Source organism: Streptomyces sp. NPDC037401 (assembly GCF_055602345.1).
Map to the genome: position 1 here is coordinate 1 of NZ_JBVJWO010000048.1, position 53,892 is coordinate 53,892.

Here is a 53,892-nt window from a genome sequence, read left to right on the forward strand (position 1 = left end):
CCCCCCCCCCCCCCCCCCCCCCCCCCCCCCCCCCCCCCCCCCCCCCCCCCCCCCCCCCCCCCCCCCCCCCCCCCCCCCCCCCCCCCCCCCCCCGGTTCTCACGGTGTTCAGGCGCGGCGGCGGGCCGCTTCGTAGAGCACGACGCCCGCGGCGACACCGGCGTTCAGCGACTCTGCGCCGCCCGGCATCGGGATGCGGACCAGGAAGTCGCAGGTCTCGCCGACCAGGCGGCCCAGGCCCTTGCCCTCGGAGCCGACGACGATGACGACCGGGCCGCCCAGCGCCTCCAGGTCCTGGACCTCGTGCGTGCCCTCGGCGGCGAGGCCGACGACGGCGATGCCGGCCTTCTTGTACTCCTGGAGGGCGCGGGTCAGGTTGGTGACCCGGGCGACGGGGGTGCGGGCCGCGGTGCCGGCGGAGGTCTTCCAGGCACCGGCCGTCATGCCCGCGGCGCGGCGCTCGGGGATGACCACGCCGTGGCCGCCGAAGGCCGAGACGGAGCGGACGATGGCGCCCAGGTTGCGCGGGTCGGTGACGCCGTCGAGGGCGACGATCAGCGGGTCCTGGCCGTTGTCGTAGGCCTCGGCGGTGAGGTCCTCCGGGTGCGCGTACTCGTACGGCGGGACCTGGAGGACCAGGCCCTGGTGGTTGAGGCCGTTCGTCATCCGGTCGAGCTCGGGGCGCGGCGCTTCCATCAGGTTGATGTTGCCGCGGGCCTGGGCGAGGGCGAGGGCCTCGCGGACGCGCTCGTCGTTGTCGATGAACTGCTGGACGTAGAGCGTGGTGGCCGGGACGCCGTCGCGCAGGGCCTCGAAGACCGGGTTGCGGCCGACGACCATCTCGCTCGTGCCCTTGGGGCCGCCGCGGCGGGGGGCCGGGCGGCGCTTGGCGGCCTGCCGGGCCATGGCGTTGGAGACGCGGAAGGCCTTGTGGCCCTTGCGGTCCTCGGCCTTGGGCGTCGGGCCGCGGCCCTCCAGGCCCTTGCGCCGCTGGCCACCGCTGCCGACCGTGGCGCCCTTCTTGTTGGACGTGCGGCGGTTCCTGCGCTGGCTGTTCCCGGCCATGACCTCTACCTGTTTTCGTTGGTACTGCGATACGTACGTATGAAGAGTGTGCCGCCCGGAGCGCCGGGCGGCCACCAAACTCGGCTGCCCGGGGTCAGCGCGGCCCGAGGGACCAGCGCGGGCCGGACGGGCTGTCCTCGATGGCCAGCCCGGACTGGTTCAGCTGGTCGCGGATGGCGTCGGCGGTGGCCCAGTCCTTGCGGGCCCGGGCGGACTCGCGCTGGTCCAGGACCAGCCGGACGAGGGTGTCGACGGCCCCGTGGAGCTCCTCGCCGCGGTCGCCCTCTCCGCCGGCCCACTGGGGGTCGAAGGGGTCGAGGCCGAGGACGCCGAGCATGGCACGCACCTCGGCGAGGCGGGCCACGGCGGTTTCCTTGTCGTCCGCGGCCAGAGCGCTGTTGCCCTGGCGGACGGTGGTGTGGACGATCGCGAGGGCCTGCGGGACGCCCATGTCGTCGTCCATGGCCTCGGCGAAGGCGAGCGGGACCTCGGCGGCCGGGTCGACGGTCTTGCCGGCGAGCTCGGTCACGCGCTGGCAGAAGCCCTCGATGCGCCCGAAGGCGGACTCGGCCTCGCGCAGCGCCTCCTCGCTGTACTCGATCATCGAGCGGTAGTGCGGGGTGCCGAGGTAGTAGCGCAGGACGATCGGGCGCCAGTTCCGGACCATCTCGGAGACGAGGACGGAATTGCCGAGCGACTTCGACATCTTCTCGCCGCTCATGGTGACCCAGGCGTTGTGCACCCAGTACGCGGCGAACGCGTCGCCGAAGGCCTGGGCCTGGGCGATCTCGTTCTCGTGGTGCGGGAAGATCAGGTCGATGCCGCCGCCGTGGATGTCGAAGGCCTCGCCGAGGTACTTGTGCGCCATCGCGGAGCACTCGAGGTGCCAGCCGGGGCGGCCGCGGCCCCACGGCGTCTCCCAGGAGGGCTCGCCGGGCTTGGCGGACTTCCACATGGCGAAGTCACGCGGGTCGCGCTTGCCGGTCTCGCCCTCGCCGGACGGCTGGAGCAGGTTGTCCAGCTCCTGGTTGGACAGGCTCAGGTAGCCCGGGAACGAGCGGACGTCGAAGTAGACGTTGCCGTCGGACTCGTACGCGTGGCCGCGCTCGATCAGGCCGCGCATCATCTCGACCATCTCGGTGACGTGCCCGGTCGCGCGCGGTTCGTACGTGGGCGGCAGGCAGCCGAGGGCGGTGTAGCCGTCGTTGAACGCGCGCTCGTTGTCGTAGCCGATCGACCACCACGGGCGGTTCTGCTCGGCCGACTTCGCGATGATCTTGTCGTCGATGTCGGTGACGTTGCGGATGAAGGTGACCTCGTAGCCGCGGTACGCGAACCAGCGGCGCATGATGTCGAAGTTCAGGCCGGACCGGATGTGCCCGATGTGCGGGGCGGCCTGCACGGTCGCGCCACAGAGGTAGATCGAGACGCAGCCCGGCACGAGCGGGGTGAAGTCGCGGATCTGCCGGGCGCTGGTGTCGTACAGGCGAATAGTCACGGCATCAAGGGTAGTGGGCCTGTGGCAGTGCCCCGCGACCCTTTGCGGGACGCGGGGCGCTTTGTTGCCGAAGTGCCGCGGCTCAGGCCTCGGAGGGGCGGTAGACGAGCGCGGTGGCGAGGGCGGCCAGGCCCTCGGCCCGGCCGGTCAGGCCCAGCCCGTCGGTGGTGGTCCCGGAGACGGAGACGGGCGCGCCGGCGGCCGCGCCGAGTGCCTTCTGAGCTTCGTCGCGCCGCTTGCCGATCTTCGGGCGTACCCCGATGACCTGCACGGATACGTTCCCGATCTCGAAGCCCTCGGCGCGGACGATCCGGGCGGCCTCCGCGAGGAGGGTGACACCCGAGGCGCCGGACCACTCGGGGCGGGAGGTGCCGAAGTGCGCGCCGAGGTCGCCGACCCCGGCCGCGGAGAAGAGCGCGTCGCAGGCTGCGTGGGCGGCCACGTCGCCGTCGGAGTGCCCGGCGAGCCCGTAGCCGCCGCTCTCCGCCTCGTCCCAGAGCAGGCCGGCGCACCACAGCTCGCGGCCCTGCTCGAAGGCGTGCACGTCGGTGCCGATGCCGACCAGGGGGATCAGGGGTCGGTCAGTAGGCATCGGTGGCCCTCCTTCGGGCGAGTACGGCCTCGGCGAGTACGAGGTCCAGCGGACGGGTGACCTTGAAGGCTTCCTCGTGGCCGGGCACGAGGACGACGGGCACGCCGAGCTTTTCCACCATTCCGGCGTCGTCGGTGGCGCCCTCGCCGTTGACGGCGATGGTCTCGTGCGCGCGGACCAGGGTGGCCAGGTCGAAGCCCTGCGGGGTCTGTACGGCGCGCAGCCGGGCCCGCTCGGGGGTGGCGACGACCGGCTCGGGGGCACCGCCGGTCTGCGGCTCGACCTCCTTGACGGTGTCGGCGAGCGGCATCGCGGGCACCACGGCGGGCGCGCCGTCGCGGACGGCCTCGATGACGGCGTCCACGGTGTCGACGGGGACGAGCGGGCGGGCCGCGTCGTGGATCAGCACGGAGGTGATGGACTCGGGGAGCGCGTCCAGGCCGGCCCGTACGGACTCCTGGCGGGTGTCCCCGCCGGGCACGACGAGGAAGTCGGTGCGCTCGGGGAGGGCGTGCTCGTCGAGGAGGTTCTTGACCTCGGCGGCGCCGTCCGGCGGGGCGACCACGACGACCAGTGCGACGGCGCGGGAGCGGGCCATGGCGCGGACGGCGTGGATCAGCATGGGAACGCCGCCGAGGGTGCGCAGCGCCTTGGGGGCGCCGGGGCCCAGGCGTACCCCGCGGCCGGCCGCGGGGATGACCGCGGCGGTACGGTGGGGACGCGATTCGTCAGACATCGGTAGCTCCGGGCAGAGACAGCGGTGGGCGGCCAGGTTTGTGCCTTCGGCCGACATGGGTATGGCCTGAACGGGCCGGGCACGACGCCCCGACCGGGGCCCCTTCCGTGACGACCGGTCGAGCAGGCGGCCCGGGCCCGGCACGCCATCCGGGTGCGGAAGCATGGAGGTACAGACATGCCGCAGCGCCCGGCAACAGCAGCCTCTCTATGGGGAGAGGCCCGTTATCGGGCACCGCGGCACGACTGTTGAGTGCACCTCGCGTCAGGACGCGAGGACCTCGTCGAGGAGGGCCTCGGCCTTGTCCTCGTTGGTGTTCTCGGCGAGCGCGAGCTCGCTCACCAGGATCTGACGCGCCTTCGCGAGCATGCGCTTCTCGCCCGCCGAAAGCCCGCGCTCGCGCTCACGACGCCACAGGTCACGGACGACTTCCGCAACCTTGATGACATCGCCCGAGGCGAGCTTCTCCAGATTTGCCTTGTAGCGACGAGACCAGTTCGTCGGCTCCTCGGCGTACGGTGCACGCAGCACCTCGAAGACCCGGTCCAGCCCGTCCTGGCCGACTACATCGCGAACGCCGACGAACTCCGCATTGTCCGCAGGCACACGAACCGTCAGGTCGCCCTGGGCGACCTTGAGCACCAAGTAGGTCTTGTCCACGCCTTTGATCTGGCGAGTTTCGATGGCCTCGATCAGCGCGGCCCCGTGATGGGGATAGACCACGGTGTCGCCAACCTTGAACGTCATGTGACAGGTACCCCTTCCGTGGCTATCCAGGGTAACACGAGAACTGACTGTTATGAATGGCGTTTTCGCAGGTCAGGGCCTATCTCAGGGCTTGACAACAGCGACACGAACGTGCTGCGACGGGCTTCCGGAGGGGGGTATTCGCAGGTCGGAGCGGCTGTCGGCACGGGGCGAAACGACCACGCTACACCTCCCGGGCGACCCCGAGGCTGTGATGTACGTCCCGTTTTGCCGGGTTCGAAGAGGAGAAACCGAACTACTCCGTTCGACTGGCGACCACCCGTACGGAGCGCCTTCCGGCTCAATCCGGAATTGATCATCCGTCGGGGTTCGGTGGAATAACGGGCCGGTCCGGAAGGTGGCCGGGAAGCGAACGGGGAACGACGGGGAAGCCGACCTTGAAGCAGCCGGAAGCCGCTCGGGAAGTCGGTCTCGAAGCCGATCGGCGGACGGCCGGAAATTGATCACCGGCGTTTTGTGGCGCGATATGTGAACGCGGCACGGAATGCAAGATCGCCGGGCCGCGCGGGAGGCGGGCCGCACTGCGCGGAGGGTCGGGTGCGGGGGCGGGGCGGCGGCTCGGTAACCTAAGCCCGCTGACACACCCTTAGGGCGGCTTTACCTCCCCGGCGGAGCCCCCGACCTGCCAAGTCCGTACGTACGTCCTAGGAGATGCCGCCGCCGTGAGCCGGACCCTTCGACGCGGCGCCCTCGCCGCCGCCGCCATCGTGTTCTCGATCGGATCGCTCGCCGCCTGCGCGGCGGGCAACGACGCGCAGACCCTGCAGATCAAGCCGGACAACGCGGCGACCACCAAGGGCGACATCAAGATCCAGAACGCCCTGGTCATCACGCAGCCCGAGAAGGACGCCAAAGGCCCGGCCGTCGTCTCGGCCACGCTCTTCAACGCCGGCACCGAGGCGCAGACCCTCGACTCCATCACCCTGCCGGGCGGCACCGGCACCGTGAAGCTGACCCCGGCGCAGGGCTCCGGAAAGATCACCGTGCCCGCCGGCGGCTCCGTGGTCCTGGGCGGCAAGGGCAACGCCTCCGCCGTCATCGAGGACGGCCGCGAGGCCGTCAAGGACGGCGACGCGCAGGACGTGCTGTTCAAGCTGAGCAAGACCGGCGACGTCCAGCTGGCCGCGTTCGTCGTGCCGGCCGAGGGCTACTTCGAGGCCTTCGGCCCGGCCCCCGTCCCGGCCGCCTCCGCCTCCGCCAGCCCGTCCGGCACCCCCTCGGGCACGCCGTCCGGCACCCCGTCGGGCGCCCCCTCGGGCTCGGCCTCGGCCAGCGCCGGTCACTGACCCGCAGCAGTCCGTACGTACGCGGAGGGCCCCACCCGATCGGGTGGGGCCCTCCGTGTACGTCACGCCGGTCCGGGGCCGCTCACGGCTGTCTGCGGCCGTTCACGGGTTTACAGCCGTTCACGGGTGTTTACGGCTCGAACTTGTAGCCGAGTCCGCGGACCGTGACCAGGTAGCGCGGGGCGCCCGGGTCCGGCTCGATCTTGGCGCGCAGGCGCTTCACGTGGACGTCCAGGGTCTTGGTGTCGCCGACGTAGTCCGCGCCCCAGACCCGGTCGATGAGCTGCATGCGGGTGAGGACGCGGCCGGCGTTGCGCAGCAGCATCTCCAGCAGGTCGAACTCCTTCAGCGGGAGGTCGACCTTCGCACCCGCGACGGTGACCACGTGCCGGTCCACGTCCATGCGGACCGGTCCGGCCTCCAGGGCCGCGGGGGTGACCTCCTCCGGCTCGCCGCGGCGGCGCAGGACCGCGCGGATGCGGGCGACCAGCTCCCGCGAGGAGAAGGGCTTGGTGACGTAGTCGTCGGCTCCTATCTCCAGCCCGACCACCTTGTCGATCTCGCTGTCCTTGGCGGTCACCATGATCACGGGCACGTTCGAGCGGCCGCGCAGCTGCCGGCAGACCTCCGTGCCCGGCAGGCCGGGCAGCATCAGGTCGAGCAGGACCAGGTCGGCGCCGTTGCGCTCGAACTCGTCCAGGCCGTCGGGCCCGGTCGCGGCGATGGCGACCTCGAAGCCCTCCTTGCGGAGCATGTAGGACAGGGCGTCGCTGAAGGATTCCTCATCCTCGACGACGAGAACTCGGGTCACGGAAGGACCTCCGGGGCAGGGATGACTGGTTCAGTTTCAAGCACGGAGCGAGCGGTGATGGCCGTTCCGGAATGCAGGCCCGAAGAGCCGTGTGAGCCGTTTGCGCTGTTCGAGTTGTGTGAGCCGTCTACGGCGGCCGGGGCCGTGGAGCCGTGGGAGCCGTGCAGACCGTTCGAGCGCCCGCGCTGGTCCGCCGCCTCCGGCAGCCTCAGGGTGAAGGTGGAACCCTGGCCTTCGGAGCTCCACACCGTTACCTCGCCGCCGTGCGAGGCGGCCACGTGCTTGACGATCGCGAGGCCGAGGCCCGTACCGCCCGTGGCCCTGGAGCGGGCGGGGTCCACCCGGTAGAAGCGTTCGAAGATCCGCTCCCGGTCCTTCTCCGGGATGCCGATGCCCTGGTCGGTCACCGCGACCTCGATGAAGTCTCCGCCGGGTGCGGCCACCCGGCGGGCGGCTATGCCCACACGGGTGCGGGCCGGACTGTAGTTGACGGCGTTCTCGACCAGGTTGCCGAGGGCGGCCGCGAGCTGCCCGCGGTTGCCCCAGACCCGCAGGTCGGCGGTGCCGCCCGCGGCCATGGTGATCTGCTTGGTCGACGCGGTGTGCCGGCAGCGGTCTATGGCCTCCGCGACCAGTGTGTCGACCCGTACGGGCTCGGCGTCCTCCAGCGGGTCGTCGTTCTGCACCCGGGAGAGGTCGATGAGCTCCTGGACCAGATTGGTGAGGCGGGTCGCCTCGATCTGCATCCGGCCGGCGAAGCGGATGACCGCCTCGGGGTCGTCGGAGGCGTCCATGACCGCTTCCGAGAGCAGGGAGAGCGCTCCCACGGGCGTCTTCAGCTCGTGGGACACGTTCGCGACGAAGTCGCGGCGCACCGCTTCGATGCGGCGGGCCTCGGTGAGGTCCTCGACCAGCAGCAGCACCAGCCGGGATCCCAGGGGGGCGACCCGCGCCGAGACCGCGAGGGCCTCGCCGCGGCCGGTGCCGCGCCGGGGCAGGTCCAGCTCGACCTGTCGTATCTCCCCGTCTCTGCGGGTGTCGCGCGCCATGTGGAGCATGGGCTCCACGGCGAGCTTCCCGCCGCGCACCAGCCCGAGGGCGTACGCCGCCGAGCTGGCCTTGACGACGCTGTCGGCCTCGTCCAGCACCACGGCCGAGGAGCGGAGCACGGAGAGCACCGTGTCCACGCCCGGCGGCAGTACTGCATTGATGTCGGGGCGCATGGCACTCCGGGTGGGGCGGGCCTGGTCGCGCTCGCTCCAGCGGAACGCCAGCATGGCGATGACACCGGTGCACAACCCGGCGATCGCAGCCGCTGCGGCGACCGCCGCGTTCACGTCCATGCATCCAGGTTAAGCAGGCGCGACGACAGTTCCACAGCCGTTCGGGTGGCACCTCGAACAGTCGTCGCCCAGAGTTCACCGTGGCGACTGTGCTGATTCACTTGAGGTGCCGGAGTCCGACGCGTCGGGCCCGCACCGTGGGAGCGTGGGGGTCCGAGCCCCCGGCCCCGGGGCGAGACAGGCCCCGGTAGATACAGAGAGGGACACCCATGCGGGACGCGTACCACGAGGAACTGGACTCGATCGGCGAGGGCCTGGTCGAGATGGCCCGCCTCGTCGGCTCGGCGATCGGGCGGGCCACCACGGCCATGCTCGACGCCGACCTGAACCTTGCCGAAAACGTGATCGCCGCGGACCAGAAGGTCGACGATCTCCAGCACGACCTGGAGGCCCGGGCCATCGCCCTGCTGGCCCGCCAGCAGCCCGTCGCCACCGACCTGCGCATCGTCGTGACCTCGCTGCGCATGAGCGCGGACCTGGAGCGCTCCGGCGACCTGGCCCAGCACGTGGCCAAGCTCGCCCGCCTGCGCTTCCCCGACACGGCCGTGCCGCGGGACCTGCACGCGACCATCCTGGAGATGGGCCAGCTCGCGCAGCGCCTGATGGCGAAGGCGGCGGAGGTCATCATCACCAAGGACGTCGACCTCGCGCTCCAGCTGGAGCAGGACGACGACGAGATGGACACCCTGCACCGGGCCCTCTTCCAGCACCTGATGGACGACCGCTGGAAGCACGGCATCGAGACCGCCGTCGACGTGACGCTGCTGGGCCGCTACTACGAGCGCTTCGCCGATCACGCGGTCTCGGTGGCCAAGCGCGTGGTGTACCTGGTGACGGGCGAGCACGCGGACGAGCTCCAGGCGCCGGTCGAGAACGTCTGACCCAATGCGCCGTTGACGCGCCTGCGCGGCTGGGCATCAATGGGGCGAGGCGGTACGTCGCGTCCGCCTGCCGAGGAGGAACCATGGCCGATTCCCCCGTACCCATCACCCCGGAGCAGGAACAGCAGCAGCCGTCGGAGCCGCTGCGCCTCCCCCTCCTCGCCGCATGCGGGTGCGGCTCGGGCTGCGGCTGCGGCTGCCAGTCCGGCGCCCCCTGCCAATGCGGCGGCTGACCCGCACCACCGCGCACGCAAGAGCCCCCCACCCACCGAGAACCGGCAGGTGGGGGGCTCTTGAGTGCGTCAGGGTTACTTCTTGCCCTGGTTCTTGACGGCCTCGATGGCGGCCGCGGCGGCCTCCGGGTCGAGGTAGGTGCCGCCCGGGTTGAGGGGCTTGAAGTTCTCGTCCAGCTCGTACGCGAGGGGGATGCCGGTCGGGATGTTCAGGCCGGCGATGGCCTCGTCCGAGATGCCGTCGAGGTGCTTGACCAGCGCGCGCAGGGAGTTGCCGTGCGCGGCGACCAGGACGGTGCGGCCGGCCAGGAGGTCCGGGACGATGCCGTCGTACCAGTACGGCAGCATGCGGACGACGACGTCCTTGAGGCACTCGGTCTTCGGGCGCAGCTCCGGCGGGATCGACGCGTAGCGCGGGTCCTCGGACTGGGAGAACTCGGTGCCGTCCTCGAGGGCCGGCGGCGGGGTGTCGTACGAGCGGCGCCACAGCATGAACTGCTCCTCGCCGAACTCGGCGAGCGTCTGGGCCTTGTCCTTGCCCTGGAGGGCGCCGTAGTGGCGCTCGTTCAGACGCCAGGAGCGGTGGACCGGGATCCAGTGGCGGTCGGCGGACTCGAGCGCCATCTGCGCGGTGCGGATCGCGCGCTTCTGGAGGGACGTGTGGACCACGTCGGGGAGCAGGCCGGCGTCCTTGAGCAGCTCACCGCCGCGGACCGCCTCCTTCTCGCCCTTCTCGTTGAGATTGACGTCCACCCAGCCGGTGAACAGGTTCTTCGCGTTCCATTCGCTCTCGCCGTGGCGGAGGAGGATCAGCTTGTACGGTGCGTCGGCCATGCGTACGAGCGTAATGGACGCCGCAGGCCGCCCGCGCGTCGCGGGTGCCCCCGCGGGCGGGGTGCGCGGGCGAATTCGGTGGCGCCTCCCCCACCCACGCGCGTAATGTGCCGATCGGCTTGTCACCACTTACATCCACGGGGGATTCCGCATGTCCACTGCCCGACTGAAGAGAGCGGTGCGCGAGAGCGTCTCCGGGCTCCCCCGCGAGTTCTGGTGGCTGTGGACGAGCACCCTGGTCAACCGGCTCGGGGCCTTCGTCGCGACGTTCATGACCTTGTACCTGACCCTGGACCGGGGCTATTCGGCCTCGTTCGCGGGACTGGTGGTCGCCCTCCACGGGCTCGGCGGCGTGATCTCCTCGCTCGTCGCGGGCGTCATGACCGACCGGCTCGGCCGCCGCCCCACCCTGCTGGCCGCGCAGGCGTCGACGGCCTTCTCGGTGGCGCTGCTCGGCTTCATGCACCACCCGGCGGCGATCGCCGCCGTCGCCCTGCTCGTGGGCATGACCTCGAACGCCTCCCGCCCCGCCGTGCAGGCGATGATGGCCGACATCGTGCGGCCCGAGGACCGGGTGCGGGCCTTCGCCCTGAACTACTGGGCGATCAACCTCGGCTTCGCGGTCAGCGCGACGGCCGCCGGCTTCATCGCCGAGTACAGCTACCTCGCGGGCTTCCTCGGCGAGGCGGCGCTGACCCTGGTCTGCGCGGTCCTCGTGTACCTCAAGCTCCCCGAGTCCCGCCCGCAGAAGTCGGCGGACGCGGCCGCGAAGGAAGCGGACGTCCGGCTCGGCACGGTCCTGCGCGACGGCCGCTTCATGGGCGTCGTCGCGCTGTCCTTCCTCATCTCGCTGATCTTCACCCAGGGCTCGGTCGGCCTGCCGGTGGCCATGGGCTCGGCAGGCTTCTCCCCCGCCGACTACGGCCTCGTCGTCGCCGTGAACGGCGTGCTGATCGTCGCGCTCCAGATCCCGGTCACGCGCTTCATCGAGCACCGCGACCCGCAGCGGCTCCTGGTGGTGTCAGCCCTGCTCGCCGGGTACGGGTTCGGCCTGACGGCGTTCGCCGGCTCGCTCGCCGTCTACGCCCTCACGGTCTGCGTCTGGACCCTCGCCGAGATCGTGAACTCGCCGACCCAGATGAGCCTGGTCGTCCGGCTGTCCCCGGTCCACGGACGCGGCCGCTACCAGGGCGTGTACACGATGTCGTGGGCGGTGGCGTCCCTGGTCGCACCGCTGCTTGCGGGTACGGTCATCGACCGGTTCGGAGCCGACTGGCTGTGGGGCGCGACGGCCGTACTGGGCACGCTGGCGGGCGTCGGGTACTGGCTGCTGATGCGCAGCCTGCCCGGAGGGACGGAAACCGTACGGCCCTCCGCTCCGGCTCCGGCCGCCGTCCCGGACGCGGCCCCCGCCGCCGAGCACGCCTCCTAGGCGTCCGCCGGACGCCTAGGAGGCGTCCGCCGCCGGACGCTCCGTCAGGTGCTTGAAGGCGTCCAGGTTGCGGGTGGACTCGCCCCGCGAGACGCGCCAGGCGTACTCCTTGCGGATGGCCGTCGCGAAGCCCAGCTCCAGGAGGGAGTTGAAGGCTCCGTCGGCGGCCTCCAGGACCGAGCCCAGGAGCCGGTCCAGCTCCTGCGGGGTGACCACCGACAGCGGGAGCTTGCCGACCAGGTAGACGTCGCCCAGCTGGTCGACGGCGTAACTCACGCCGTACAGCTTCAGGTTGCGCTCCAGCAGCCAGCGGTGCACGCCGGACTCGTTCTCGTCCGGATGGCGGATCACGAAGGCGTTGAGGGACAGCGAGTGCCGGCCGACCAGCAGCGAGCAGGTCGTGGACAGCTTCCGGGTGCCCGGCAGCTTGACGACGTACGAGCCCGGCTCCGGGCTCTCCCACTCCAGCTCGGCGTCGTTCAGGGTGCTCTCGACGACCTGCGCGACCTGCTCGATCTTCGTGACCTCAGCCATGGTGGGAGCGTACGCGACGGCGGTGGTCCAGCATCGCCCCCGTGTACACGTCCGCCGTGGCGCTCGCGGCCGTGTCCCAGCCGAAGAACTGCGCGTGCCGGGCCGCCTCCGCGCCCATCCGCTCCGTGAGCCCCGGTTCGTCCACGAAGCGCCTGAGCCGGCGGGCGTAGTCCACCGGGTCGTGGCCGGGGACGAGGAAGCCGGTGACGCCGTCGTTGACCGCGACCGGCAGGCCGCCGACCTCGGCGGCGAGCACGGGCGTGCCCGTCGCCTGCGCCTCGATGGCCACCAGCCCGAACGACTCGCTGTACGAGGGCATGACGAGCACCGACGCCGCGCGGAACCAGTCCGCCAGCTGGTCCTGGCCGACCGGGGGCTGGAAGCGCACGAGGTCCGCGATGCCCAGGCGGGCGGCGAGCTTCTGGAGGCCCTCCGGCTTGGCGAGCCCGCTGCCGCTCGGGCCGCCGACCACCGGCACCACCAGGCGCCGCCGCATCGCCGGGTCCTGAGCGACCAGCTCGGCCACCGCCTTCAGCAGCACGTCGGGGGCCTTCAGCGGCTGTATGCGGCCGGCGAAGAGCGGGACCAGGGCGTCCTGGGGCAGCCCCAGGCGGGCCCGGGCGGCGGCGCGGCCGTCGCCGACCGTGAACCGGTCGAGGTTGACACCCGGGTGGACCACCGCGACCTTGGCCGGGTCCGCGTCGTAGTGCCGGACGAGTTCGTCGGCTTCCTCGGCGGTGTTGGCGATGAGCCGGTCCGCGGCCGACACGATCTGGGTCTCGCCGATCACCCGGGCGGCCGGCTCGGGGGTGTCGCCCTCGGCGAGAGCGGCGTTCTTGACCTTGGCCATGGTGTGCATGGCGTGGACGAGGGGCACGCCCCAGCGCTCGGCCGCGAGCCAGCCGACGTGGCCGGAGAGCCAGTAGTGGGAGTGCACCAGGTCGTAGTAGCCGGGCCGGTGTCCAGCCCAGGCCTGCATCACGCCGTGGGTGAAGGCGCACAGCTGGGCGGGCAGCTCCTCCTTGGCCAGGCCCTCGTACGGGCCCGCGTCGACGTGCCGCACGAGCACGCCGGGCGCCAGCTCGACCACGGGCGGCAGCCCGCCGGCCGTGGCCCGCGTGAATATCTCGACTTCGATGTTGATCGCGGCCAGCCGCCGGGCCAGCTCCACGATGTAGACGTTCATACCGCCGGCGTCTCCGGTGCCCGGCTGGTGCAGCGGCGACGTGTGCACGCTGAGCATGGCGATGCGGCGGGGTTTGCGGTGGTGGTGGCCGACCGGAAGGCGCAGCCGGGGCGTGTGGGGGGCGGCGAACGTCGAGCGGCCGGTGGCGATCCGGCCGCCGAGGCCGCCGAGCCGGGACACGTACTGACTCACGTGAGCGGTCCTCTCGCTCGGGGCACTCCGGGCATGGCGCATGAAGAACGGGCTCCGTCCTCGGTGGTTCCAACCACGGCGGACCTCGCCCGCATTCCACTGTGCAGAACTTTTCTCCCGCAGGCGCGCCCGGAAGCACGGGGGAAGGTGCCGGGGACGGCCCGGAACGTGCGGTGCGCGGGGCGGGGGACGGCTCCGCGCAGGGGGCCGGCGCCCGCCGCGTACCCTCGCCTGTATGGCCCCCCGCACCCCCCTCCCTCCCCCCGGCCGCCCCGTGGGCACGGTCACCCGCGGGACCACCAACCCCAACCGGCTGCGACGCATGGACCGCTGGATCGCCGCCGTACACGGGGCCGCACTGCGCCGTGCGGACGCGCCCGTCGCCGTCGACCTCGGGTACGGGGCCGCGCCCTGGACGGCCGTGGAGCTGCTGACCCGGCTGCGGGAGGCGGCCCCGGGGGTCCGCGTGGTCGGCATCGAGATCGAGCCGGCCCGGGTCGCGGGAGCGAAGCCGTACGAGCGCGAGGGCCTGGAGTTCCGGCACGGCGGGTTCGAGGTGCCGCTGGACGGCGGGGCGCGCCCCGCGCTGATCCGGGCGGCGAACGTCCTTCGGCAGTACGACGAGGAGCAGGTGGCCGCGGTGTGGGAGCGGCTGTGCGCGCGGCTGGCGCCGGACGGGCTGTTGGTCGAGGGGACGTGCGACGAGATCGGGCGCCGGCACGTGTGGGTGGCGCTGGGCCCGGAGGGGCCGCGTACGGTCACCTTCGCGACCCGGCTGGGCTCTCTCGAACGGCCGTCGGACCTCGCCGAGCGGCTGCCGAAGGCGCTCATCCACCGCAACGTCCCGGGGGAGCCGGTGCACGCGTTCCTGCGGGACTTCGACAGGGCCTGGGCGGCCGCGGCGCCGTACGCCTCGCTGGGCGCGCGGCAGCGGTGGATCCGCACGGCGCGCTCGCTCGCGGTGGACTGGCCGCTCGCGGACGGCCAGCGGCGCTGGAGGCAAGGGGAGTTGACCGTGCGCTGGGAGGCGCTGCGGCCCGCTTAAAGTAGACGGTCCGGGTCACATCGTCATACCGGCGTCCGGCCAACGGGCGAACGGTGTATCCACATCGGGGGAACCGTCCACAAAGCCCCAGACCGGGGCTGTCGCATTGCGCCGAGTCATGACACCATCCCGGATGGCGACCACAGGTTACTGACGGTAAATCAGCTCGCGCGGCTGAGCGGCAGTTCGGTCGCCCGCCACACCGGACACTCGCTGGGGGGACAGTGAACCGAAAGCGCGGCGCTGCCGCACTCACTCTCATCTGCGCGATGGCCTTGCTCGGGACGACGCCGGGCCTCGCACACGCCGAGCCCCGGCAGCCCGAGCCCGTCTCCGCCGTCGCCCTGGAGAAGGTGCGCAAGGAGATAGAGGAGCTGTACCGCCAGGCCGCCGCGGCCACGGACGCGTACAACCTCGCCGAGGAGCAGGCCAAGCGGCAGTCGGACCAGATCGTCACGCTCGCGCGGCGGATCGTCGCGGGGCAGGCGCGCATCGCGGACCTGAAGGACCGCGCGGGCGCCGCGGCGCGGGCGCAGTACCGCGGCGGCGGCCTGCCGCCGGCCGCCAGGCTGGCCCTCAGCGACACCCCGAACCAGTTCCTCGACAGCGCGGGCCTGTTGCGGCAGGGCGAGCGGGCGGCGAAGGGCCTGCTCGCCGAACTGGACCGCACGCAGAACGACTTGAAGCAGTACGCCGCGGACGCCAGCGTGCACTGGCAGACCCTCGAGGCCAATCGCCTCAAGAAGGACGCCGCGAAGAAGAAGATCAACGAAAAGATCAAGGCGGCCGAGCAGCTGGAGAACCGGCTCGAGGCCGAGGAGAAGGCCCGGCTGCTCCAGCTGGAGCGCGAGGCGGCGTACCGCGAGCAGAAGAAGTGGGTCGACACCGGCGTCCTGAAGGACGTCAAGGGCACGGCCACGGCGGCCGGCAAGCAGGCCGTGCAGTACGCGACGGCCCAGATCGGCAAGCCGTACGTGTGGGGCGCCGAGGGACCCGACTCGTTCGACTGCTCCGGGCTGACCTCGCAGGCCTGGCTGGCGGCCGGCCGGCAGATCCCGCGGACGTCGCAGGAGCAGCTGCGGCTGCTGCCGAAGGTGGCCGTGAAGGACATGCGCCCGGGTGACCTGATCATCTACTTCAACGACGCCAGCCACGTCGGCATGTACATAGGGGACGGCGCCATGGTGCACGCGCCGCGGCCGGGCCGTCACGTGACGATCGCGGGCGCGGGCTCGATGCCGATCCGCGCGGTGGTACGGCCTGACGTGTAGCGGAGCGGCGCTCGCACGCGCGCACCGGGCCCGGCTCCGGCCGCCCGGCACGGTCCGGTCCGGTCCTGACTGCGCCGGATCGTGCCGGATCGTGCCGCTACGGACGGAACGGCTCCGTATCGTCCGAGGGGACCGGCCGGGCTCCCGGCGTGATGTTCGTCATTCCCGTTCGCGGGCTTTCCCCCGGGATTTCGGCATATGACGGTGGCTCGTCCCGCTTCGCCATTCCGATTCCACGGCCCGTACCGCTATGGTCCCCGTCTGGTGGCGTGCCGTTCCGTGCGCCACCGCACCCTCGGGGGGAGGGAAGGAACCCAGACGATGCCCGTACCCGTACCGCGGCAGAGGGATACCCCGGCCGTGGAGAGCGGTCAGGCCGGTCTGCCCCCGCACGCCCTCACGCTCCTGGTGATCGAGGACGACCCGGCGGGCGGTCTCACCGTCCCCGAGATGCTCGACGCCGAAGGCAACCGCATCCGCATCCGCACCGCGCGGAACCTCACCGAGGCGGCGCGGCTGCTCACCCACGACGTGCACTGCATCCTGCTGGACCTGTCCCTGCCGGGAAGGCCGGGCGTACCCGCCCCGGCAGCCCCGCCTGCCGCGGCCCCCGCAGCGGGCGCCCCCGCCGCCGCCCCGGCCGCGACCGACGAACTGGCCACCCTGCGCCAGGTCCTGCGCATCGCCCCGCGCCACGCCGTGCTGGTCCTGACCTCCGAGGCGGACGCCGAGCGCGCCGCCGAGGCCGTGCGCGTCGGCGCACAGGACTACCTGTTCCGGGACGAGCTGGACGGGCGGCTGCTGAGCCGTGCGATCCGGTACGCCGTGGAGCGCAAGCGCGCCGACATCGCGCAGTTCAAGCTTGCAGAATCGAAACTGCGGGCCCAGGAGAACGCCCGGCTCGAACGCGGTCTGCTGCCCACTCCCCTGCTGGAGGGCTCGGACCTGCGCTTCGCCGCCCGCTACCGGCCCGGCCGCAGCCGCGCCCTGCTGGGCGGGGACTTCTACGACGCCGTCCGCACCCCGGACGGCACCGTCCACGCCATGATCGGCGACGTCTGCGGGCACGGCCCGGACGAGGCGGCGCTCGGCGTGGAGCTGCGGATCGCCTGGCGGGCACTGACGCTGGCGGGGCTGTGCGGTGACGAACTGCTGGCCACGCTCCAGCAGGTGCTGGAGGTGGAGCGGCCGAACGACGAGATCTTCGCGACGCTCTGCACGGTCGACATCTCCCCCGACGGCCGCCGCGCGGGCCTGTGCCTGGCCGGCCACCCCGCCCCGCTGGTGTCCCGCCCCGGGCGGGCCGCCCGGCTGCTGCCGTACGAGGACAGCGGGCCGGCGCTCGGCCTGCTGCCGCGGGCCCGCTGGCCGCGCCGCCAGGTGGACCTGGGCGGTACGTGGAGCCTGATGCTCTACACGGACGGCCTGATCGAGGGCCGGATCGGACCGGGCCGGGAACGGCTCGGCCAGGACGGCATGGTCGAGATGATCAACCGGCACCTGGAGCGGGGGCTGCACGGCGAAGCGCTGCTGGAGGCAGCCGTCACCGAGGCCCGGCGCCTGAACGGCGGCGAGCTCACGGACGACGTGGCCGTGGTGCTGCTGGACCGGACCTCGGGCCGCCGCTGACGCGCCGCCCGCCTGCTAGCGGCCGCCGTTGTACGGGCCGTACGGGCCGTCGCTGCTGCTCCCGCCGCGGCGCTTGCCGCCGCCCGAGACGTGCTTGAGCGCGGGCCGCACGTCCACGAAGAACACGATGGTCGCGATCAGACCGGCGATCTGGAGGAAGAGCATCCCCAGGAACAGGTCCACCAGGACCGTGATGCCGAGGATGATCAGCCAGAACGGCTTCGTCTTCTTGTCGGCGGCCCGGTAGGCGTCCTCGCGGGCGGTCGCGGCGAGGACCAGGGCGATGACGGCGGGCACCAGCGTCCCGAAGTACAGGAGATTCGCGAGGAGCGAGTCGAACTTCTGCATCAGCATCCCGGCACCAGCTTCTTCGTCATCGTCGTCATGGACCGGGCCGTCGGGCCCAGCGGCCAAGGTACCCGCTGAGAGGACAACGAACCGGGCACCCGTGCGGGTGCCCGGTTCGCGTGGCGTCTCCCGGCCCGGCCGGGAGGCCGCTCAGCTGCCGTCGACGGCCGGCTCGGCGGAGGCGGCCGGAGCCGTCTTCTTCGCGGCCGTCTTGCGCGTGACGGGCTTCCTCGCCGCGGGCTTGGCGGCGTCGGACTCGGCGCCGGCCCCGGCCTCGCCCGTGGCCTTCTGGTCCGCCTTCTCGTCGGCCTCGACCACGGCGGCGAACTCGACGATCTCGTCGGCCGCCTCGCCGCGCCACTGCCGCACGGTCTGCTCGCCGTGCTCGGCGACCTTGTCGTAGGTCTCCTTCGCCTTCACGGCGTACTCGGCGGCCACCCCGACGCCGCGCAGGGCGAGGTCCTGGGCCTGCTCGCCCAGCTTCTTGAGGTCGGTGTCGAGGGAGCCGATGACCTCGGTGACCTTGGCGGTGACCGCGGCCTGGGCCTCCTTGGCCCTCTCCTGCACGGCCTTGGGGTCGGTGTTGCGTACGGCCTCGATGCGCGCCGGGGCCTCGGCCCGCAGCTGCTCGATCAGTGCGGGGACCTTCTTGGCCCGCTGCACGGCGAGGTCGGCCGTACCGGCGGCGAAGTAGAGGGGAGTGGGGTCGGTGAGGGTCTTGCGCAGGTCATCGGTGATGGCCATGACTGGTCCTCCCGGATCACAGTTCGGTGCGGTTCGGTGCTGGGCTGTGCTGCGTGCTGTGCACGGTTCGCGTTCTCGTGCTGCGGTTCTTGTGCTGCGGTTCAGCTCGCCACGGGGGTGCCGCTGCCGTCTTCGCCGGCGGCTTCCTCCTGGGCGTTCTCCTTGCGGAACGACTCGTAGATCTGCAGGAGCACCTGCTTCTGCCGCTCGTTGATGGACGGGTCGGCGAGGATGACGGCGCGCGTCTCCAGCTCGTCCGCTTCCCGTTCGTCGAGTATCCCGGCGCGCACGTACAGCGTCTCGGCCGAGATCCGCAGGGCCTTGGCCAGCTGCTGGAGGATGTCCGCGCTCGGCTTGCGCAGCCCCCGCTCGATCTGGCTCAGGTACGGATTGGACACGCCGGCCGCATCGGCCAGCTGCCGCAGCGAAAGCTGGGCCTGGCGCCGCTGCTCGCGCAGGTATTCGCCGAGATTGCCGACGTTGAGCGTTCCCATGCGCCGATCCTCGCGCACCTTGCTAACTTTTGCAAGCAGGCGCTTGCAAAAGTATGACTGTCGGCGGGGGGAGGCAGCATGGGGAGATGACCTTGCTGCTGAGCGACATCGAGCGCGCCATACGCGCCAGTTGGGGCGCGGACACCTGCACGCCGGAGTTCCGGGCGCGGTGGACCGGCGCGAATCCGGCCCGGGACCAGTGCGGGGTGACCGCCATGGTGCTCAACGACCTCCTGGGCGGCGAGCTGATCCGCGGGGAGGTGCACGTGGACGGCGTGCGCACGGACTTCCACTGGTGGAACCGGCTCGGCGAAGGCGTCGACGTCGACCTCACCCGGGAGCAGTTCGCGCCGCACGAGCACGTCGTCGGCGGCTCGGTCGTCGTGCGCCCGCCGCGCTCCGAGTGGAAGCGCCTCCACGAGGAGTACGACCTGCTGAGCAGCCGGGTGCGGGAGCGGCTCGGCCTCCAGGCTCTGTCCGCTTAGAGACGATCCGGAACGGTACGAACGGCTACGCTGAAGGCATGACCGCCATGAAGCCCACGCGCAGCGAGCCCGACCTCTCCTACCTGCTGGACCACACCAGCCATGTGCTGCGGTCGCAGATGGCGGCCGCACTCGGGGAGATCGGACTGACCGCGCGCATGCACTGCGTGCTGGTCCACGCCCTGGAGGAGGAGCGGACGCAGATCCAGCTCGCCGAGATCGGCGACATGGACAAGACCACGATGGTCGTGACCGTGGACGCCCTGGAGGCCGCGGGGCTGGCCGAGCGGCGGCCGTCGAGCAAGGACCGGCGGGCGCGGATCATCGCGGTGAGCGACGAGGGGGCGCGGGTCGCGCTCGAGAGCCAGAAGATCGTGGACCGGGTGCACGAGGAGGCGCTCGGCGCGATCCCCGAGGAGGACCGGGCCGCCTTCCTGCGCGCCATGAACCTGCTCGCGGGCGGGCACCTGGCCACGCCCGCGGAGAGCCCCCGCCCGGCCCGCCGCGCCCGCCAGTCCCGCTAGCGGGCCCCCGCGGACCGACCCGCAGACCGACCGCCGACCGGCCGCGCCGCCCCCTGGAACCCACCCCGGGGAAAGCCGTTCCGTAAAAACCCGTCTACAACAAAACTATCTGCTAACGTCTCTCCTGTCGCCCTCACGGACAGGAGAGACCGCATGTCTGCCCACTCCCGCCGGACCGCTCTCGCCGTTATCGCCACCGGCATGCTGATGACCGTCCTCGACGGCAGCATCGTCACCGTCGCCATGCCCGCCATCCAGAACGACCTGGGCTTCTCCCCCGCAGCCCTCAGCTGGGTGGTCAACGCCTACCTGATCGCCTTCGGCAGCCTGCTGCTCCTCGCCGGGCGGCTAGGCGACCTGATCGGCCGCAAACGGATGTTCCTCGCCGGCACCGCCGTCTTCACCGGGGCCTCCCTGCTCGCCGGCGCCGCCACCGATCCGGCCGTCCTGATCGCCGCCCGCTTCCTCCAGGGCATCGGCAGCGCGATGGCCTCCGCCGTGAGCCTCGGCATCCTCGTCACGCTCTTCACCCGGCCCCGCGAACGCGCCAGGGCCATCGCCGTGTTCAGCTTCACGGGCGCGGCCGGGGCCTCCCTCGGCCAGGTGCTCGGCGGCGTGCTGACCGACGCCCTCGACTGGCACTGGATCTTCTACATCAACCTGCCCATCGGCCTCGCCACGCTCGCCGTCGCCGTCCGCGCCCTGCCCGCCGACCGCGGCCTGGGACTCGCCGCCGGAGCCGACGCGCTCGGCGCCGTCCTCGTCACCGGCGGCCTGATGCTCGGCATCTACAGCGTCGTCAAGGCCGAGCAGTACGGCTGGGCCTCCGCCCACACCCTCGGCCTCGGCACCCTCGCGCTGGCCCTGCTCGCCGGCTTCGTCCGCCGCCAGGCCACCACCGGGACCCCGCTGATGCCGCTGCGCGTGTTCCGCTCGCGGGCCGTCACCGCCGCCAACCTGGTCCAGATGCTGATGGTCGCCGCGCTGTTCTCCTTCCAGATCCTGGTCGCCCTCTACCTCCAGAAGGTCCGCGGCTACGGGGCCGCCGAGACCGGGCTCGCGATGCTGCCCGCCGCGGTCGTCATCGGCGCGGTCTCCCTCGGCGTCTCCGCCCGCCTCAACTCCCGCTTCGGCGAGCGCAACGTCCTGCTGGCCGGGCTCGCCCTGCTCACCGTCGGGCTGGGCCTGCTCAGCCGGCTCCCCGTCCAGGCCGACTACGTCACCGACCTGCTCCCCGCGATGGTCCTCGCGGGCGGATTCGGACTGGCCCTGCCCGCGCTGACCTCCCTCGGCATGTCCGGCGCGCAGGACGACGACGCGGGCCTCGCCTCCGGGCTCTTCAACACCACCCAGCAGATCGGCATGGCCCTCGGGGTCGCCGTCCTGTCCACCCTCGCCGCCTCCCGGACCGAGCACCTGAGCGGCCTGGGCAGGACCCCGGCCCAGGCGCTGACAGGTGGCTACCAGCTGGCGTTCGCGATCGGCTCCGCCCTGCTCGCGGGTGCCTTCGTCCTGGCGCTGGTGCTGCTGAAGCGCCCCTCGCCGCAGGCCTCCGGCGAGTCCCCGGCCGAGACCCCGGCCCCCGCCACCGCAGCCTGAAGCGCCTGAAACACCCGGACCCCCACCGCCCCACCGTGCACCTACGCCATCAGGCGGTCCTGGTCCCGACGACCACCGTCGCCGCGTACTCCTCCGACGACACCACCTCCGGCACGAGACCCGCCCGGGAGAACGCCTCCGCGGTGTGCGGTGCCTGGCGCCCGCTCGTCTCGATCAGCAGTCGGCCGCCCGGCGCGAGCCAGCCGAGGGAGCCGGACACCACCCGGCGCTGCACGTCCAGACCGTCCGCGCCGCCGTCCAGCGCCACCAGCGGCTCGTGGTCCCGGGCCTCCGTCGGCAGCAGCCCGATCGCCTCCGTCGGCACGTACGGGGCATTGGCCACCAGGACGTCGACCCGGCCGCGCAGCTCCCGCGGCAGCGGCCCGTACAGATCGCCCTCGTAGACCCGGCCGCCCGCGGCCTCCACGTTCACCCGGGCGTAGCGGACCGCCTCCGGCTCGATGTCCGCCGCGTACAGCTCGACCGGTCCGACCGCCGCGGCCACCGCCGCGCCGACCGCGCCGACCCCGCAGCACAGGTCCAGGACCACCGCCCCGGGCCGGGCCGCGCCCGCAGCCCGGGACACCAGGAACTCGCTGCGCCGCCGCGGTACGAACACCCCGGGGCCCACCGCCATCCGCAGCCCGCAGAACTCCGCCCAGCCGACGACGTGTTCCAGCGGATGGCCACCGGCCCGCCGCGCCACCATCTCCGCGAGCTCCTCGCCCGTACCGGCGGCGGCGAGCAGCAGCCGGGCCTCGTCCTCGGCGAAGACACAGCCCGCGGCCCGCAGGGCCGAAACGACGTGAGATGGATCAGAAGTAAGCAAATGCCGTCACCTTAGTCGAAAGTCGAAAGTCGAAAGTTGAATGAGTCGAATGGAGTCAGTTGTCGAGGAACGTGAGGTCGAGGCGCTCCAGCCGCTCCGGGTCGGCCAGGATGTCGATCTCGACGATCCTGCCGCCGCTGACCGTGAAGCCCATGACCGCGACCGGCTTCCCGTCGGGCATCGTGACCACGCCGGGCGCGCCGTTGACCAGGGCGCGCCGCGCGAAGGCGCCCAGCTTGGAGAAGGTGAGCGCCTGCTGCGCCACGCCCACGGCGCCGCGCACCAGCTTGGAGGCCCCGCCGGCCGCCGCCCCGAGGTCGACCCGCAGGACGACGTCCGGGTCCAGCACGGCCAGCAGCCCTTCGAAGTCCCCGTCGCGCGCGGCCGCCTGGAAGGCCGACACCACCTCGCGCTGCATGCCGAGGTCGGGGTCCGGCGGGGGCGTGCCGCCCTGTACCCGCCGCCGGGCCCGGCTCGCCAGCTGCCGGGCCGCGGCCGGGGTCCGCTCCACGATGGGGGCGATCTCGTCGAAGGGCATCCCGAACATGTCGTGGAGGACGAACGCCAGCCGCTCGGCGGGCGCCAGCTGCTCCAGTACGACGAGCAGAGCGAGCCCCACGGAGTCCGCGATCAGCACCTCCTGCTCCGGGTCCGGCCCGCTCTCCGGGCTCAGCACCGGCTCGGGCAGCCGGACCCGGTCCTCCAGGGAGTCCTCGCGGCGGGCCTTGCGGGCGCGCAGCTGGTCGAGGCAGACCCGGCCGACGACGGTGGTCAGCCAGCCGCCGAGGTTGCCGACGTCGCTGGTGTCGGTGCGGTCCAGCCGTATCCAGGCCTCCTGGACGGCGTCCTCGGCCTCGCTCACCGATCCGAGCATCCGGTAGGCCACGGCACGCAGGTGCCCCCGGTTCTCCTCGAACCGGGCCGCCAGGTACTCACGCTCTCGGGTCATCGTCCGCTTCTCCATCACGAGGGGCCTGGGGCCGGGTGTGCCGGGCGGACCGGGCGGTCCACAGCCCTGACGCACGGGCGCCCGCCGATGTGACGGCGCGCGCACCTGCGAAGGGCTCAGAAGATGTCCGGGCACCAGGGCCGGCGAGCGGTACGGAACATCAGGTCGGCGCGGGCCGCGGCGCCCGCGGTCAGCTCCTGCACCCGGTCCAGTTCCGTCAGCCGGGCCACGGAGCCCTCACCCAGGTACAGCGCGCTCAGCTCGTTCACGCCCAGCCGCAGGTCGGCGGGCCCCCCGGTCGGCGTGCACACGGCCTTCCCGTCCGCGTCGGCGTCGAGCCGGTAGCGCCCGCCCGCCAGGCCCGCCGGGTCGTCGACTTCCAGCACGAGCTCCCCGGGCGCGTCGTACGTCCGCGCCTCCAGCGCCCGTACGACGTCCAGCAGCCGCACCCACAGCCAGTCGGCGTACGAGACCAGGCGGGCGGACCGGGGGTCGGGGAGCAGGTCCGGGAGCAGGTCGTCGGGGGCGCGGGGGCCCGTACGGACCTTCAGGATCCAGTCGATCGAGCACAGGTAGCGCCACAGCGCGCGCTCGGCGGCCGGGGTGACCGCGATCAGGTCCTTCACCGTGGCGGTGTTCTGCGGGGTCTTCGCGTCGGTCCAGGAGTCGTCGGCCCGGTAGACGGCCAGGCCCTCGACCTCGCCCGCGGCCGAGCGGTAGAGCACGAAGAACGGCTCGGTCCACGGGCGGTGCGACATCGCCTCCAGGCCGGTGCTCAGGCTCCACCAGCGGGTGTCGCGGTCCACGGCCCCGGGGCGGGCGGCGCGCAGCCGCTCGTGCAGCTCCGGGCCGACCGCGCGCACTTCCGCGGCGTCCGAGAAGTCGATGCGCCCGCCGCAGTCGGGGCGGCCGCTGCGGGCCGGGTCCAGACCGGTCCGGGCGACGTCGATCTCCCAGTCGGACAGGAAGGTCGCGGGACCGAAGCCGTACCGGCCGTAGATCGGGTACTCGGCCGCGATGAGGGTGGCCACGACGTCGCCGCGGGCCTTCGCGTCGGCGAGGTCGTCCGCCATCATGCGGCTGAGCACCCCACGGCGGCGGTGGGTGGGCAGCACTGAGACGTTGCTGATGGCGTCCGCGGGCACCTCGGCCCCGCCGGGCACGGTCAGCTTCTGCGCGAACGACCGGAAGGTGCCCACGCAGCGGCCGGTGTCCGGGTCGAACGCCCCCCGGGTGCGGGCGAGATCGGCGTACCGCCGTCGCTGCGCGACGTCGTCGTCCGTGGCCGTCGGCGGGCTCAGGAATCCGGTGTGGGCGGCCTCGAGCCAGACCCTCATCTCGGGCTCGGAGACCGGGCGGACGTCGATGCCGGGCGTGACGGGAGCGCTCATTCCCGCCACGCTACGGCCGCCCCGGTCAGAACGTCACGCGAATTTCTCCGACCCGGCGGCCGCCGCCGAGGAGCGGCGCGTCGCCGATCCGTTCGACCACCGGCCCGTCCACGCCGAGCAGTTGCAGGCCGCGTGCGAGGACCGGCGACAGGGCGCGCGGCGAGCCGTCGTCGATCTTGAAGGCGAGTGCGCGGCCGTCCGCGAGGGCCACCGCCTGCACCGCCTCGGCGCCCATCTTCGAGAGGGCGCCCGGCACTTCGCGCATCAGCCAGGTGTCGGGGCGCCGGGTCCCGGCCACGTACTCGGGGTGCGCGCGCATGGCGTCCGCGACCTGCCGCTCGGCCGAGCCGGGGAGCGCGAGGACGAAGTGCCGGTAGGCGCGGGCCAGTCCGGTCAGGCTGACGGCCATCAGCGGGGCGCCGCAGCCGTCCGTGCCGGTGGCGGCGACCGGCTCCCCGGCGGCCTCCTCGACGACGTCGTGCACCAGCCGCTGGAGGGGGTGCTCGGGGTGCAGGTAGCTGTCGCGCGGCCAGCCGTTGCGGGCGCACGCGGCGAGCATCGCGGCGTGCTTGCCGGAGCAGTTCATCGTGATCCGGTCCCGGCCGCCGCCGGCCGAGAGCCGGCTCTCGGCCTCGACGGGGTCGAGCGGCAGGTCCGGCGGGGTCTGGAGGTCCGCCTCGGACAGCCCGTGCTCGGCGAGCATCTTCCGTACGAGATCCAGGTGGAAGCCTTCGCCCGAATGGCTGGCGGCTGCCAGCGCGAGGCGCTCCCCGGCCAGCGGGAGCCCGGCCCGCAGCACGGCCGCGGCCTGCATGGGCTTGTTGCTGGAGCGGGGGAAGAGCGGCCGGTCCACGTCGCCGAGCGCCAGCTCCACCGAGCCGTCGGCCGCCAGCACGACCAGCGTGCCACGGTGGGCGCCCTCCGTGAATCCGGACCGCACCACCTCGGCGAGGACGGGCGGAACCGCTGCGTCCGGATGCCGGGTGGCGGCCCCGGCTATCGGGCTGGTGTCGTCGGAACGGGTCATCGGTCTCGGCCTCCGGACGAAGGAGCGGGGACGCCCCTGCCCGGAGCGTCAGGCGAGCAGGTCGTCGACCTGTGCCTCGCCTTCACGGTACCTGCGGGTGATCTCGGCGCTGCAGTCGTCCGTCGTCCGCTGGAGCTGCTGCCGGCGCCGCGAGACCTGCTGCTCGTAGCGGACCAGCCGGGCCATCGCGTCGTGCAGCTCGTCGTCCGTACGGGCCTCCAGGTCCGACAGCTCCACGTCTGCGAGCATCTCGGCCGCCAGCAGCCGGTACTCCTCGCTGTGCGGGGTGCCGAGCGTGACGTGCCGGGCCGAAGCGCTGCGGCTCGAGGGCGCGTCGGCGAGGATCTCGGAGAGCCGGTCCACGACCGGCGCCTCCGGATCGGTCCGCCGGGCCACCTCGGCCCGCAGGATGTCGATCCGGCCCTGGAGCAGCCGGCGCACGTAGCTGAGGTCGGCCTCGTCGCGCTGCGCGTCGCGGCGCAGGGTGCGCAGCTCCGGCAGCCGCAGCACGCCCAGCTCGAGCGCCGCCGCCTCCGCCGCCATCCGGTCCGGGGTGCGCTGCGCGGGCGGCCGCAGGGCTGCCGGCGCCCCCACAGCGGCGGCCGCGGGTCCGGAAGGCGGTCGGAAAGGCTGCCCGGCACCAGAAGTACTCATACGAATCTGTCCCCTCAACCCGTGACTGGGGTCTCCCCGGGCCCGGAAGCAGAGGGGAAGCACCACCTGCGTGCATCGTGCCACTGTCCGAGGTGCCGGTGCAGGCGCAGTCCACCCGATCGGCCCCGGACGGGTGCACGCCTGCTACACAAGGGGGTATGCGAGCAGTGGTTCAGCGGGTCGACGGCGCGAGCGTCGTCGTCGCCGGAGAGACAGTGGGCGAGATCGTCGGCGAAGGCCTGTGCGTCCTGGTGGGGGTGACACACGAGGACACCCCGCAGAAGGCCGCACAGCTGGCCCGGAAACTGTGGTCGGTACGCATGCTGGACGGCGAGAAGTCCTGCAGCGACGTGAACGCGCCGCTGCTGGTGATCTCGCAGTTCACGCTCTACGGCGACGCCCGAAAGGGCCGCCGGCCCACCTGGAACGCCGCCGCGCCCGGCGATGTCGCCGAGCCGCTCGTCGACGAGGTCGTGGCACAGCTGCGGGCACTGGGCGCCACCGTGGAAACGGGCCGGTTCGGAGCGGACATGAGGGTCTCGCTGACGAACCACGGCCCGTTCACGATCATCGTCGAGGTGTAGACCGGGGTGTAGGCGGGGGCGGACGCGGGAGGAGCGGTCGGTCGCGGCTACGGCGCGACGACGACCTCCTGCGCCGCAGCCGTCGTACCCACGAGCAGCGGGGCGTCCACCGGAACGTTCCGCTTCACCAGCGCGAGGGCGATCGGCCCCAGCTCGTGGTGGCGCACCGCCGTGGTGACGAAGCCGAGCTGCCGGCCCTCCTCGCCGTCCGCGGCGAGCCGTACGGGCGCACCGTGCTGCGGCAGCAGCACCTCGCTGCCGTCCAGGTGCAGGAAGACCAGCCGGCGCGGCGGCTTCCCCAGGTTGTGGACCCGCGCCACCGTCTCCTGGCCGCGGTAGCAGCCCTTCTGGAGGTGCACGGCCGTGCCGATCCAGCCCAGCTCGTGCGGGATGGTGCGGTGGTCGGTCTCCAGGCCCAGCCGCGGCCGGTGCGCCTCGACGCGCAGCGCCTCGTACGCCAGCAGCCCGACGGCCGGGCCGTGCGTACGGGCGAAGTCCTCCAGGCCGGCGCGCGGCAGGAACACGTCCCGGCCGTGCGCGGTCTCGCGGACGGCGAGCTCCTTGGGGACCTCGGCGATCGACCCGGCGGGCAGGTGGACGACGGCGAAGTCCGCGGTCCGGTCCGCCACGTCGACCCGGTAGAAGAACTTCATCGACTCCAGATAGGCGATCAGCGCCTCCTGGGTGCCGGGCTCGACGTGCGCCCACACCGTCTCGCCGTCGTCGACGAGGTACAGGGCGTGCTCGATGTGGCCGTTCGCGGAGAGGATCAGCGCCTCGGTGGCCTGGCCCGGGGGCAGGTCGGTGACGTGCTGGGTGAGCAGCAGGTGCAGCCAGCTGAGCCGCTCCGGGCCGGTGACGGTGACGACGCCGCGGTGGGACAGGTCTACGAAGCCGCGTCCGTCGGCGAGCGAGCGCTGCTCGCGGAACAGATCGCCGTAGTGGGCGGCGACGGCTTCGTCACGGCCTTCGGCCGCCACGGCGCCGGGCAGGGCAAGCAAAGGGCTGGTCATGTGCCTAGCCTACGACTGAGCCGTCCGGTGCTCGGCGGCACAGTCGCGACACCGGCCGAAGATGGCGAAGTGCTTCATGTCCGTGTCGAAGCCGAAGGTGTCGCGCAGCTTGGCCGTGAAGTCCGCGGCGACCTCCACGTCGGCCTCGATGACCTCGGTGCAGTCGCGGCACACCAGGTGGATGTGGTGGTGCCGGTCGGCCAGGTGGTAGGTGGGCGCGCCGTGCCCGAGGTGGGCGTGCGAGACGAGGGCGAGCTCTTCCAGCAGCTCCAGGGTCCGGTAGACCGTGGAGATGTTCACGCCGGAGGCGGTCTTGCGCACCTCGACGAGGATCTCGTCGGGGGTCGCGTGTTCGAGTGCGTCGACGGCCTCGAGCACGAGCTGCCGCTGCGGCGTCAGCCGGTAACCGCGCTGCCGCAGGTCGCTCTTCCAGTCGGTGCTCACCACGCCCCCAGTCTAGGCAGTGAACAGGGGATCGCGGAGGTTCCGCGATCCCCTTCTCTTCGCTGCTTCCGGGCTCAGCGGAAGAAGGCGATGCCGTCGTCCGGCATGTCCGGGAGGTTGCGCGCCATCTCGGCGACCTCTTCCGGGGTGACGACCTTCTTGAGCTGGGCCGACATGTACGGGCGCAGCTCGACCTCGGGGGTCGCCTTCTCGCCCACCCACATCAGGTCGCCCTTGACGTAGCCGTAGAGCCGCTTGCCGCCGCTGTACGGGCCGGAGGCCGCGGTCCGGGCCACGGCGTCCGTGACCAGGTCGATCTGCGGCTTCTGGTCGGCGAGCTGCCCGTACCAGATCTCCACGACGCCCTGGTCGCGCACCATCACGATCTCGACGTTGCGGTCCTTGTCGATGCGCCAGTAGCCGGACTCCGACTCCAGCGGCCGCACCTTGTTGCCCTCGGCGTCGAGGACCCAGCTGCGCGAGGTGTACTCCAGGAAGTCCCGGCCGTCGTGGCTGAAGACGACTTCCTGGCCGAAGTTGCACTTCTCGTCACCGGGGAAGTCGAAGACGCCCGCGCCCTCCCAGGTACCGAGGAGGAAGGCGAGGGGGACGAGGCCCGGGTTCAGGTCGGACGGGATCTGGATCATGGGTGGCTGCTCAGGCGATCTGTGCGGGTACGGAAGGGTCCGGGGCGGTCAGCTGCTCAGCGCTGACCCTGGTACAGCTTCTTCACGGCCAGTCCGGTGAAGGCGAGAACGCCGACGCAGACCAGGACCAGCAGGGAGGTGAAGACTGCCTCAAGCACGGGGTGCTCCTCGGAGGGGTTCGGGTGGCGGGTACGGGCCGGTCCCCAGCCTACTGGTCCGGGGACCGGCCTTCTCTGTGAGGTCAGCGCCATTACGGTTCGGCATCCCCGCCGGGGCGCCGCTTCCCGTCCAGCTCGTCCCACCACTCGTCGGACTTCGGGTCGCCCGAGGGGTCGTCCCACCAGCGGTCTTCCGGGCCGCGCCGGTTCGCGATCACCGCGGCGACGGGCGGGATGACCATGGCGACCACGCACATGGCGACGGCGGCCTCCACCGACCACAGGCGCACCAGGGCCCAGGCGGAGACGAAGAGGACGAGGCATCCGCCCATCAGCAGGAAGTAGGCGCGGCGGCGCCGGGCGTACATACCTTCAGCGTAGGCCCGGACCGGGACTCCGGCCGCGGACGGCACGAAGGGCCGCACCCCGTTCCAGTGGCGTCCAACCCCCTGGGGTACGGCCCTCCGGCCGGTCATGCGGTGTTCTGTTGTCCGCTGGGACGTCCGCTGGGACGTCCGCTGGGACGTCCGGTCAGACGGCGATCGCGACGTCCGTCACGCCGCCGGTCTCCACGACGACGACCTTGCGGTCCGCGGTGCCGCCCGGCACCAGCGCACGGAGGGTCCACTCGCCCTCGGCCGCGTAGAAGCGGAACTGTCCGGTCGCCGAGGTCGGGACCTCGGCGGTGAACTCGCCGCCGCCGTCCAGCAGTCGCACGTAACCGGTCACGGGCTCGCCGTTCTTGGTCACCTGGCCCTGGATGGTGGTCTCACCGGGCTTGATCGTCGAGGCGTCGGGGCCGCCGGCCTGCGCTCCACACATGTCTCTGTCCTGTCCTAGAGAGCGAGAGGGGTTACTTGTTGGCGCCGAGCTCGATCGGCACGCCGACGAGGGAGCCGTACTCGGTCCACGAGCCGTCGTAGTTCTTGACGTTCTCCTGGCCGAGCAGCTCGTGCAGCACGAACCACGTCAGCGCGGAGCGCTCACCGATGCGGCAGTACGCGATGGTGTCCTTCGCCAGGTCGACCTGCTCGTCGGCGTACAGCGCCTTGAGCTCGTCGTCCGACTTGAAGGTGCCGTCGTCGTTGGCGTTCTTCGACCACGGGATGTTGCGGGCGCTCGGCACGTGGCCGGGGCGCTGCGACTGCTCCTGCGGGAGGTGCGCCGGGGCGAGCAGCTTGCCGCTGAACTCGTCGGGCGAACGGACGTCGACCAGGTTCTTGTTGCCGATGGCGGCCACGACGTCGTCGCGGAAGGCGCGGATCGCGGTGTCCTGGGCCTTGGCCTTGTACTCGGTGGCCGGGCGCTGCGGGACCTCGGAGCCGTCGACCAGGTCGCGGGAGTCGAGCTCCCACTTCTTGCGGCCGCCGTCGAGGAGCTTCACGTCCTGGTGGCCGTAGAGCTTGAAGTACCAGTAGGCGTAGGAGGCGAACCAGTTGTTGTTGCCGCCGTAGAGGACGACGGTGTCGCCGTTGGAGATGCCCTTGGCCGAGAGGAGCTTCTCGAAGCCCTCCTGGTCCACGAAGTCGCGGCGGACCGGGTCCTGGAGGTCCTGCTTCCAGTCGATCCGGACGGCGTTCTTGATGTGGTTCTTGTCGTACGCGGACGTGTCCTCGTCGACCTCGACGATGACGACGTTCGAGTCGTCCAGGTGGGCCTCGACCCAGTCGGCGTCTACGAGGACGTCGCTGCGGCTCATGGTGTTCTCCTCCGGGGCAGTGTGCGGCGGGCGGTGCTGTGCTGCGGATGCTGCGAGATGCGTGTGTGCGGGTGCGCTCGGAACGTCCTGCGCGGGGAGGCGGAGGTACGGGAGGGCGGTGCGGTCACACGGGGAGGGCCGGATTACGGCCGACGGGAGCGGATGCGCTCACATCGAGCGACAGAGCATGGCGGCGACGCGGCACAGGTCTACTGCCCGCCGCTTCGTGAGGTCCGCCTGCTGTCGCTTCATAGCCATGGATCGTAGGGACGAATCGGCGGCCCTGTCACCGGTGTGTCATATATCGAGACAGGATCGTCCGGATTTTGGGATGGAATCCGGATTCCATCACCCGTCCGGCCGCTCCGGACCCCCCTGAACCGGCCATTCTTCTACGGTACGGACCCACGCGTCTCACTATTCGGCCAGACCCGGGCAACCGGGGGCCGCAGCGGCCGCCGTCAGCCCCCGAGCGCGACGTTCCTGCCGGTCAGCGTGGCGCGTACGCCGTCCCGGTCCGAGGTCACCCGGCCCAGGCTCAGCCCCTCGGGCAGCCCGCTGATCCTGCGGTCGAAGTCCGTCTTCTCGCGGATCAGGCCTTCCAGCCCGGGGAACCCCTCACCGGGCACGCTCTCGGCCCGCACGCGCACGGTCCCGCCGTCGACCAGCGTGACGGTGGACACCACGCTCCGGGACAGCGTCCGCCCGAAGATGGCGACCGAGGCGGTGACCTTCACCTTGCCCGGGGCGCCGCCGTACCCGACCGTCACGCCCGTCTGCGCGGACCGGGTCAGGTCGGCGTACGAGAGGAACACCTCGCCGTCCGCGCGGGCGGCGGTGCCACCGCTGTAGCCGCCGTCCACGCGCACGTCGTGGAAGCTCGCGTCGATGCGCGTGATCCGCACCGTGCGCCCGGAGTTCGGGCTCTTGGTCTCGATCCCGCGGAGCGTCGCGTCGACCCGCTCCAGGCGGTGGTCCAGGGCCTGGGTCAGGAAGGGGAAGCCCGCGATGTCGATCTCCGTGCTCTCCACGGTCCCGTTGCTCAGGCGGACCTTCCCCGCCAGCTCGTCCTCCGCGTAGCCGACCGCGAACCGGTCGGCCACCACGAGGAGCCCGGCCAGGACCGCACCGACCACCCCCACGACGAGCAGGACACGCAGAACACGAACACGCACGGCTTCCCCCCTGATGCCTCGGCGCTTGAACGGTCAGCCGACGACCCGGCCGATGAAATAGACCGCAGGTGCGGCGACGGCCAGCGGCAGCGCCACCCCCGCCGTCATGTGGACGAACTTGGACGGGTAGTCGTACGCCGCCACCCGCAGCCCGACCAGGGCGCAGACCCCGGCCACCAGCCCGACCAGCGCCCCGCCGGCACCCACGCCGGTCAGCCCGCCGACCACGATCCCCGACCCCGCCGCCGCGCCCAGCGAGGCGACCACGGACGGGACGGACGGCAGCGGAAGGGCGCGCACCACGGCGGCGACGCCCACGGCGGCCGCCCCCACGCTCACGGCGGCGTGCCCGGCGGCGAGGTATCCGGCGCAGATGATCGCGAACGCGGCCGACGCCACGCTCGCCATCAGCCCGTAGACCCGTTCGTCGGGCGAGGCGTGGCTGCGCAGCTGGAGCACCAGCGTGAGCAGCACCCACGCACCGAGCGAGCCGATCACGGCGCCCGCGGCGTGCTCCTCGGACACGGCCAGCACGGCGGCGTCGGCGACGAGCGCCCCGGCGAAGGCGAGGACGATGCCCTGCCGGGCGGGCCACATGCCGTTGAGCCGGAACCAGCCCGCGGCGGTCAGGGCCTGGAGCAGGACGAGCGGGACGAGCAGCGCGAGGTCCCCGAGCGGGGCCGCCGCGGCGAGCAGCAGCCCGAGACCGGCGGTGAGCACGGCGGACTGCGGACCGGGGTCGATGATCGGCGACCGGCCCTCGGCGCGGGCCTGCCAGGGATCCCTTATCCGCGTGCTGCCGCCCAGGGTGGGCGGGGAGTACGCGGGCTCGTCCCCGGAGCCGTCCGCGGCCACGGCCACGGCGCCGGACACCGCTTCCGCGACCGGTTCCGCGACGGGGGGCAGGACCGGCTCCGGACCGGGCTCCGGGACCGGGGCGGCCTGGGGCGGCAGGTACGCCGCCCCGCCCTGCTGCGGGTACGGCTCCTGGTACCCGTACTGCTCCCGGTACGGCTCGAACGGCTCCTGCGGCGCGGCCTGCTGCGGGTAGGGGTCCTGGTACGGGTACCCCTGCTGACCGGCGTGCCCCGTGTGCCCCGTGTGACCGGCCTCCGGCCACGACGTGCCCTGGGCCTGCTGCTGCGACTGCTGCTGAGGCCAGGGGTTGTGGTCGGCCTCCCGCGGCCAGCCCTGGCCCGGAACGCTCCCCTGGTACGGCGGCGCCGGCTCGGGGTCCGGGGCCGGCGGCTGGACCGGCTGGTACGAGGTGTCCCAGGTGTCCGCGGACCAGGTCTGCGTGGCGTACGGGTCTGTTTCTTGCTGGTCCCGGCGCTCGTGCCGGCCGTGCCGACCGGGCTGCCCGTGCTGATCGTCAGTGCTCATGGAGGCCGCTCACCCGCCTGCGAACGGCGGGAGGACCTCGACGGTGCCGCCCTCGGCCAGTCGTACGGAGTCATGGCTGCGGGTGCCCACGGGGTCGCTGTCGACCAGGAAGGAGCAGCGCTTGAGGACCGTGGTCAGCTCCCCGGGGTGCCGCTCGCGGGCCGCATCGAGGGCCTCGGCCAGTGTCTCCGCGGAGTACGGCTCCTCCGCGGTCCCGGCCGCGGCTTTGGCCGCGGCCCAGTAGCGGATGGTTCCCGCTGCCACAGCAGCTCCTTTCGTCCCGCCCGACGGGCGTGCACAGGCCTCCATGATGACGCCTGCGGCCCCCGGGACGGTTCAGCGGGCCCGGCCGGGCCGCTCCGCCGACCCGGCGCGCAGGGGCGCGTACGGCGGCCACGGTGGCCGGTCGCGCACCGGTACGCGCTTCCGCACGCCCCGCCGGACACCGCCCGGAGTGACCGAGGCGACAGAAAGACCCTGCGATCGCCCCTCTACGGGCAAGGCGGGTGGGCTATTCTGCTGGGCAGAGGATCCGGGCAACGTAGCCCCCGGGTCCTTTTGTGCTTTCAGCACGTTGAACACAGAGCGAACAGTGGTATCGCTGCGGGCCCCAGGGCGCGGGGACCTGCAGACCGTACGAAGCAGTGCCGCGACAGTCCTCGACGGGACCGAGGAGGAACCGACGTGATGGGCCAGCGAACCGTGCACGACGACGAACATCCGACCCTGGCAGGTGGTCGGCGATGAGCTCTCTGCTGCTGCTGACCAACGCCCTCCAGCCGTCGACCGAGGTGCTTCCCGCACTCGGCCTGCTGCTGCACAACGTACGCGTGGCCCCCGCGGAGGGCCCCGCCCTGGTGGACACCCCCGGAGCGGACGTCATCCTCATCGACGGCCGCCGCGACCTCCCGCAGGTCCGCTCCCTGTGCCAGCTGCTCCGCTCCACCGGGCCGGGCTGTCCGCTGATCCTGGTCGTGACCGAGGGCGGCCTCGCCGCGGTCACCGCCGACTGGGGCATCGACGACGTCCTGCTCGACACCGCGGGCCCCGCCGAGGTCGAGGCGCGGCTGCGGCTGGCCACCGGCCGCCAGCAGCTGGGCTCCGACGACTCCCCGATGGAGATCCGCAACGGCGACCTTTCGGTCGACGAGGCCACGTACTCCGCGAAGCTGAAGGGCCGGGTCCTGGACCTGACCTTCAAGGAGTTCGAGCTGCTCAAGTACCTCGCGCAGCACCCGGGCCGCGTCTTCACCCGCGCGCAGCTGCTCCAGGAGGTGTGGGGCTACGACTACTTCGGCGGCACCCGGACCGTGGACGTCCACGTACGGCGGCTGCGCGCGAAGCTGGGCCCCGAGCACGAGTCGCTGATCGGCACCGTGCGCAACGTCGGCTACCGCTTCGTCACGCCGGAGAAGGTCGAACGGGCAGCCGAAGAGGCCCGCTCCAAGGCGGTCACGCAGGCGGCCGAGGCCATCACCCGGACGGAGGACGGCACGGTGATCGTCCACACCGCAGGACGCCCTGCCCAGAGGTAGGTCACCCCGCGTAGACTTTCGCGCGTGGCCAAGGTGACGCGGGATGACGTAGCGCGACTGGCGGGTACCTCTACCGCGGTCGTGAGCTATGTCATCAACAACGGACCCCGGCCGGTTGCCCCGGCCACGCGCGAGCGTGTACTCGCAGCTATCAAGGATCTGGGGTACCGGCCCGACCGCGTGGCCCAGGCGATGGCATCGCGGAGGACCGACCTCATAGGCATGATCGTCCCGGACGCGCGCCAGCCCTTCTTCGCGGAGATGGCGCACGCGGTCGAGCAGGCCGCCGCCGAGCGGGGCAAGATGGTGCTCGTCGGCAACTCCGACTACCGGACCGAGCGCGAGGTCCACTACCTGCGGGCCTTCCTCGGGATGCGGGTCTCCGGACTGATCCTGGTCAGCCAGGGCATGAGCGAGCAGGCCGCGAGCGAGATCGAGGCCTGGGACGCGCGCGTCGTGCTGCTGCACGAGCGGCCGGAGGCGATCGACGACGTCGCCGTGGTGACGGACGACATCGGCGGCGCACAGCTCGCCACCCGCCACCTGCTGGAGCACGGGCACGAGTACGTCGCCTGCATCGGCGGCATCGAGAACACCCCCTCGGTGGGCGACCCGGTCGCCGACCACGTCGAGGGCTGGCGGCGGGCCATGCTGGAGTCCGGCCGCTCGGTGGAGGGCCGGCTCTTCGAGGCCCCGTACAACCGGTACGACGCCTACCGCGTCGCGCTGGAGGTGCTGGCCCGGCCGGACCGGCCCCCGGCGATCTTCTGCGCGACCGACGACCAGGCGATCGGCGTCCTGCGGGCCGCACGCGAACTGCGCATCGACGTGCCGACGGAACTGGCCGTCGCGGGCTTCGACGACGTGAAGGAAGCGGCACTGACCGACCCGCCGCTCACCACGATCGCCTCGGACCGCCCGGCGATGGCCCGCGCGGCGGTGGACCTGGTGCTGGACGACGCCCTGCGAGTGGCGGGCTCGCGCCGCGAACGGCTCAAGCAGTTCCCGTCCGCGCTGGTCGTCCGCCGCTCCTGCGGCTGCCACCCCACGTCGTAACGCCAGCCCGCCCCGGCTGGGTTTATATCGGGCATACACGCTTCTGTCGGGCTTCTCAGCGGGCACTCAGGAAGCTCTCATGAATGACGGTCAGAGTCGGGGACATGACCGAGAGCCACCGCCACGAGGGCGCCCCGCAGGAGAACCAGCCGACCCAGCCGCAGGCCCCCTGGGGCGAGCAGTGGCAGCGCGGCCGCCACCGCCTCGCGCAGGAGGCCGGCTACCCGCCGCCGCCCGCCTACCCCCCGGCCGCCGCACCCGCCGCGGCTCCCGGCGCGGCCCCCGGCTGGTTCGAGGCGCACCAGGCACACCAGGCACAGCCCACGGTCATCCAGGGCGAGACCGTCCCCCCGAACGGCGGGCACGGCGGCTGGGGCCACGGCGGGGGCGCCGGAGCGGGTACGGCAGTCCAGGCCGCCGGACCGGCCGCGGGAGGGACTCCCGCCGCCCGCGCCAAGCGGCCCGTCGCCCTGCTCGCCGCCGTGGCCCTCGCGGCCGCCGTGATCGGCGGCGCGACCGCCGCCGGCGTCGAGCAGTTCTTCGGCGACCGGAGCGCCGGCGGCACCGGCTTCTCCGGCACGAACGTCTCGCAGTCGAGCGACGGCACCGTCGCCGGCGTCGCCGAGCAGGTCAGCCCCTCGGTCGTCCGCATCGACACGAAGAAGGACGGCGGCCAGTCCGTCGGCTCCGGCATCGTCCTCACCTCCGGCGGCGAGATCGTCACCAACAACCACGTCATCGACGGGGCCACCGCGATCCAGGTGACCCTGAGCAACGGCAAGAAGTACACCGCCAAGACCGTCGGCACCGACCCCGACAAGGACCTCGCCCTGATCAAGCTGGAGGGGGCCGGCGGCCTGAAGGCCGCCAAGCTCGGCAACTCCGACCAGCTGAAGGTCGGCGACCGGGTCGTCGCGATCGGCTCCCCCGACAGCCTGACCGGCACCGTCACCAGCGGCATCGTCTCCGCCCTCGACCGCGAGGTCAGCGTCCCCAAGTCGGAGAGCCGGCAGCAACAGCAGCAGTCCCCGGACGGCTGGCCGTTCTCCTTCGGCGGCCGCCAGTTCAACGGCGACCCCGGCTCGGACACCACCTCGTACAAGGCCATCCAGACCGACGCCTCCCTCAACCCCGGCAACTCCGGCGGCGCCCTCATCAACATGAACGGCGAGATCGTGGGCATGCCCTCGGCGATCTACTCCCCGTCGAGCAGCAGCAGCGGCGCCGGCAGCGTCGGACTCGGCTTCGCCATCCCGGTCAACACCCTCAAGGCCGACCTCGACCACCTCCGCAGCGGCGGCTCCGAAGCGGGCAGCTCCGGCAGCGACTCCGGGGACAGCGGCTCCGGCGCCTTCGGAACCAGCTTCTGACCGCCGCCGTGCGAGGCTGGGAGCCGCCCGCAAGACCGCACGGCCCCGGCCACCGCCCCCCGCACTCCCGAGGAAGACGAACCAGCCGATGACTGCCCCCGAAGGCGACCCGCAGCGCATCCTCATCGTCGACGACGAGCCCGCCGTCCGCGAGGCGCTGCGGCGCAGCCTCGCCTTCGAGGGGTACGCCACCGAGACGGCCGTCGACGGCTTCGACGCACTGGAGAAGGCCGCGGCCCACGCCCCCGACCTGATCGTGCTCGACATCCAGATGCCCCGCATGGACGGGCTGACGGCGGCCCGGCGGCTGCGCGCCTCCGGGTCGCTCACGCCCGTCCTCATGCTCACCGCGCGCGACACCGTCGGCGACCGGGTCACCGGACTCGACGCGGGCGCCGACGACTACCTGGTCAAGCCCTTCGAGCTGGACGAGCTGTTCGCCCGTATCCGCGCGCTGCTGCGCCGCAGCTCGTACGCCGCACCGGCCGCGGACGCCGACGGCGACGCCGGCGACGAGCACGTCCTGACCTTCGCGGACCTGCGGATGGACCTCGCCACCCGCGAAGTGACCCGCGGCGGCCGCCCGGTGGAGCTGACCCGTACGGAGTTCACCCTGCTGGAGATGTTCCTCGCGCACCCCCGCCAGGTCCTGACCCGCGAGCAGATCCTCAAGACCGTCTGGGGCTTCGACTTCGAGCCGAGCTCCAACTCCCTGGACGTGTACGTGATGTACCTGCGGCGCAAGACCGAGGCGGGCGGCGAGCCGCGCCTGGTGCACACCGTCCGCGGCGTCGGCTACGCCCTGCGCGCGGGCGAGGGCGGCGGATCCGAGTGAGCCCCGTCCGGCGCTTCCGGGCGCTGCCGCTGCGCTCGCGGCTGGCGATCCTGGTCGCGGCGGCCGTCGCCTTCGCGGTGGCGGCCGTGGCGACGGCCTGCTGGTTCATGGTGCGGGCGCAGCTGCGCGGCCAGCTGGACGCGTCGCTGCGCGCCACCGACGCCTCCCGGCAGGCGAACCAGGTGCTGAGCAGCCCCCTGGGCTGCCGGTCCACCGCCCCGGAGCTCGGCGACAGCCGCCTCGTCAACAACCTCTCCGCCTTCGTGCAGATCATCCTGCCGACCGGCACGGCCTGCTGGGTCGACGGCAAGGAGACCCTCAAGGTCGGCACGGTCGACCTGGCGGTGGCCCGGCGCGAGCGCGGCGAGACGCTGTACGACGCCGAGACGACGGGCGGGGTCCAGGTCCGCGTCTACACGCAGCCCGTGACCATCAACGGCGCCCCCGCGGCCATGTCGGTGGCCCGCCCGCTCGCCGACATCGACCGACCCCTTTCGACCCTCGCCTGGGTGCTGCTGCTCGTCGGCGGCATCGGCGTCGTGGGCGCCGGGGCGGCCGGCCTGTGGGTCGCGCGGACCGGGCTGCGGCCCGTCGACGAGCTGACCGGAGCCGTCGAGCACATCGCCCGGACCGAGGACCTCACGGTCCGGATCCCCGACGAGGGCGACGACGAGATCGCGCGGCTGTCACGGTCCTTCAACTCGATGACGGCCGCCCTGGCGACCTCCCGGGACCGGCAGGCCCAGCTGATCGCCGACGCCGGACACGAGCTGCGCACCCCGCTCACCTCCCTGCGTACGAACATCGAGCTGCTGGCGCGCAGCGAGGAGACCGGCCGGGCGATCCCGCCCGAGGACCGCAAGGAGCTGCTCGCGTCCGTCACGGCGCAGATGACCGAGCTGGCCGCGCTGATCGGGGACCTCCAGGAGCTGTCCCGGCCCGATGCGGCCGCCCCCGGGCCGCTCCAGGTGGTCGCCCTGCACGAGGTCGCCGGGAGCGCCCTGTCCCGGGCCCGACTGCGCGGGCCGGAGCTGCGCATCGGCGCCGAGCTGGAACCCTGGTACGTCCGGGGCGAGGCAGCCGCGCTGGAGCGGGCGGTGGTCAACGTGCTCGACAACGCCGTGAAGTTCAGCCCGCCGGGCGGCGCGGTCGAGGTGGCGCTGCGCGCGGGCGAGCTGACCGTACGCGACCACGGGCCGGGCATCCCGGCCGAGGACCTCCCGCACGTCTTCGAGCGCTTCTGGCGCTCGCCGTCGGCGCGCGCCCTGCCCGGCAGCGGGCTGGGCCTGTCGATCGTGGCCCGTACGGTCACCCGGGCGGGCGGGACCGCGGAGCTGCGCCCGGCCGAGCCCGGGCCGGGCACGGTCGCCGTGCTGCGGCTGCCGGGCGCGCCCACGCCGCCGCCGGCGCTGCCCGGGGACGGGGGCGGGCAGCCGGCCGGCGGGCTAGCCGGGGAACGGATTGCGGGCGACGAGTGAGTCGATGAGGCCGCCGCGGGTGTTCGGGAAGTCCATGGGGACGACGCCGAGCCCGGTGCGGCCGGCCATCTCGCCGCCGTTGACGAAGGAGTGCACCTGCGGGTTGAGGCGGTCGGAGTTCCAGCGCGGGGGCATGTAGGCCGAGGTGCTGGTGTAGTTCACGTACAGCCTGCCGGGCTGGGACACCGCCTTGCGGAAGTGGTTCTCGATCTTGCCCCGCTTGGCGAAGGGCTCGGCGTTCCAGTCGTCCTGGATGTCGAAGTACGTGCCGTCGCCGTACCGGATGCCGGGCAGTCCGCCGTTGTCGCCCAGCAGGACGACCTTGCCGCGGGCCTCGCCGAGCGTCGGCAGCCCGGCGCCGATGCGGAAGAGCGGGCGCCAGCCCCGGTTGTCGAGGTAGTCGTCGAAGACGGCCCGGAAGGTCGCGTCGCTCTCGCCGGAGTACTCCTGCTTGACCCTCATGAGGACGGTCTCCCCGGGGTGCGCGGCGAGGAAGTTCCAGCAGGCCGCGAGGACGTCGCCGAACATCAGGTTCTGGTAGTACGCGCCGTGGTGGATGGCGAAGGAGCCGCCCGTGACCCGGCACCGCACGTCCAGGAAGCGGATGCCGGCGTTCAGCTGCTGGGCGATGCCGATGTTCTGGCAGGCGACGTACAGGCCGCCGTGGAGGGCGCCGGAGTCGTGCGTGCCGGGGATGGTGAGCCGGTTCAGTGCGGTGGTGCCGGGCAGGGCGCCCATCCAGTCCTGCACCCCGGCGGCGGCTGCGGTGGCCCGTCCGGCCCCGAGCGCCACGCCGAGGACCGCGCCTGCGGTCCCTGCCAGAAATCCGCGCCGTTCCAGGCTCATGTCCTGTCCCTCCACCGGTGGTTACCCGTAGGTACGACAGCGGGAGCATGGCATGACCACGTCACAATCGGAACCCGCCTGACACACCCGGCCCACCGCGAACGCAGAAGGGGCGGCAGGCCGTGTGCACGGACCGCCGCCCCTCGGGGCACTGCGCGTGTTACTTGATGACGGTGATCCGGTCCGCCGCCGGGGGCGCCAGCGGGCTCGCCGGGGACGAGTGCGCACCCAGGTAGGCGTTGAAGACGTCCAGGTCGGACGGGCCCACCAGCTTGTTCTTGTGCTCCTTCAGGACGGTGAAGCCGTCACCGCCGCCCGCCAGGAACTCGTTCATCGCGACGCGGTAGGTGCGCGCCGGGTCGATCGCCTGGCCGTTCAGCTTCACCGAGTCGACCACGATCCGGTCCGCGCCGGCCTTCGTCATGTCGAGGGTGTAGGTGAAGCCCTTCGAGACCTGGAGGATCTTCGGGCTCGGGCCGTTGACCGGACCCGACACCTGCTGCTGGAGCGCCGTGATCAGCTGGGTGCCGGTCAGGTCCACGATGTTCATCATGTTGGTGAACGGCTGGACCGTGAAGGCCTCGCCGAACGTCACGATGCCGTCGGTCTCCTCGTCACCCGACTTGGCGTACGCCAGGTCGGAGCGGATGCCGCCGGGGTTCATGATCGCCAGCTGCGCGCCGCCCTTCGCGGCCGGGGCCAGGGCCTCCAGCTGCGCGTCCGCGATCACGTTGCCGAGCGGCTTCTCGAACGCCGTCGAGCCGCGGCCCGAGATGTCCGCCGAGATGTAACCCTGCGGGCGGGAGGCGACCGGGCGGGCCAGCTCGTTCCAGCGGCCGATCAGCTCGGTCATGTCCGCGGCCTTGTCCTGGGCCCGCGTCACCACGTGGTTCGCCGACTTGACCGACGTACGGACGATGTCCTTGGTCTTGCGGTCGAAGGTCAGCGTGGTGTCCGTGTACAGACGGCCGAGCGAGGCGGCCGACGTGACGGTGCGCGGGTTGCCGGCCGGGTCCGGGATGGTGCAGGCGTACGCCTGGTGCGTGTGGCCGGTCACCAGCGCGTCGACCTTCGGGTCGATGTTCTTGGCGATGTCGACGATCGCGCCGGAGATGCCGGCGCCCGCACCCGGGGTGTCGCAGTCGTAGTTGTACGCGCCCGAGGCGGGCAGGCCGCCCTCGTGGATCAGCGCCACGATCGACTTCACGCCCTGCTTGTTCAGCTCGGCGGCGTACTTGTTGATGGTCTGGGCCTCGTCACCGAACTTCAGGCCCTTGACGCCCTCGGCGGTCACGACGTCCGGGGTGCCCTCGAGGGTCACACCGATGAAGCCGATCTTGACGCCGTCCTTCTTCCACACCCAGTACGGCTTCATCAGCGGGCGCTTCGTCTTCTCGACGGTCACGTTCGCCGCGAGGTACGGGAACTGCGCGCCCTCGAAGGTCTTGCCGTACTCGAAGCAGCCCTCCTTGGGGTGGCAGCCGCCGTACTGCATGCGCAGCAGCTCCTGGCGCCCCTCGTCGAACTCGTGGTTGCCCACGCTCGACACGTCGAGGCCGAGCTTGTTCAGCGCCTCGACCGTCGGCTCGTCGTGGAAGAGACCCGACAGCATCGGGCTGCCGCCGATCATGTCACCGGCCGCGGCCGTGACGGAGAACTGCTTGCCCTCGCGCGCCTTGCGCAGGCTCGTGGCCAGGTACTCGACGCCACCGGCGGGTATCGACTTGGTCGTGCCGTCCGCCTGGAGCTCGGTCACGTTGCCCGAAGAGCCCTGCGGGGGCTCCAGGGTGCCGTGGAAGTCGTTGATGGACAGCATCTGGACGTCCACGAAACGGCCCTGGCCGCCACCCGAGACCAGGTCGGCAGCAGTGGTCGCGCCGGCCGGGAGCGCGGCGGCCACAAGAGCGCCCGCCCCCGCCGAGACGGCGAGAGCGGCGAGGGTCAACCGGCGGGTTCGGCGGTGCCGTTGTGGTGTCGCTGACATCAGTTCCCCTTTGCGGACAGCGATACGACTGGAGGTTCATGCGATCGAAGATGCAAATCGCGTGCGAAGCCTACGGTCAACGCGCGTAGCACTACCAGGGGGTAACGGGTTACGACCCGGTTGCGGCTGGGGCAACCTCACGAGGCGAGCCGGGCGCCGTAGGCTCGACGCATGACTGACGCAGCAGCGGCCCTGGAGCCCGGACGGCAGATCCAGGAACTCGACGAACTGACCCAGGAACAGGCCGACGCGGTCCTCGAACTGATCGGGGAGGCGGCCCGCACCGACGGCACCACCGCGGTGTCCGAACAGGGCCGGCTCCAGCTGCACGGCGGGCAGCGCCCCGGAATCCGGCACTTCCTGCTCACCGAACACGGACGGCTGGCCGGATACGCCCAACTGGAAGACACCGACCCGGTCGAGGCCCCCGCCGCCGAACTCGTCGTCCATCCCGCCATGCGCGGCCGCGGCCACGGCCGCGCGCTCGGCACCGCCCTGCTCGCCGCCTCCGGCAAACGCCTGCGAGTCTGGGCACACGGGGGCAAATCAGCCGCCCGGCACCTCGCCCAGGTCCTGGGACTGACACTGTTCCGCGAACTGCGCCAGCTGCGCCGCCCCTTGAACCGCGCCAACCCCGTCCCCGAGCCCGTCCTGCCCGACGGGGTGACCGTACGGACCTTCGTCCCCGGCGCCGACGACGCCGCCTGGCTCGCGGCCAACGCCGCCGCCTTCGCCCACCACCCCGAGCAGGGCGCACTCGTCCAGCGGGACCTCGACGACCGCAAGGCCCAGCCGTGGTTCGACCCCAAGGGCTTCTTCCTGGCCGAGCGCGACGGCGCCCTCGTCGGCTTCCACTGGACGAAGGTCCACGCGGCCGAGCGGCTCGGCGAGGTGTACGTCGTCGGCGTCCTCCCCGGCGCCCAGGGCGGCGGCCTCGGCAAGGCCCTCACCGCCATCGGCCTGCGCCACCTGGAAGGCGCCGGCCTGCCCACCGCGATGCTGTACGTCGACGCCGACAACCCGGCCGCCCTCACCGTGTACGAACGCCTCGGCTTCGTCACCCACGAGGTCGACCTGATGTACCGCACGGAGTCCTGACCCGGCCCGGCCCGGCCCGGCCCGGCCCCCGGCACTCTCCCCGGCCTGCCCCCGCCGACGCGAAAACCGCAGGCCGTGGGGGCCCCGGGGGCGCCGGGGGCCGCTCAGGACACAAGAAGGTCACGGCTTGGGCCGGACACTCCCTGGAAGCCACACGCCATTAACCGGGCATTCAGACGCGCTTGCCACGCTCGCGCCATGCAGCCCGCCGCCGACCCCTCCCTACGCCTCGCCCTACGGCTGACGGCCGGAGATTCCGACGCGCCTGTACTGCCGCGTGCGCGGAAGAATAGAGGTATGAGCCAGCAGAGCAGCGCCGAGGTCCCGGTCCAGCACGTCCAGCCCTCCGTCGGTTCGATAGCCGCGCACCGCCCGCATTCGGTGTCCGCCGGGATTTCCGACCTAGAACCGGATCTCGACGCCGATCTGGACGCGTACGAGGACGACGGCGCGGACAGCGAGCTCCCCAGCGGCCGCTTCCTCGACCGCGAGCGCAGCTGGCTCGCCTTCAACGAACGCGTGCTCGAACTGGCCGAGGACCCGACCACTCCGCTCCTCGAACGGGCTAACTTCCTCGCGATCTTCGCGAGCAACCTCGACGAGTTCTTCATGGTCCGCGTGGCCGGCCTCAAGCGCCGCATCGCGACCGGCGTCGCCACCCGTTCGGCCTCGGGCCTCCAGCCCCGCGAGGTGCTCGAGCAGATCTGGACCCGCTCCCGCGAGCTCATGGCCCGGCACGCCGCCTGCTTCCAGCACGACGTGTCCCCCGCCCTCGCCGAAGAGGGCATCGAGCTCATCCGGTGGCCCGAGCTGACGGAGAAGGAGCAGGCCCGCCTGTTCACCCTCTTCCGCAACCGCATCTTCCCGGTGCTCACCCCGCTGGCCGTGGACCCCGCGCACCCCTTCCCGTACATCTCCGGCCTCTCGCTCAACCTCGCCGTCGTCGTGCGCAACCCCGTCAGCGGCCACCGGCACTTCGCGCGCGTCAAGGTCCCTCCGCTGCTCAACCGCTTCCTCGAGGCCTCGCCCCAGCGGTACGTCCCGCTGGAGGACGTCATCGCCGCGCACCTCGAAGAGCTCTTCCCGGGCATGGAGGTGCTGGCGCACCACATGTTCCGCGTGACCCGCAACGAGGACCTCGAAGTCGAAGAGGACGACGCCGAGAACCTCCTGCAGGCCCTGGAGAAGGAACTCATGCGGCGCCGCTTCGGGCCGCCCGTCCGCCTCGAAGTCGAGGAGTCCATCGACCCCGGCGTCCTCGACCTGCTCGTCCAGGAACTGAACGTCACCGCCGCCGAGGTGTATCCGCTGCCCGGCCCGCTCGACCTCACCGGCCTCTTCGGCATCTCCGGCCTCGACCGGCCCGAGCTGAAGTACCCGAAGTTCATCGCCGGCACCCACCGCGACCTCGCCGAGGTCGAATCGGCCTCCGCGCCCGACATCTTCGCCGCCCTGCGCGAGCGCGACGTCCTCCTGCACCACCCGTACGACAGCTTCTCGACCTCCGTCCAGGCCTTCCTGGAACAGGCCGCCGCCGACCCGGACGTCCTCGCCATCAAGCAGACGCTGTACCGGACCTCCGGCGACTCCCCCATCGTCGACGCGCTGATCGACGCGGCCGAGTCCGGCAAGCAGGTCCTCGTACTCGTCGAGATCAAGGCCCGCTTCGACGAACAGGCCAACATCAAGTGGGCCCGCAAGCTGGAGGAGTCCGGCTGCCACGTCGTCTACGGCCTCGTCGGCCTCAAGACGCACTGCAAGCTCTCCCTCGTCGTCCGCCAGGAAGGCGAGACGCTGCGCCGCTACTCCCACGTCGGCACCGGCAACTACCACCCCAAGACCGCCCGGCTCTACGAAGACCTCGGCCTGCTCACCGCCGACCCGCAGGTCGGCGCCGACCTGTCCGACCTCTTCAACCGGCTGTCCGGCTACTCCCGGCGCGAGACCTACCGGCGCCTCCTCGTCGCCCCGAAGTCCCTGCGCGACGGCCTGATCTCCCGGATCAACAAGGAAGTCGCCCACTACCGCGCCGGGCGGCCCGCCTACGTCCGCATCAAGGTCAACTCGATCGTCGACGAAGCCCTCATCGACGCGCTCTACCGGGCCTCCCAGGCAGGCGTCACCGTGGACATCTGGGTGCGCGGCATCTGCGCCGTACGCCCCGGAGTCACCGGACTCTCGGAGAACATCCGCGTCCGCTCCGTCCTCGGCCGCTTCCTGGAACACTCCCGGCTCTTCGCCTTCGGCAACGGCGGCGAGCCCGAGATCTGGCTCGGCAGCGCCGACATGATGCACCGCAACCTCGACCGCCGCATCGAGGCCCTGGTGCGGGTCGCCGACCCGGCCCACCGCGCCGCGCTCGACCGGCTCATGGAAACCGGCATGTCCGACGCCGGCTCCTCCTGGCACCTCGGCCCCGACGGCGAGTGGACCCGGCACAGCACGGACGCGGACGGCCAGCCCCTGCGGCACGTACAGGAGATGCTCATAGACGCCCGGAGGCGCCGGCGTGGCTCAGCAAAACCTTGACCCCCGTGCCGGCGACGTCCTGGGCGCGTACCTGCGGGCCCAGGCGACCGCCTTCCTGCGCGGCCTCAGGCTCCACGAGGAAAGCGGTGCGGACGCGGTCGACGGCACCGAGGCCGCCCGCGCCCTGCGCGGCGCGGCCCGCCGGATCAGCTGCTCCCTGGCGACCTTCCGCCCGGTCACGGACTCCGGCTGGGCGGACACCCTGCGCACCGAGCTGACCTGGCTGTCCTCCACCCTGGCGGACGAGCACGCGTACGCCGCCCGGCTGAGCCGGCTGATGGACGCGCTGCACCGGCTGTCGGGCTCCCCCGACCTCCCCGCCCCCCGGGGCGGCGGCCGCTCCTCGCTCACCGTCGGCTCGGCCCGCGCCGGCGCCCTGCTGGAACGCCAGCTGACCCTGGCCCGGACCCGCGCGCACTCGGCCACCCTCCAGGCCCTCGGCTCGTCCCGCTTCCACGCCGTCGCGGACGCCGTCGCCGTCCTGGCCTCCGAGGTCCCGCTCGACACCATCGCAGCGGCCGGCCGTACGGACGACGTGCTCGTCCCGCTCGCCGCACAGGTCGGCGACCGGCTGTCCGCGGCCGTCGGCGACCTCCCGCTGCTGCGGGCCGCGCACCCGTACAACGCCGAGGCCCTGGTCGACGACGAACACCAGGACGCGCCGTGGCACCGGGTCCGCTCCCTGCTGCGGGTCCACCGGTACGCCCGGGAGACCCTCGCCGAGGACGTCACCCGGCTCACCGCGGCCGGCGAAGCCCTGGACCGGCACCGGGACGCCTCCGCGGCCGCCGCCGCCTCGGCCGCAGCCGCCCGCACCCCGCGGATCGCCCCGGCCACGGCCTACGCCCTGGGAGTCCTCCACGCCGACCAGCGCCACGAGGTCGAAGCCGCCCGCTTCGACTTCCAGCGGATCTGGCAGCGCACGGCGGTCGCCACATGACCGACGTCGTCGCGGCCGGCTGTGTCCTGTGGCGCCGCTCCCCCCGGAACGGCGCCCTGGAGATCTGCCTCGTCCACCGGCCGCGCTACGACGACTGGTCGCACCCGAAGGGCAAACTGAAGCGGTCCGAGACACCCGCCGAGGCGGCGGTCCGCGAGGTACGGGAGGAAACCGGCCAGAGCTGCGCCCTGGGGGCCCCGCTGCCCCCGGCCCACTACTACGTCGGCGGTCTGTCGAAGACCGTTCACTACTGGTCGGCCGAGGCGACCGGGGGCACCTTCACACCCTCCGACGAGATCGACCGGGTCCAGTGGCTCCGGCCCGAGGCCGCAGCCGCCCGGCTCACCGAGCCGCGCGACCGCACCCTGCTCAGCACGGCTCTGACCAGCATGGACCGGGACTGAACCGACCCCGGACGACCCTGCCCGTGGCCGGAAACCGCTCCCGGACTCACGCCGGGGCGCGGACGTGCGCTCCGGCGCCCAGCGCCGGGCGGCCACACCAGGCCGTCCGCCACGGTTCACCGTCCGTTCACTCACACCCGCTGGCCGCTTCACCTGTTCTGCCTAATTTCAATGGTGCACGGTGCAGATCGGGGCCGAAAACAGTCCACGTGCCGCGCAACAGGCCGTACCCAGCTGTAGTCCTCTACGCACGCCGCCCGATAAAGAAGAGACCGGCGGCTCCTGGAAGGAACACCCGAAAGTGAAGCTTCAGCGCAAGAACCGGCTTCGTGCCTCCGCCCTCGGGGCCCTCGTCGTGTCCGGCGCCCTGGTCCTCACGGCGTGCGGCTCCGACGAGAACACCAAGCCGAGCAAGGACGGCAGCACCAACGCCGCGGCCCCGACCGGCTCCGTGAAGTGCGACGACGCCAAGGGCCAGCTCCTGGCGGCCGGCTCGACCGCTCAGAAGAACGCCATGGACCTGTGGGTCAAGGGCTTCATGGCCGCCTGCTCGGGCGTGGAGATCAACTACCAGGCCATCGGCTCCGGCGGCGGCATCACCAAGTTCAACCAGGGCCAGGTGGCCTTCGCCGGTTCCGACTCCGCGCTCAAGGAGGAGGAGGTCGCCGACTCGCAGAAGATCTGCAAGGGCGGCCAGGGCATCAACCTCCCCATGGTCGGCGGCCCCGTCGCGATCGGCTACAACCTGAGCGGCGTGGACAACCTGATCCTCGACGCCCCGACACTGGCCAAGATCTTCGACTCGAAGATCACCAAGTGGGACGACGCGGCGATCGCCAAGCTGAACCCCGGCGTGAAGCTCCCGAGCACCGCCATCCAGGCGTTCCACCGGTCGGACGAGTCCGGCACCACCCAGAACCTGGGCAAGTACCTCAGCGAGGCCGCTCCGGCCGACTGGAAGCACGACCCGAAGTCGAAGTCGTGGCTGGCCCCCGGCGGCCAGGCTGCCAACGGTTCCTCCTCCGTCGCCTCGAACGTCAAGGACACCGACGGCGCGATCGGCTACTTCGAGCTCTCGTACGCGAAGAACAGCTCCATCAAGACGGTCAGCCTCAACACGGGCGCGTCCGCCCCGGTCGCGGCCACCACGGACAACGCCTCCAAGGCGATCGCCGCCGCCAAGATCAAGGGCACCGGCAACGACCTGGCGCTGAAGCTCGACTACGCCACCAAGGCCGAGGGTGCCTACCCCCTCGTGCTGGTGACCTACGAGATCGCCTGCGACAAGGGCAACAAGGCCGAGACCCTGCCCACCGTGAAGGCGTTCCTCAACTACGCCATCAGCGAGGAGGGCCAGAAGGTGCTCGTCGACGCCCACTACGCGCCGATCCCGGCCGAGATCGCGGCCAAGGTCCGCGCGATCGTCCCCACCCTCTCCTGACCCACCGCGGCCGGCTCCGCAGCTGCGGAGCCGGCCGCACCATCCGGTGCACCGCCGCCTGGAGCGTTCCGCTCCGCAGACCGGAGAAATCATGGATATATCAACCCGAACCAAAGAAACGGCACCGCGCTCAGCCGTGCCCCGCCGCCAGCGCAGCACCGGCAGCGCCGGCGACCGCATCTTCCTGGGTCTCTCCCGGGGATCCGGCATCGCCCTACTGGTGATCATGGCCGCCATCGCGGCCTTCCTCGCCTACCGGACCGTCCTGGCCATCTCCAAGGACGAGGCGAACTTCCTCACCACCTCGGAGTGGAACCCGGCCGGCGACCCGCCGGTCTTCGGCATCGCCGTTCTCGTCTACGGCACGGTCGTCAGCTCGGTCATCGCGATGCTCATCGCCGTGCCGGTCGCCATCGGCATCGCGCTGTTCATCTCCCACTACGCCCCGCGCAAGCTGGCCGGCCCGCTCGGCTACCTCGTCGACCTGCTGGCCGCCGTGCCGAGCATCATCTACGGCCTCTGGGGCGCCGTCTTCCTGGTCCCGTACCTGGGCGGCCTGAACTCCTGGCTCGACGAGTTCCTCGGCTGGACGTACATCTTCGACAAAACCAGCGAGGGCATCGCCCGGAACATGGTCACGGTCGGCATCCTGCTGGCCATCATGATCCTGCCGATCATCACCAACGTCACGCGTGAGGTCTTCCTCCAGGCGCCCAAGGCGCAGGAAGAGGCCGCTCTGGCCCTCGGTGCCACGCGCTGGGAAGTCATCCGGATGGCAGTCCTGCCCTTCGGCCGCTCCGGCATCATCAGCGCCTCGATGCTCGGCCTCGGCCGCGCCCTCGGCGAGACGATGGCCGTCGCCGTCGTGCTCTCCCCGAGCTTCTTGATCTCCGGCCACCTGCTGGACCCGGGCGGCGGTACGTTCGCGCAGAACATCGCCGCGAAGTTCAACGAAGCCGACGAGTTCGGCCGTGACGCACTCATCGCCTCCGGCCTTGTCCTCTTCGTCATCACCCTGCTGGTCAACGGCGCAGCCCGCATGATCATTGCGCGCCGCAAGGAGTACTCGGGGGCCAACGCATGAGCCAGCTCGTCCAGGACACGCGCCCCGCGTCCTCCCTCCACCAGAGCCTGAGCCACGAGCGCCTGCCCCGCTGGGCACCGGCCGCGATCGCGGCGTCGTCCATCGCTGCGGGCTCGGGCATCGGCCTCATCGCCGGGCTGCACAGCAAGGTCCAGTGGGGCCTGCTCGCCGCCCTGATCTTCGTGGCCGCCACATACGCGATCACCAGCAAGGTCGAGGGCAGCCGCCAGGGCAAGGACCGCGTCGCGACCAGCCTGGTCTGGGTCTGCTTCGTCCTCGCCATCGTCCCGCTGCTCTCGCTCGCCTGGGTCACGATTTCCAAGGGCATCAAGGTCCTCGACCCGTACTTCCTGACCCACTCGATGAGCGGTCTGCTCGACGCGGAGGCAGGCGGCGGTGTCTACCACGCCCTGCTCGGCACCTTGGAGCAGGTGGGCATCGCCACCCTGATCGCGGCGCCCATCGGCATGCTCACGGCCGTCTACCTCGTCGAGTACGGCCGGGGCAAGCTGGCCCACGCCGTCACCTTCTTCGTCGACGTCATGACCGGCATCCCGTCGATCGTCGCGGGTCTGTTCATCCTCGCCACCTGGAATCTGATGCTGGGCTTCGGGCCCTCCGGATTCGCGGGCGCCATGGCCCTGGCCATCCTGATGATGCCGGTCGTCGTCCGGTCCACCGAGGAGATGCTCAAGCTCGTCCCGAACGAACTCCGTGAGGCCTCCCTCGCCCTCGGAGTCCCGAAGTGGCGCACCATTCTGAAGGTGGTCCTCCCCACGGCCATCGGCGGCATCACCACCGGTGTGATGCTCGCCGTCGCCCGTATCACGGGTGAGACCGCCCCGGTGCTGCTCCTCGTCTTCGGCACGAAGCTGATCAATCCGAACCCCTTCGAAGGCGCGCAGTCGTCGCTCCCGCTCTACGTGTACGAGCAGTACTCCGTGGGCACCGACGCTTCGCTCGACCGCGCATGGGCGGCTGCGCTCGTCCTGATCGCCTTCGTCATGATCCTGAACCTGGTGGCCCGCGGCATCGCCCGCTGGAAGGCCCCGAAGACCGGCCGCTGACGCAGCCGAACGAAAGAAGCTGATTCACATGGCCAAGCGCATCGACGTCTCCGGTCTCTCCGCCTTCTACGGCACCCACAAGGCCATCGACGACATCTCCATGACCGTCGAGCCCCGCTCCGTGACGGCCTTCATCGGCCCGTCCGGCTGCGGCAAGTCCACCTTCCTGCGCACCCTGAACCGCATGCACGAGGTCACCCCCGGCGGCCGCGTCGAGGGCAAGGTGCTCCTGGACGACGAGAACCTGTACGGCGCCGGCGTCGACCCGGTCGCCGTCCGCCGTACGGTCGGCATGGTCTTCCAGCGCCCCAACCCCTTCCCCACCATGTCGATCTTCGACAACGTGGCGGCGGGCCTGCGCCTGAACGGCAAGTTCCGCAAGAGCGAGCTCGAGGACATCGTCGAGAAGTCCCTCCAGGGCGCGAACCTGTGGAACGAGGTCAAGGACCGCCTGAACAAGCCCGGCTCCGGCCTCTCCGGCGGCCAGCAGCAGCGTCTGTGCATCGCCCGCGCCATCGCGGTCGAGCCGCAGGTCCTGCTGATGGACGAGCCCTGCTCCGCCCTCGACCCGATCTCCACCCTCGCCATCGAGGACCTGATCGGCGAGCTGAAGGAGCGTTTCACCATCGTCATCGTGACGCACAACATGCAGCAGGCCGCCCGCGTCTCGGACCGTACGGCCTTCTTCAACCTCGCGGCCGTCGGCCAGCCCGGCAAGCTCATCGAGCTCGACGACACGGACCGGATCTTCTCCAACCCGTCCGTCCAGGCCACCGAGGACTACATCTCGGGCCGCTTCGGCTGAGCCGCCCGCACAGAACGTCCTGCGGTGCTGCATGGCGGTGCCACCGCAAGGCGAAGGGCCCGCCCCCTGGGAAGGGGGCGGGCCCGCTTTCGTCTCTGCGTACCGTCCGTCAGACGAAGGCCAGGTTCACGATCCAGAAGCTCAGCGCGGCGACCAGCGCCGCGGCCGGCATGGTGATGAACCAGCCCAGGATGATGTTCTTGGCGACGCCCCAGCGGACCGCGTTCACCCGCTTGGTGGCGCCCACACCCATGATCGCCGAGGTGATGACGTGGGTCGTGGAGATCGGCGCGTGGAAGAGGAACGCCGAGCCGAACATGATCGACGCACCGGTGGTCTCCGCCGCGAAGCCCTGCGGCGGGTCCAGCTCGATGATCTTGCGGCCCAGGGTGCGCATGATGCGCCAGCCGCCCGCGTACGTACCGAGCGAGAGCATCACCGCACAGGCGACCTTCACCCACACCGGGATCGGGTCGCCGGCCTGCTCGACGTCGGCGATGACCAGGGCCATCACCACGATGCCCATCGTCTTCTGGGCGTCCTGCAGACCGTGGCCGAGGGCCATGCCGGCCGCCGAGACCGTCTGCGCGATCCGGAAGCCGCGCTTGGCCTTGTGCGGGTTCGTCCGGCGGAACATCCACATGATCGCGACCATCACCAGGTAACCGGCGACCAGGCCGACGACCGGCGAGATGAACATCGGGATGACGACCTTCTCGACCACGCCGTCCCACAGGACTTCGATGCCGCCCGCGAGGGCCGCGCCCACCATGCCCCCGAACAGGGCGTGCGAGGAGGACGAGGGAAGACCGAAGTACCAGGTGATCAGGTTCCAGACGATCGCGCCGACCAGCGCCGCGAAGAGGATCCACATGCCGCGGTTGCCTTGGGGCGTCTCGATCAGACCCGAGCTGACCGTCTTGGCGACCCCGCTGCCCAGGAAGGCACCGGCGAGGTTCATCACCGCGGCCATCGCCAGGGCCGCCCGCGGGGTCAGCGCCCGCGTCGAGACCGAGGTGGCGATGGCGTTCGCGGAGTCGTGGAAGCCGTTGGTGTACGTGAAGCCGAGCGCGACACCGATGGTCACGACCAGCGCAAAGGTGTCCACGAGGTTCAGGACTCCTTGACCGCGATGGTCTCCACCGTGTTCGCGACGTGCTCGAACGCGTCGGCCGCCTCTTCGAGCACGTCGACGATCTGCTTGAGCTTCAGCACCTCGATGGCGTCGTACTTGCCGTTGAAGAGCTGGGCGAGCAGCTTGCGGTGGATCTGGTCCGCCTGGTTCTCGAGGCGGTTGACCTCGATCCAGTACTCGGTCAGGTTGTCCATCGTCCGCAGGTGCGGCATGGCCTCGGCGGTCAGCTCGGCCGCGCGCGCCAGCACCTCGATCTGCTGCTCGACTCCCTTCGGGAGCTCCTCCACGTTATAGAGGACGACAAGATCGACGGCCTCTTCCATGAAGTCCATGATGTCGTCGAGCGACGAGGCGAGGTTGTAGATGTCCTCGCGGTCGAACGGCGTGATGAAGGAGGAGTTCAGCTGGTGGAAGATCGCGTGGGTCGCGTCGTCCCCCGCGTGCTCCGCCGCCCGCATCCGTTCCGCGATCTCGGCCCGGGCGGACGAGTCCGCTCCGAGCAGTTCCATCAGGAGCTTCGAGCCCGTGACGATGTTGTCCGCGGAGGCGGCGAACATGTCGTAGAAGCTCGTCTCCCTGGGGGTCAGACGAAATCGCACGTGAGGTCCTCGGGGTGCATTGGATTCGGTCAGGCTGATGCTAGGCGCATCCTCCGGCCACGGCTAACCGGCGGTTCCCCAGTGTCCTCCATCAGGCAGAGTGAGGAGTACGAGCCCCTGCCCGATGGGGCAAAGCCCGGTACCCTATACCCATGAGGGGTATACACCTCCCCTCACGTGACCACGGAGGACGCATGACCACCA

Annotated in this window: 57 protein-coding genes (1 of these 57 only partly in view); 25 read left to right on the forward strand and 32 right to left on the reverse strand. The window is 71.7% G+C overall.

The features are described 5' to 3' along the window. Nucleotides 1-107: 107 nt before the first annotated feature. The 5 genes from rlmB to ACZ7H1_RS33830 all read right to left on the reverse strand — a co-directional run bounded on the left by rlmB (nt 108) and on the right by ACZ7H1_RS33830 (nt 4,637). Entirely contained in the window at nt 108-1,064 is a 957-nt protein-coding gene (gene rlmB, locus ACZ7H1_RS33810) for a 23S rRNA (guanosine(2251)-2'-O)-methyltransferase RlmB (protein ID WP_470791921.1), read from the reverse strand. Nucleotides 1,065-1,158: 94 nt separating this feature from the next. After that, nucleotides 1,159-2,562 carry a cysteine--tRNA ligase gene (gene cysS / locus ACZ7H1_RS33815; protein ID WP_470791923.1) on the reverse strand — a complete coding sequence of 468 codons (1,404 nt, stop codon included), beginning with the start codon at nt 2,560-2,562 and terminating at the stop codon, nt 1,159-1,161. Between the two features lie 82 nt (nt 2,563-2,644). Beyond that, nucleotides 2,645-3,154: a 2-C-methyl-D-erythritol 2,4-cyclodiphosphate synthase gene (ispF, locus tag ACZ7H1_RS33820; RefSeq protein ID WP_470791924.1), complete on the reverse strand. Its 510-nt coding sequence runs from the start codon at nt 3,152-3,154 to the stop codon at nt 2,645-2,647. Beyond that, on the reverse strand, nt 3,144-3,890 hold the full coding sequence (gene ispD / locus ACZ7H1_RS33825; RefSeq protein WP_470791926.1) for a 2-C-methyl-D-erythritol 4-phosphate cytidylyltransferase: 747 nt from the start codon (nt 3,888-3,890) through the stop codon (nt 3,144-3,146). Before ispD ends, ispF begins: the two co-directional genes overlap by 11 nt. 264 nt (nt 3,891-4,154) lie before the next feature. Then, nucleotides 4,155-4,637, reverse strand: coding sequence for a CarD family transcriptional regulator (locus ACZ7H1_RS33830; RefSeq protein ID WP_003953493.1), 483 nt, complete (start codon nt 4,635-4,637; stop codon nt 4,155-4,157). 683 nt (nt 4,638-5,320) lie between these two features. Between ACZ7H1_RS33830 and ACZ7H1_RS33835 the strand changes: the two genes are divergently transcribed. Next, on the forward strand, nt 5,321-5,944 hold the full coding sequence (locus tag ACZ7H1_RS33835) for a copper chaperone PCu(A)C domain-containing protein (protein WP_470791928.1): 624 nt from the start codon (nt 5,321-5,323) through the stop codon (nt 5,942-5,944). A 130-nt stretch (nt 5,945-6,074) separates the two neighbouring features. Here ACZ7H1_RS33835 and phoP read toward each other — a convergent pair whose 3' ends face one another. Beyond that, complete coding sequence (gene phoP / locus ACZ7H1_RS33840) at nt 6,075-6,755, reverse strand: two-component system response regulator PhoP (protein ID WP_007265514.1); 681 nt, start codon at nt 6,753-6,755, stop codon at nt 6,075-6,077. Continuing rightward, complete coding sequence (gene phoR / locus ACZ7H1_RS33845) at nt 6,752-8,098, reverse strand: two-component system sensor histidine kinase PhoR (protein ID WP_470791929.1); 1,347 nt, start codon at nt 8,096-8,098, stop codon at nt 6,752-6,754. The genes phoP and phoR overlap by 4 nt, the downstream gene beginning before the upstream one ends. Before the next feature lie 209 nt (nt 8,099-8,307). Here phoR and phoU point away from each other — a divergent pair, with 209 nt between their 5' ends. Together phoU and ACZ7H1_RS33855 are read left to right on the forward strand one after the other, a co-directional pair. Next, nucleotides 8,308-8,979 (forward strand): phosphate signaling complex protein PhoU, encoded by a 672-nt coding sequence (gene phoU, locus ACZ7H1_RS33850; protein ID WP_470791931.1) that lies wholly within the window; start codon nt 8,308-8,310, stop codon nt 8,977-8,979. A gap of 83 nt (nt 8,980-9,062) precedes the next feature. Then, nucleotides 9,063-9,212 carry a hypothetical protein gene (locus ACZ7H1_RS33855; protein ID WP_470791932.1) on the forward strand — a complete coding sequence of 50 codons (150 nt, stop codon included), beginning with the start codon at nt 9,063-9,065 and terminating at the stop codon, nt 9,210-9,212. A 75-nt stretch (nt 9,213-9,287) separates the two neighbouring features. Here the strand turns inward: ACZ7H1_RS33855 and ACZ7H1_RS33860 are convergent, their stop codons facing one another. Next, a complete protein-coding gene (locus ACZ7H1_RS33860) occupies nt 9,288-10,046 on the reverse strand; it encodes a phosphoglyceromutase (RefSeq protein ID WP_470791934.1) in 759 nt (252 codons plus the stop codon). A gap of 151 nt (nt 10,047-10,197) precedes the next feature. On the opposite strand from ACZ7H1_RS33860, the gene ACZ7H1_RS33865 reads away from it, so the two are divergent. Then, nucleotides 10,198-11,478 (forward strand): MDR family MFS transporter, encoded by a 1,281-nt coding sequence (locus tag ACZ7H1_RS33865; RefSeq protein ID WP_470791936.1) that lies wholly within the window; start codon nt 10,198-10,200, stop codon nt 11,476-11,478. Nucleotides 11,479-11,493: 15 nt separating this feature from the next. Here the strand turns inward: ACZ7H1_RS33865 and ACZ7H1_RS33870 are convergent, their stop codons facing one another. Then, a complete protein-coding gene (locus tag ACZ7H1_RS33870) occupies nt 11,494-12,012 on the reverse strand; it encodes a type III secretion system chaperone family protein (RefSeq protein ID WP_470791938.1) in 519 nt (172 codons plus the stop codon). Further along, entirely contained in the window at nt 12,005-13,390 is a 1,386-nt protein-coding gene (mshA, locus tag ACZ7H1_RS33875) for a D-inositol-3-phosphate glycosyltransferase (protein WP_470791940.1), read from the reverse strand. Before mshA ends, ACZ7H1_RS33870 begins: the two co-directional genes overlap by 8 nt. 235 nt (nt 13,391-13,625) lie before the next feature. Between mshA and ACZ7H1_RS33880 the strand changes: the two genes are divergently transcribed. The 3 genes from ACZ7H1_RS33880 (at nt 13,626) to ACZ7H1_RS33890 (ending at nt 17,335) form a co-directional block, all read left to right on the forward strand. After that, nucleotides 13,626-14,435 (forward strand): methyltransferase domain-containing protein, encoded by an 810-nt coding sequence (locus ACZ7H1_RS33880; RefSeq protein WP_470791941.1) that lies wholly within the window; start codon nt 13,626-13,628, stop codon nt 14,433-14,435. Nucleotides 14,436-14,704: 269 nt separating this feature from the next. Continuing rightward, nucleotides 14,705-15,706, forward strand: a complete 1,002-nt coding sequence (locus ACZ7H1_RS33885) for a C40 family peptidase (protein WP_470791942.1) — start codon at nt 14,705-14,707, stop codon at nt 15,704-15,706. A 321-nt stretch (nt 15,707-16,027) separates the two neighbouring features. Then, a complete protein-coding gene (locus ACZ7H1_RS33890) occupies nt 16,028-17,335 on the forward strand; it encodes a PP2C family protein-serine/threonine phosphatase (protein ID WP_470791943.1) in 1,308 nt (435 codons plus the stop codon). 15 nt (nt 17,336-17,350) lie between these two features. Here the strand turns inward: ACZ7H1_RS33890 and ACZ7H1_RS33895 are convergent, their stop codons facing one another. From ACZ7H1_RS33895 to ACZ7H1_RS33905, 3 genes are all read right to left on the reverse strand, one after another. Beyond that, nucleotides 17,351-17,689: a DUF2516 family protein gene (locus ACZ7H1_RS33895; protein WP_470791945.1), complete on the reverse strand. Its 339-nt coding sequence runs from the start codon at nt 17,687-17,689 to the stop codon at nt 17,351-17,353. A 144-nt stretch (nt 17,690-17,833) separates the two neighbouring features. Then, nucleotides 17,834-18,427, reverse strand: a complete 594-nt coding sequence (locus ACZ7H1_RS33900) for a hypothetical protein (RefSeq protein WP_470791946.1) — start codon at nt 18,425-18,427, stop codon at nt 17,834-17,836. Nucleotides 18,428-18,528: 101 nt separating this feature from the next. Further along, the gene (locus ACZ7H1_RS33905) at nt 18,529-18,921 is read right to left on the reverse strand and encodes a helix-turn-helix domain-containing protein (RefSeq protein WP_470791948.1); all 393 of its coding nucleotides are present in this window, start codon (nt 18,919-18,921) and stop codon (nt 18,529-18,531) included. Between the two features lie 53 nt (nt 18,922-18,974). Between ACZ7H1_RS33905 and ACZ7H1_RS33910 the strand changes: the two genes are divergently transcribed. The 3 genes from ACZ7H1_RS33910 (at nt 18,975) to ACZ7H1_RS33920 (ending at nt 21,529) form a co-directional block, all read left to right on the forward strand. Next, a complete protein-coding gene (locus ACZ7H1_RS33910) occupies nt 18,975-19,406 on the forward strand; it encodes a YunG family protein (protein ID WP_470791949.1) in 432 nt (143 codons plus the stop codon). Between the two features lie 38 nt (nt 19,407-19,444). Next, complete coding sequence (locus ACZ7H1_RS33915; RefSeq protein WP_470791951.1) at nt 19,445-19,930, forward strand: MarR family winged helix-turn-helix transcriptional regulator; 486 nt, start codon at nt 19,445-19,447, stop codon at nt 19,928-19,930. 153 nt (nt 19,931-20,083) lie between these two features. Next, on the forward strand, nt 20,084-21,529 hold the full coding sequence (locus tag ACZ7H1_RS33920; protein WP_470791952.1) for an MFS transporter: 1,446 nt from the start codon (nt 20,084-20,086) through the stop codon (nt 21,527-21,529). A 49-nt stretch (nt 21,530-21,578) separates the two neighbouring features. On the opposite strand, the gene ACZ7H1_RS33925 is transcribed toward ACZ7H1_RS33920, so the two are convergent. The 5 genes from ACZ7H1_RS33925 to ACZ7H1_RS33945 form a co-directional block, all read right to left on the reverse strand. Then, on the reverse strand, nt 21,579-22,358 hold the full coding sequence (locus ACZ7H1_RS33925) for a putative protein N(5)-glutamine methyltransferase (RefSeq protein ID WP_470791954.1): 780 nt from the start codon (nt 22,356-22,358) through the stop codon (nt 21,579-21,581). Between the two features lie 55 nt (nt 22,359-22,413). Continuing rightward, nucleotides 22,414-23,307, reverse strand: a complete 894-nt coding sequence (locus ACZ7H1_RS33930) for a sigma-70 family RNA polymerase sigma factor (RefSeq protein WP_470791956.1) — start codon at nt 23,305-23,307, stop codon at nt 22,414-22,416. A 116-nt stretch (nt 23,308-23,423) separates the two neighbouring features. After that, nucleotides 23,424-24,698, reverse strand: coding sequence for a GNAT family N-acetyltransferase (locus tag ACZ7H1_RS33935; RefSeq protein ID WP_470791957.1), 1,275 nt, complete (start codon nt 24,696-24,698; stop codon nt 23,424-23,426). Nucleotides 24,699-24,723: 25 nt separating this feature from the next. Beyond that, a complete protein-coding gene (locus tag ACZ7H1_RS33940) occupies nt 24,724-25,725 on the reverse strand; it encodes an asparaginase (RefSeq protein ID WP_470791959.1) in 1,002 nt (333 codons plus the stop codon). A 48-nt stretch (nt 25,726-25,773) separates the two neighbouring features. Beyond that, on the reverse strand, nt 25,774-26,379 hold the full coding sequence (locus tag ACZ7H1_RS33945; protein WP_470791961.1) for an RsiG family protein: 606 nt from the start codon (nt 26,377-26,379) through the stop codon (nt 25,774-25,776). 158 nt (nt 26,380-26,537) lie between these two features. Here ACZ7H1_RS33945 and dtd point away from each other — a divergent pair, with 158 nt between their 5' ends. Continuing rightward, complete coding sequence (dtd, locus tag ACZ7H1_RS33950) at nt 26,538-26,963, forward strand: D-aminoacyl-tRNA deacylase (RefSeq protein WP_470791962.1); 426 nt, start codon at nt 26,538-26,540, stop codon at nt 26,961-26,963. A gap of 47 nt (nt 26,964-27,010) precedes the next feature. Here dtd and ygfZ read toward each other — a convergent pair whose 3' ends face one another. From ygfZ to ACZ7H1_RS34000, 10 genes are all read right to left on the reverse strand, one after another. Beyond that, a complete protein-coding gene (gene ygfZ, locus ACZ7H1_RS33955; RefSeq protein ID WP_470791964.1) occupies nt 27,011-27,976 on the reverse strand; it encodes a CAF17-like 4Fe-4S cluster assembly/insertion protein YgfZ in 966 nt (321 codons plus the stop codon). 9 nt (nt 27,977-27,985) lie between these two features. After that, on the reverse strand, nt 27,986-28,423 hold the full coding sequence (locus tag ACZ7H1_RS33960) for a Fur family transcriptional regulator (protein WP_470791966.1): 438 nt from the start codon (nt 28,421-28,423) through the stop codon (nt 27,986-27,988). Nucleotides 28,424-28,494: 71 nt separating this feature from the next. Then, nucleotides 28,495-29,067 (reverse strand): heme-binding beta-barrel domain-containing protein, encoded by a 573-nt coding sequence (locus tag ACZ7H1_RS33965; RefSeq protein WP_470791967.1) that lies wholly within the window; start codon nt 29,065-29,067, stop codon nt 28,495-28,497. Between the two features lie 250 nt (nt 29,068-29,317). Continuing rightward, the gene (locus ACZ7H1_RS33970; RefSeq protein WP_470791969.1) at nt 29,318-29,593 is read right to left on the reverse strand and encodes a DUF3099 domain-containing protein; all 276 of its coding nucleotides are present in this window, start codon (nt 29,591-29,593) and stop codon (nt 29,318-29,320) included. Nucleotides 29,594-29,756: 163 nt separating this feature from the next. Further along, the gene (locus ACZ7H1_RS33975; RefSeq protein ID WP_470791970.1) at nt 29,757-30,047 is read right to left on the reverse strand and encodes a DUF1416 domain-containing protein; all 291 of its coding nucleotides are present in this window, start codon (nt 30,045-30,047) and stop codon (nt 29,757-29,759) included. 31 nt (nt 30,048-30,078) lie between these two features. Then, a complete protein-coding gene (locus tag ACZ7H1_RS33980; protein WP_470791972.1) occupies nt 30,079-30,924 on the reverse strand; it encodes a sulfurtransferase in 846 nt (281 codons plus the stop codon). Between the two features lie 168 nt (nt 30,925-31,092). Then, nucleotides 31,093-31,182, reverse strand: a complete 90-nt coding sequence (locus ACZ7H1_RS33985) for a putative leader peptide (RefSeq protein ID WP_470791973.1) — start codon at nt 31,180-31,182, stop codon at nt 31,093-31,095. Between the two features lie 203 nt (nt 31,183-31,385). Next, complete coding sequence (locus ACZ7H1_RS33990) at nt 31,386-32,099, reverse strand: LmeA family phospholipid-binding protein (RefSeq protein WP_470791975.1); 714 nt, start codon at nt 32,097-32,099, stop codon at nt 31,386-31,388. Between the two features lie 33 nt (nt 32,100-32,132). Further along, a complete protein-coding gene (locus ACZ7H1_RS33995) occupies nt 32,133-33,482 on the reverse strand; it encodes a hypothetical protein (protein WP_470791977.1) in 1,350 nt (449 codons plus the stop codon). A 9-nt stretch (nt 33,483-33,491) separates the two neighbouring features. Beyond that, complete coding sequence (locus tag ACZ7H1_RS34000) at nt 33,492-33,746, reverse strand: MoaD/ThiS family protein (protein ID WP_470791979.1); 255 nt, start codon at nt 33,744-33,746, stop codon at nt 33,492-33,494. Between the two features lie 479 nt (nt 33,747-34,225). Between ACZ7H1_RS34000 and ACZ7H1_RS34005 the strand changes: the two genes are divergently transcribed. The 5 genes from ACZ7H1_RS34005 (at nt 34,226) to ACZ7H1_RS34025 (ending at nt 39,756) form a co-directional block, all read left to right on the forward strand. Continuing rightward, nucleotides 34,226-35,017, forward strand: a complete 792-nt coding sequence (locus ACZ7H1_RS34005) for a response regulator transcription factor (protein ID WP_470791981.1) — start codon at nt 34,226-34,228, stop codon at nt 35,015-35,017. A 24-nt stretch (nt 35,018-35,041) separates the two neighbouring features. After that, complete coding sequence (locus ACZ7H1_RS34010) at nt 35,042-36,073, forward strand: LacI family DNA-binding transcriptional regulator (protein ID WP_470791982.1); 1,032 nt, start codon at nt 35,042-35,044, stop codon at nt 36,071-36,073. Nucleotides 36,074-36,177: 104 nt separating this feature from the next. Further along, complete coding sequence (locus ACZ7H1_RS34015) at nt 36,178-37,443, forward strand: S1C family serine protease (protein ID WP_470791983.1); 1,266 nt, start codon at nt 36,178-36,180, stop codon at nt 37,441-37,443. A gap of 88 nt (nt 37,444-37,531) precedes the next feature. Continuing rightward, nucleotides 37,532-38,278, forward strand: a complete 747-nt coding sequence (locus tag ACZ7H1_RS34020; protein ID WP_470791985.1) for a response regulator transcription factor — start codon at nt 37,532-37,534, stop codon at nt 38,276-38,278. Further along, nucleotides 38,269-39,756 (forward strand): sensor histidine kinase, encoded by a 1,488-nt coding sequence (locus tag ACZ7H1_RS34025; protein ID WP_470792015.1) that lies wholly within the window; start codon nt 38,269-38,271, stop codon nt 39,754-39,756. The genes ACZ7H1_RS34020 and ACZ7H1_RS34025 overlap by 10 nt, the downstream gene beginning before the upstream one ends. Here ACZ7H1_RS34025 and ACZ7H1_RS34030 read toward each other — a convergent pair. Continuing rightward, on the reverse strand, nt 39,724-40,602 hold the full coding sequence (locus ACZ7H1_RS34030) for a phosphatidylinositol-specific phospholipase C (protein WP_470791986.1): 879 nt from the start codon (nt 40,600-40,602) through the stop codon (nt 39,724-39,726). The two genes, ACZ7H1_RS34025 and ACZ7H1_RS34030, sit on opposite strands and share 33 nt — an antisense overlap. 160 nt (nt 40,603-40,762) lie before the next feature. After that, the gene (locus ACZ7H1_RS34035; protein WP_470791988.1) at nt 40,763-42,586 is read right to left on the reverse strand and encodes a bifunctional metallophosphatase/5'-nucleotidase; all 1,824 of its coding nucleotides are present in this window, start codon (nt 42,584-42,586) and stop codon (nt 40,763-40,765) included. A 171-nt stretch (nt 42,587-42,757) separates the two neighbouring features. Between ACZ7H1_RS34035 and mshD the strand changes: the two genes are divergently transcribed. From mshD to pstB, 8 genes are all read left to right on the forward strand, one after another. Further along, complete coding sequence (mshD, locus tag ACZ7H1_RS34040; RefSeq protein WP_470791989.1) at nt 42,758-43,684, forward strand: mycothiol synthase; 927 nt, start codon at nt 42,758-42,760, stop codon at nt 43,682-43,684. 297 nt (nt 43,685-43,981) lie between these two features. Continuing rightward, a complete protein-coding gene (locus ACZ7H1_RS34045; RefSeq protein ID WP_470791991.1) occupies nt 43,982-46,213 on the forward strand; it encodes an RNA degradosome polyphosphate kinase in 2,232 nt (743 codons plus the stop codon). Beyond that, nucleotides 46,194-47,153, forward strand: coding sequence for a CHAD domain-containing protein (locus ACZ7H1_RS34050; protein ID WP_470791993.1), 960 nt, complete (start codon nt 46,194-46,196; stop codon nt 47,151-47,153). Before ACZ7H1_RS34045 ends, ACZ7H1_RS34050 begins: the two co-directional genes overlap by 20 nt. Further along, nucleotides 47,150-47,557: an NUDIX hydrolase gene (locus ACZ7H1_RS34055; protein WP_470791995.1), complete on the forward strand. Its 408-nt coding sequence runs from the start codon at nt 47,150-47,152 to the stop codon at nt 47,555-47,557. The genes ACZ7H1_RS34050 and ACZ7H1_RS34055 overlap by 4 nt, the downstream gene beginning before the upstream one ends. Before the next feature lie 301 nt (nt 47,558-47,858). Next, on the forward strand, nt 47,859-48,998 hold the full coding sequence (gene pstS, locus ACZ7H1_RS34060; RefSeq protein ID WP_470791996.1) for a phosphate ABC transporter substrate-binding protein PstS: 1,140 nt from the start codon (nt 47,859-47,861) through the stop codon (nt 48,996-48,998). Between the two features lie 91 nt (nt 48,999-49,089). Then, nucleotides 49,090-50,082 carry a phosphate ABC transporter permease subunit PstC gene (gene pstC / locus ACZ7H1_RS34065; protein ID WP_470791998.1) on the forward strand — a complete coding sequence of 331 codons (993 nt, stop codon included), beginning with the start codon at nt 49,090-49,092 and terminating at the stop codon, nt 50,080-50,082. Further along, the gene (gene pstA / locus ACZ7H1_RS34070) at nt 50,079-51,149 is read left to right on the forward strand and encodes a phosphate ABC transporter permease PstA (protein WP_470791999.1); all 1,071 of its coding nucleotides are present in this window, start codon (nt 50,079-50,081) and stop codon (nt 51,147-51,149) included. The genes pstC and pstA overlap by 4 nt, the downstream gene beginning before the upstream one ends. Nucleotides 51,150-51,177: 28 nt before the next feature. Next, the gene (gene pstB, locus ACZ7H1_RS34075; RefSeq protein WP_470792001.1) at nt 51,178-51,954 is read left to right on the forward strand and encodes a phosphate ABC transporter ATP-binding protein PstB; all 777 of its coding nucleotides are present in this window, start codon (nt 51,178-51,180) and stop codon (nt 51,952-51,954) included. A 109-nt stretch (nt 51,955-52,063) separates the two neighbouring features. On the opposite strand, the gene ACZ7H1_RS34080 is transcribed toward pstB, so the two are convergent. Together ACZ7H1_RS34080 and ACZ7H1_RS34085 are read right to left on the reverse strand one after the other, a co-directional pair. After that, entirely contained in the window at nt 52,064-53,062 is a 999-nt protein-coding gene (locus ACZ7H1_RS34080) for an inorganic phosphate transporter (protein WP_470792003.1), read from the reverse strand. Between the two features lie 5 nt (nt 53,063-53,067). Then, on the reverse strand, nt 53,068-53,688 hold the full coding sequence (locus ACZ7H1_RS34085) for a DUF47 domain-containing protein (protein ID WP_008742369.1): 621 nt from the start codon (nt 53,686-53,688) through the stop codon (nt 53,068-53,070). A gap of 194 nt (nt 53,689-53,882) precedes the next feature. On the opposite strand from ACZ7H1_RS34085, the gene ACZ7H1_RS34090 reads away from it, so the two are divergent. Further along, nucleotides 53,883-53,892 carry the beginning of a metal-sensitive transcriptional regulator gene (locus tag ACZ7H1_RS34090; protein ID WP_470792005.1) on the forward strand. The gene runs 323 nt beyond the window's last position, so 10 of the gene's 333 nt are visible here — the first part of the coding sequence; it begins with the start codon at nt 53,883-53,885; its stop codon lies beyond the right edge, outside the window.

Bases quoted from the DNA above. Each gene is read 5' to 3' on its own strand.
- ACZ7H1_RS33900 (WP_470791946.1), bottom strand. From the start codon at position 18,427: ATGGCCATCACCGATGACCTGCGCAAGACCCTCACCGACCCCACTCCC.
- ispF (WP_470791924.1), bottom strand. From the start codon at position 3,154: ATGCCTACTGACCGACCCCTGATCCCCCTGGTCGGCATCGGCACCGAC.
- ACZ7H1_RS33915 (WP_470791951.1), top strand. From the start codon at position 19,445: ATGACCGCCATGAAGCCCACGCGCAGCGAGCCCGACCTCTCCTACCTG.
- ACZ7H1_RS33855 (WP_470791932.1), top strand. From the start codon at position 9,063: ATGGCCGATTCCCCCGTACCCATCACCCCGGAGCAGGAACAGCAGCAG.
- ACZ7H1_RS34045 (WP_470791991.1), top strand. From the start codon at position 43,982: ATGAGCCAGCAGAGCAGCGCCGAGGTCCCGGTCCAGCACGTCCAGCCC.
- ACZ7H1_RS33870 (WP_470791938.1), bottom strand. From the start codon at position 12,012: ATGGCTGAGGTCACGAAGATCGAGCAGGTCGCGCAGGTCGTCGAGAGC.
- ACZ7H1_RS33985 (WP_470791973.1), bottom strand. From the start codon at position 31,182: ATGGCTATGAAGCGACAGCAGGCGGACCTCACGAAGCGGCGGGCAGTA.
- ACZ7H1_RS33905 (WP_470791948.1), bottom strand. From the start codon at position 18,921: ATGGGAACGCTCAACGTCGGCAATCTCGGCGAATACCTGCGCGAGCAG.
- mshD (WP_470791989.1), top strand. From the start codon at position 42,758: ATGACTGACGCAGCAGCGGCCCTGGAGCCCGGACGGCAGATCCAGGAA.
- ACZ7H1_RS33920 (WP_470791952.1), top strand. From the start codon at position 20,084: ATGTCTGCCCACTCCCGCCGGACCGCTCTCGCCGTTATCGCCACCGGC.
- ACZ7H1_RS33860 (WP_470791934.1), bottom strand. From the start codon at position 10,046: ATGGCCGACGCACCGTACAAGCTGATCCTCCTCCGCCACGGCGAGAGC.
- ispD (WP_470791926.1), bottom strand. From the start codon at position 3,890: ATGTCTGACGAATCGCGTCCCCACCGTACCGCCGCGGTCATCCCCGCG.
- ACZ7H1_RS33830 (WP_003953493.1), bottom strand. From the start codon at position 4,637: ATGACGTTCAAGGTTGGCGACACCGTGGTCTATCCCCATCACGGGGCC.
- ACZ7H1_RS33970 (WP_470791969.1), bottom strand. From the start codon at position 29,593: ATGTACGCCCGGCGCCGCCGCGCCTACTTCCTGCTGATGGGCGGATGC.
- phoU (WP_470791931.1), top strand. From the start codon at position 8,308: ATGCGGGACGCGTACCACGAGGAACTGGACTCGATCGGCGAGGGCCTG.
- ACZ7H1_RS33945 (WP_470791961.1), bottom strand. From the start codon at position 26,379: ATGAGTACTTCTGGTGCCGGGCAGCCTTTCCGACCGCCTTCCGGACCC.
- ACZ7H1_RS34005 (WP_470791981.1), top strand. From the start codon at position 34,226: ATGAGCTCTCTGCTGCTGCTGACCAACGCCCTCCAGCCGTCGACCGAG.
- ACZ7H1_RS34035 (WP_470791988.1), bottom strand. From the start codon at position 42,586: ATGTCAGCGACACCACAACGGCACCGCCGAACCCGCCGGTTGACCCTC.
- ACZ7H1_RS33980 (WP_470791972.1), bottom strand. From the start codon at position 30,924: ATGAGCCGCAGCGACGTCCTCGTAGACGCCGACTGGGTCGAGGCCCAC.
- pstA (WP_470791999.1), top strand. From the start codon at position 50,079: ATGAGCCAGCTCGTCCAGGACACGCGCCCCGCGTCCTCCCTCCACCAG.
- ACZ7H1_RS33935 (WP_470791957.1), bottom strand. From the start codon at position 24,698: ATGAGCGCTCCCGTCACGCCCGGCATCGACGTCCGCCCGGTCTCCGAG.
- pstC (WP_470791998.1), top strand. From the start codon at position 49,090: ATGGATATATCAACCCGAACCAAAGAAACGGCACCGCGCTCAGCCGTG.
- ACZ7H1_RS33930 (WP_470791956.1), bottom strand. From the start codon at position 23,307: ATGACCCGAGAGCGTGAGTACCTGGCGGCCCGGTTCGAGGAGAACCGG.
- ACZ7H1_RS33880 (WP_470791941.1), top strand. From the start codon at position 13,626: ATGGCCCCCCGCACCCCCCTCCCTCCCCCCGGCCGCCCCGTGGGCACG.
- ACZ7H1_RS34055 (WP_470791995.1), top strand. From the start codon at position 47,150: ATGACCGACGTCGTCGCGGCCGGCTGTGTCCTGTGGCGCCGCTCCCCC.
- ACZ7H1_RS33995 (WP_470791977.1), bottom strand. From the start codon at position 33,482: ATGAGCACTGACGATCAGCACGGGCAGCCCGGTCGGCACGGCCGGCAC.
- ACZ7H1_RS33865 (WP_470791936.1), top strand. From the start codon at position 10,198: ATGTCCACTGCCCGACTGAAGAGAGCGGTGCGCGAGAGCGTCTCCGGG.
- ACZ7H1_RS33895 (WP_470791945.1), bottom strand. From the start codon at position 17,689: ATGCTGATGCAGAAGTTCGACTCGCTCCTCGCGAATCTCCTGTACTTC.
- ACZ7H1_RS33940 (WP_470791959.1), bottom strand. From the start codon at position 25,725: ATGACCCGTTCCGACGACACCAGCCCGATAGCCGGGGCCGCCACCCGG.
- phoR (WP_470791929.1), bottom strand. From the start codon at position 8,098: ATGGACGTGAACGCGGCGGTCGCCGCAGCGGCTGCGATCGCCGGGTTG.
- dtd (WP_470791962.1), top strand. From the start codon at position 26,538: ATGCGAGCAGTGGTTCAGCGGGTCGACGGCGCGAGCGTCGTCGTCGCC.
- ygfZ (WP_470791964.1), bottom strand. From the start codon at position 27,976: ATGACCAGCCCTTTGCTTGCCCTGCCCGGCGCCGTGGCGGCCGAAGGC.
- ACZ7H1_RS34020 (WP_470791985.1), top strand. From the start codon at position 37,532: ATGACTGCCCCCGAAGGCGACCCGCAGCGCATCCTCATCGTCGACGAC.
- ACZ7H1_RS33965 (WP_470791967.1), bottom strand. From the start codon at position 29,067: ATGATCCAGATCCCGTCCGACCTGAACCCGGGCCTCGTCCCCCTCGCC.
- ACZ7H1_RS33885 (WP_470791942.1), top strand. From the start codon at position 14,705: ATGGCCTTGCTCGGGACGACGCCGGGCCTCGCACACGCCGAGCCCCGG.
- rlmB (WP_470791921.1), bottom strand. From the start codon at position 1,064: ATGGCCGGGAACAGCCAGCGCAGGAACCGCCGCACGTCCAACAAGAAG.
- ACZ7H1_RS34015 (WP_470791983.1), top strand. From the start codon at position 36,178: ATGACCGAGAGCCACCGCCACGAGGGCGCCCCGCAGGAGAACCAGCCG.
- pstB (WP_470792001.1), top strand. From the start codon at position 51,178: ATGGCCAAGCGCATCGACGTCTCCGGTCTCTCCGCCTTCTACGGCACC.
- ACZ7H1_RS33890 (WP_470791943.1), top strand. From the start codon at position 16,028: ATGCCCGTACCCGTACCGCGGCAGAGGGATACCCCGGCCGTGGAGAGC.
- ACZ7H1_RS33975 (WP_470791970.1), bottom strand. From the start codon at position 30,047: ATGTGTGGAGCGCAGGCCGGCGGCCCCGACGCCTCGACGATCAAGCCC.
- ACZ7H1_RS34030 (WP_470791986.1), bottom strand. From the start codon at position 40,602: ATGAGCCTGGAACGGCGCGGATTTCTGGCAGGGACCGCAGGCGCGGTC.
- ACZ7H1_RS33910 (WP_470791949.1), top strand. From the start codon at position 18,975: ATGACTGTCGGCGGGGGGAGGCAGCATGGGGAGATGACCTTGCTGCTG.